Source organism: Nocardioides sp. Root122 (assembly GCF_001425025.1).
Lineage (GTDB): Bacteria > Actinomycetota > Actinomycetes > Propionibacteriales > Nocardioidaceae > Nocardioides.
On record NZ_LMDE01000012.1, the window covers coordinates 281,187 to 335,997 of the forward strand.

Consider the following 54,811-nt stretch of genomic DNA (forward strand, 5'->3'; position numbering starts at 1 on the left):
GGCCACCGTGCGGGTCCGGGATAGGGCGGTGGCGAGCTCCTCGCGCTGCGCGTCCGACATCAGGTGGCCCGTCGGGTTCTGGAAGTCGGGGATGAGGTAGGCCAGTCGCGGTGAGGTCTGTCGCAGCGTCGCGGCCAGCGCGTCCAGGTCCCACCCGTCGGGGTCGACGGTCGCAGGCACCAGGCGCGCGCCGGCGTGCCGCACGGCCTGCGTGGCGTTGGGGTAGGTCGGCGACTCCACGACCACGCGCTCGCCGGGGGCGGTGAAGGCCTGCGCCACGATCGACGCTCCGGCGAGGGCGCCGGCCGTCACCATGATCTGCTCCGGCACCGTCGGCACCCCGCGGGCGTCGTACGCCGCCGCGATCCGCGCCTGCAGCACCGGCACGCCGAGCGGGAAGTAGCCCGGGCCGCCGAGGTAGGCCGGCAGCTCGTCGGTGGCGCGCTGGTAGGCCTCGACGAGGCCCGGCGGAGCGGAGTGGGCGGCGCAGTTGAGGTCGATGACGTCCTCGCCACCGCGTCCGGGCATGAGGGCCTGGTCGTGGGCGCGCCGCCGCCCGCCCGGCACCCGGGTGAACGTGCCCGAGCCGCGCCGGGCCTCGGCGTACCCGGACTCGCGGAGCACGTCGTAGGCCCGGGTGACGGTGGCCCGGGAGACGTCCAGCGCCGCGGTGAGCTCACGCTCGCTGGGCAGCCGCACGTCCAGGCCGATGCGACCGTCACCGATGAGCACCCGGAGGCTCTCCGCGAGGCCGATGTAGGCGGGGGAGCGGGGGAAGTCGCCGACGAGAGTGGCCACGCGCTGCGCGCTGATCAACGGGCTCATGCAGGCCACTGTTCCACGATTGGCTATGTCCAACAAGGCCAATCCCGGCACAGAATGGTCCGCATGCGCAGCACCATCTCTCCCGCCAGCACGACCTCTCGTGGCGTCCTCGTCGACCTGGGCCCGCTCGCCCAGCTCCGCGCGGGACGCCTCGCCCGCCGCCTGCCGCAGCTCTACGTCGGGCTGTTCCTCTACGGCGTCTCGCTCGCCATGATGGTGCGCGGCTCGCTCGGCCTGGCGCCGTGGGACGTGCTGCACTCCGGCTTCATCCGCCACGTCCCGATGACCCTCGGCCAGGCGGTCGTGCTGTTCAGCTTCGTCGTGCTCGTCCTCTGGATCCCGCTGCGGGAGATGCCCGGCCTGGGCACGATCAGCAACGCGATCGTGGTCGGCCTGTCCGCCGACGCGACCCTCGCGGTCCTGGCTGGGCCGGACGCGATGTGGGCGCGGATCGCGCTGATGGTCGGCGGCGTGGCGCTCTGCGGCCTCGCCAGCGCGCTCTACATCGGCGCGCAGCTGGGCCGCGGTCCGCGCGACGGCCTGATGACCGGCCTGGCGCGGCGCACGGGTCTCTCGCTGCGCCTGGTGCGCACCGGCCTCGAGGTCGCGGTCGTGGTGATCGGTCTCTTGCTCGGGGGAGTCCTCGGTCTCGGGACCGTCGTCTACGCGCTCGCGATCGGGCCGCTCACCCAGCTGATGCTGCCGTGGTTCACCGTCGACGTGCTGGCGCCCGCGGCTCAGCCGGCGCCGTCGGAGACCAGGTAGGCGATCACGCCGAGGCTGACGAGGGTCGACACCAGCATCCCGGTGTGGCCGAACATCAGCGGGAGGGCGGTGAACGCCCACACGTCGAATCCCCGCGCCACGCTGGAGAACACCCCGGTGGGCACGCCACCGGCTGGTGAGCTCAGCATCGGAGCGGCGTAGTTCGGGGGCTTCCCCGTCACCCAGCGCACCGTGGCGGCGATCGAGGACAACCCGCACGCGATGGCGAGGTTGACCGCGCTGCCGGTGTCGGTGAGCGGCAGCAAGGTGCCGGTGGTGGCCACGGCGAAGAGCATGAGCGCCGACCCCGGGACGACCAGGTGCGCGAGCAGGATGGACTGGCGCCGGAACGGCATCATCCGGGCCAGGCTCCTCGTCCGTACGACGACCCGCAGCCCCGCGCACAGCGCCGGACCGCCCAGCAGCCCCGCCAGCGTCGTGGCCAGCACCACGGCCCGGCCGGCACCCGCCTCGGCGGCCGCGTAGGGCACCAGCAGCAGGCCGGCGAGCAGGACGAACGGCTGCGGCGCGCGCCGGGCGCGCAGGAGGTCGCGGTGCACGAGCGCCCACCAGCCGAGCGGGCCGCCGGTGTGCGTCCGGACGTGAGCCCCGCGGCCCCACCGGCGGGCGAGCAGGACGTCGTACATCAGTCCGAGGTCCACCGAGGAGAGGGCGCCCGACAGGCTGGGGGAGAGGTTCTCGGTGTAGCCGAGGACGCGCCGCGTGACGGTCCCGACCGCGCGCCGCGCGACCCAGAACAGCGCCAGCGCGGCGAGCACCACCAGCACGGCCAGCGCCATGCCGACGGCTGCGGGCAGGGTGGGGAGCGATCCCAGGTCGTCCGTCGCGGCGAGACCGAGGCCGACCCACAGGGCGCCGGCGACCGTCCACGACAGCCGGCGGGCCATGGCGTCCTCCCGGACCTGGGAGAGCGCCGCCACACCCACGCATGCCAGCGACGCCGCAGCACCGGCCACCACGAACAGCACCGCGGCGGAACCGGACAGCCCTCCGAGCGCTGCGGGGGCGATGAGCGCCAGGCCGGCCCCGCCGGCCGCGAGCGCCGCGGTGCGCCACCACCCGGGCCGGAGGAGGGACCCGCGGTCCACCGGCGTGCTGAGGAGCCAGGCGTTGGCCGCCGGCGGGCTGAACACGGGGCCCAGCAGCCGGGCCAGGCCGAGCGCGAGCAGGGCGAGTGCCAGCGAGGCGAGCCACGGCGCGGCCGCGCGGACCTCGACGCAGGCGCCGACGCAGGTGTCGTCGGCGAGGCGCCGCAGGCTGAGCACGACGTTGCCGCCCATCGCCGCCACCATCACCAGGCAGAAGAGCGCGACGTAGGCGTCGGAGAGGACCTCGCCCCACGCCAGGTCCGCGCGCCCGCGCCGCCAGTCCCGGATCTCGGCCCGGACCTCCCGCGCCGTGGGGACCCCGGTGGTGTGCTCAGGTGTCATCGGCGGTGGGCCCGAGACGCACCACGCGGTCGCACACCCGCTCGACGAGGTCGGGGTCGTGGCTCACGAGCAGGATGCCGCGTCCGGCCGCCTTCTCCGCGACCAGCTTCTCGCCCAGCCAGTGCACGCCGCCAACGTCGAGCCGCGCCTCCGGCTCGTCCAGCACGAGCAGGAGCCGCGGCCGGACGAAGGCGCTCGCCAGGGCCAACCGGCGTCGCTGCCCCGACGAGAGCGTCGAGGGCAGCTGCCCGGACACCTCCATCAGCCCGACCTCGTCGAGGACGACGTTGACGATCTCCTCGGCGTCGGGCTGGGCGTGGGCCCGCGCCACGAGGTCGAGGTGCTCGACCACGGACAGGTCGGGGAAGAAGTCCAGGTCGTCCATCACCACGGCGAGGTCGCGCCGGATGCTGGGCTCCCGCTCGTCGAGCGCGCGCCCGGTCAGCTCGGCCTCGCCCGCGTCAGCCTCGTCCGCCCCGACGATGCACCGCAGCAGCGTCGACTTGCCGCTGCCGTTGGGCCCGACCACACCGACCGCCTCGCCCTCGGCCACGTCGAGGTCGACCCCGTCCAGGATGGTGCGGTCGCCGAAGGTGCGCGAGATCCCTCGGACCGTCAGCAGCGCCGGGGCCGTCTTCTTCGGCATGGCGACATCCAAGCAGGCCGCTGGGAACCTCCGCGGGGAGGTCAGTGGCGCGACGCCACGGTCAGCGGCGCGTGGCGATGACGGCCGACGCGTCGGTCGCGACCATCACCTCGACGGCGGTGAACCGCTCGTCGGTGAGCCACTGCTCGCGCAGGGTGTCGACGCGGCCGTAGGTGATCGGCGGCCAGGACTCGCAGGGGGCGAAGTCGTCGAGCACCACGATGCCGCCCGGCTCCACCAGGTCGATGACCTGGTCGACGCCCACCTCGGACGGGCTGCCGGAGTCGAGGAAGAGGAGCGAGAACGGGCCGTGCTCACGCAGCACGCTCCAGTCGGCCGCCAGCACCTCGACCTTGGCGTCGTCCTCGAAGATCTGCTGCGCCGCACCCGCGAGCGACTCGTCGAGCTCGGCGGTCAGGATCCGCGCCCCGTTGCGTACGCCGCTGCGCAGCCACGCGGTGCCGACGCCGCACCCGGTGCCGAACTCGGCCATCGTGCCGCCGCGGGTGGCCGCCAGGGTCGCGAGGAGGCGGCCGGTCTCGTTGCGGCAGAAGGCGACGTAGCCGGCCTGGCGGCACACATCGAAGGCTCGCGAGACGATGTGGGGAAGATCGGGAGGGGCAGACATGAGGCCGCCGAGTCTGTCATCCCACACCCGCAGGTCTCAGGGGGCGGTCCGACGTCTCACGATCTGACACGTTTCGCAAACCGGGTGCGCACGACCGCCGGTCGGTCGTACAGTCGTCACACCATGCGGAGCGTCTTCGTACTTATCGATCGCCGCGGCGGGGCCTGAAGAAAGGCCACCTCGTCGCGGTGTTCGGCGTTGACGAGGTCCGCCGCCCGGCCTTTCGCCAGAGAGCTTCCTCTCTGAGTTCGAAGCCGCCGCCTCCGTGTCGGGTCCACGCAGTCCTTGCGCGATCCGCATGCTCGTCGGCCGGCAGCCGGGCCCGGGCGATCCCCGCAACCCCCTGCTCCCTCACCCGCCGCGGTGTCGGTGGCTTCGGACACACCACCCGATCGCCATCCCTGCCCCAACCGGCAGGACACCGCACAGGAGTGAGACCGATGTACGACATGTATCCCGACTCGTGGGGCCCGGCGGCCCACGACCCCGACAACGCCTTCAGCGCCGAGAACACGGCCGTCGCCGTCCAGACCGCGCTTGACCTGCGAGACGGCGGCGGCCAGCGGCCGGACGACAACTAGCCTTCGCCGCATGTCCGACACCCAGCAGCCCGCGTCCGCACCGGCCACCGGGAGCCACGCCCTCGCCGTCATCCCCGGCGACGGGATCGGTCCCGAGGTGACCGCCGAGGCCCTCAAGGTCCTCGAGGTCGCCTCGCCGGTGAAGTTCGAGTCGACGCGCTACGACCTCGGCGCGGAGCGCTACCTCGCGACCGGCGAGGTGCTGCCCGACTCGGTGCTCGCGGAGATCCGCGGGCACGACGCGATCCTGCTGGGAGCGGTGGGCGGCAAGCCCAACGACCCGAACCTGCCGCCCGGCATCCTCGAGCGTGGCCTGCTGCTCAGGCTCCGCTTCGAGCTCGACCACTACGTCAACCTGCGTCCGTCGCGGCTCTTCCCCGGATCGGCCTCACCCCTGGCCGACGCCGTGCTCGAGAAGGGCGAGATCGACTTCGTCGTGGTGCGCGAGGGCACCGAAGGCCCCTACACGGGCAACGGCGGCGCCCTGCGCGTCGGCACCCCCGCCGAGGTGGCCACCGAGGTCTCGGTCAACACGGCCTACGGCGTGGAGCGCGTCGTGCGCGACGCCTTCGCCCGAGCGCAGAAGCGGCCGCGCAAGAAGCTGACGCTGGTCCACAAGACCAACGTCCTCGTCAACGCGGGCTCGCTCTGGTGGCGCCTGTTCGAGGAGGTCGGCGCGGAGTTCCCGGACGTGACGACCGACTACATGCACATCGACGCGGCCATGATCTTCATGTCCATCGACCCCGCCCGCTTCGACGTGATCGTCACCGACAACCTCTTCGGCGACATCATCACCGACCTCGCCGCCGCCATCACCGGTGGCATCGGGCTGGCCGCCTCCGGCAACGTGAACCCCGACCGGACGGCGCCCTCCATGTTCGAGCCCGTCCACGGCTCCGCCCCCGACATCGCCGGGCAGCAGAAGGCCGACCCGACCGCCGCGATCCTCTCCGGCGCCCTGCTCCTCGAGCACCTCGGCCACGCCGACGCCGCCGCCGCGATCGAGGCGGCCGTGCTGGCCGACCTCGCCGGGCGCACGCCCGGCACGAGTCGTCGTACGAGCGAGGTCGGGGACGCCATCGCCGCCCGCCTCTGACCTCGCCCGAGGTCGTCGGGCGAGGACGAGGGCCGTACCGAGACCATGACCCTTGGAATAGGTTGACCCCATGCAGATCAGCACGACCGCCAACCCCACGCCCGTCGACGACGCCCGACTCGCCGAGATCCTCGCGAACCCCGGCTTCGGGACGTACTTCACCGACCACATGCTCACGGTCGAGTGGACGCCGGAGAAGGACTGGCACGACGCACGCATCACGCCCTACGGTCCGCTGACGCTGGACCCGGCGACGGCGGTGCTGCACTACGCGCAGGAGACCTTCGAGGGCATGAAGGCCTACCGCCACGAGGACGGCTCGATCTGGACGTTCCGTCCCGAGCAGAACGCCGCCCGGATGGTGCGCTCATCGCAGCGGCTGGCCTTCCCCGAGCTCCCGGTGGACGACTTCGTCGCCTGCGTCGACGCCTTGGTCGAGGCCGACCAGCGCTGGGTGCCGGACAACTCCGCGGGGGGTGGCGAGAAGTCGCTCTACCTGCGGCCGTTCATGTTCGCCTCCGAGACGTTCCTCGGGGTGCGTCCCTCCCAGCACGTGACGTTCATGGTGATCGCCTCGCCGGCCGGCGCCTACTTCAAGGGCGGCATCAAGCCGGTCAACCTCTGGCTCTCCGAGACCTTCACCCGTGCCGGGCGCGGAGGCATGGGCGCCGCCAAGACCGGCGGCAACTACGCCGCGTCGCTGGCCGCGCAGCGCGAGGCGATCGAGAAGGGCTGCGACCAGGTCGTGTTCCTCGACGACCAGGAGTTCCGCTACATCGAGGAGCTCGGCGGGATGAACCTCTTCTTCGTCCACCGCGACGGGCGCATCGTGACGCCCGAGACCGGGACGATCCTCGAGGGCATCACCCGCGCCTCGATCATCGAGCTCGCCGGCAAGCTCGGCCACGCGGTGGAGGAGCGGAAGTTCTCCATCGACGAGTGGCGCGACGGCGTCGCCTCGGGCGAGATCACCGAGATCTTCGCGTGCGGCACCGCCGCCGTGGTGACGCCGGTCGGCGAGCTCCGGAGCCCGTCGGGCGCGACGCCCGCGCCGGCGAGCACCGAGCTCACCATGCAGATCCGCGACGCCCTGGTGGGCATGCAGTTCGGCCGCAGCGAGGACACGTTCGGCTGGATGCACAAGGTCTGCTGAGTCGCTGGCCGGTCGCGGGCGACCGCATCCCCGCTAGCCTCGGGTGGTGAGCACGGCGAAGGCCCAGATCGATCCCGACCAGTCCGTCTGCTCCGGCGCCGTCGCCTACGAGGCACAGAGCCCGCGCTCGCTGCGCGACTTCATCCGCACCGAGTCGGGCTCGGCGGGACTGCTCGTCGTCGCCTCGGTCGTCGCGCTCGTCTGGGCCAACTCGCCCTGGTCGCAGTCCTACGTCGACCTCTGGCACACGGAGCTGTCCGTCCGGGTCGGCAGCGGTGGTCTCACCATGGACCTGCACCACTGGATCAACGACGGCCTGATGGTCGTGTTCTTCTTCGTGATCGGCCTCGAGGTGCGCAAGGAGTTCGCGATCGGGGAGCTCACCGACCGCAGCCGTGCCGTCGTGCCGCTCGTCGCGGGCATCGCCGGCATGCTCGTGCCGGCCGCCATCTTCCTCGCGCTCAACCCGTCCGGCGAGGAGGCGGCGGGCTGGGGCGCGGTGATCGGCACCGACACCGCCTTCCTGCTCGGTGTCATGGCGCTGGTCGGGCCGTCGGTGTCCACGCAGCTGCGCATCTTCCTGCTCACCCTGACCGTCATCGACGACATCGTCGCGGTCAGCGTGATCGGCGTCGTCTACTCCGATGACCTCTCGATGCTCGCTCTGGCCGTCGCCGCGGCGTGCCTGGTCGTCCTGCTCGTCCTCGACCGCACCGGCGTGTGGCAGGCCGCGCCCTACGTCCTGGTCGTCCTCGTGCTCTGGGTCGCCACCCTCGAGTCCGGCGTGCACGCCTCGATCGCCGGCATGCTGAGCGGCCTGCTGGTCCCTGCGCTCGACCCGCGGCGCTCGGACGTCGAGGAGGCGGCCCGCCGGTTCCGCGCCTTCCGCCAGTCGCCCATGCCGGGCGTCCAGAGGGCGGCCCGGCGCTCGCTGACCCGCGCGATCTCGGTCAACGAGCGGCTGCAGGAGGCGTTGCACGGGCCCACCAGCCGCGTCGTCGTACCCGTCTTCGCGCTGGCGAACGCCGGCGTCGACCTGCGCGACGGCGTGCTGGGCGACTCCTTCACCTCGACCCTGATGTGGGGCATCGTGCTCGGCCTCGTCGTCGGCAAGGCGGTGGGCATCTTCGCCGGGTCCTACGCCAGCGTGCGGCTCGGCTGGGGCCGGCTGCCCCAGGGTGTCGGCCTCGGTCACACGCTCGCCGGCGGCGCCCTGTCGGGCATCGGGTTCACCGTCTCGCTGCTGATCATCAGCCTCGCCTTCGACTCCACCCGGTTGCAGGACCAGGCACGCGTCGGGGTGCTCCTCGCCGCGGTTCTCGCGAGCCTCGCCGGGTGGGCCGCCTTCCGCTTCTCGGCACGCGTGCTGGGCCAGGACGACGCAGCGCTCCCGCGCCTGCTCAGCCGACCGGTCGACCCGCAGCGCGACCACATCCTGGGGCCGGTCGACGCGCCGCTCACGCTCGTCGAGTACCTCGACTACGAGTGCCCCTTCTGCGCCCGCGTCAGCGGGGTCGGCGACGAGCTGCGCGCCCACTTCGGCGACCGGCTCCGCTACGTCACCCGCCACCTGCCGCTGCCCGTCCACCCGCACGCCGAGCTCGCGGCGCTGGCCGCCGAGGCGGCCGCGCGGCAGGGACGCTTCTGGGAGATGCACGTGGTGCTCTTCGGGCACCAGGACGAGCTCGAGCTCGAGGACCTCGTGGGCTACGCCGCCGAGGTCGGGCTCGACGTCGAGCAGTTCATGCGCGACCTGGACGACGACGACGTCGCCCGGCACGTGGAGCACGACGTCGCGTCGGCCGAGGAGAGCGGTGTCCGCGGCACGCCGACCTTCTTCGTCGGCGACACCCGCCACACCGGCCCCTACGACGCTCGCAGCCTCATCACCGCGCTCGAGGCCAGCAGGAGCGGCTCACCCCTCGGGGGCTGAAGCCGCCGCACGGGTCCGACGTCTGCCTCGGCCGATCGGCTGACCCCGTCCGGCCTCCGGGCCGATCCGCGGCGCGCTGGGTCCAGCGAGGCTCGTGGTCATGACGACGACCGCAGTCCGACCGAGCGCCCCCGCCCGCACCCGGCGGGAGTGGTGGATCCCTGCGAGCCTGCTGGCGCTGACCTTCGTGCCGGCCGCCGCGGGCGCCGCGCGGCTGGTCGACCTGTCCTCCGGCCGAACCGAGGAGAACGCCCGCTTCTTCGACCTCCCGGCGCCGATCATCGTCCACATCCTCGGCGCCACGACCTTCTGCGTGCTCGGGGCGTTCCAGTTCATGCCGTCCTTCCGCCGCCGCCGGCCGCGGTGGCACCGCTGGAGCGGCCGGGTGCTGGTCCCGGCCGGACTCGCCGCCGCGCTGAGCGGGATGTGGATGGCGGCGTTCGCCGACCTGCCCGTCTACGACAACGCCGCGCTCATGTGGTTCCGGCTGCTCTTCGGCTCGCTCATGGTCGCGGGACTGGTGCTGGGGCTGCTCGCGATCCGGCGCCGCGACGAGCGCACGCACCAGCGCTGGATGGCCCGGGCGTACGCCGTCGGGCAGGGTGCCGGCACGCAGGCACTGGTCCTCGGCCCGATGGTCCTCGTCGTCGATCAGCCCGGCGGCACGCTGAAGGCGAGCGGGATGGCCTTCGCGTGGGTGCTCAACCTGGTCGTGGCCGAGTGGTTGGTCCGGCGGTCCCAGGCGCGTCAGTCCGGTCAGCCCAGTCGACGGGTCTGATAGGCCCAGAGCGCGAGCTCGACCCGGTTGCGCGCGCCGAGCTTCATCATCAGCGCGCCCAGGTGGGTCTTCACGGTGCTCAGCGAGATGAAGAGCTCGGCCGCCACCTCGTGGTTGGTGAGTCCCCGCGCGACCGCGACCAGCACCTGCTCCTCACGCTCCGTCAGCGATGAGGTGGGCTGCGACGGGACGTCGCGGTCGGCGTACGTCCTGAGCAGGCGGGTGGTGACCGTCGGTGCGATCAGGGATCCGCCGTCGGCGGCCGCGCGGACGGCATGGGTGAGCAGCTCGGGCCCGCAGTCCTTGAGCAGGAAGCCCCGGGCGCCGGCGAGCAGCGCGCCGTAGACGTACTCGTCGAGGTCGAAGGTCGTGACGACCACGACCGCCATCGGGTCGGCCACGTCGGGGCCGGCGAGCGCGCGGGTGGCCTCGATCCCGTTGAGCCGCGGCATCCGGATGTCGAGAAGGCAGACGTCGGGCCGGACCTCACGTGCCTGCTCGACGGCGTCCTGACCGTCGACAGCGGTGGCGACGACCTCGATGCCGTCCTGGGCGCCCAGGATCATCGCGAGCCCGGTGCGGACGATCTCCTGGTCGTCGGCGACCAGCACACGCAGGCTCATCGTCGCTCCTCCGCGGGCAGGGTCGCGGCCACGCGCCAGCCGCCGCCCGGTGCCGGGCCGGCCTCCAGGTTCCCACCGAGCAGCACGGCCCGCTCGGTCATCCCGACGATGCCGAACCCCTGGCCGGTCCGCGCGGCCGGACGGCCGTCGTCGGTGATCTCGAGCTCGACGTCGTCGTGCTGGCGCCTCACCCGGACCTGGACGGTCGTCGCGCCGTCGGCGTGACGCCGCGAGTTGGCGACCGCCTCCTGGGCGATCCGCTGGACGGCCGCCGCGACCGTGGGGGAGAGGTCGCCCAGCCCCTCGGCCACGTCGACCTCGACGCGCGGCCCGGCACCGGCCTGGCTCGCGAGACCGGCCAGGTCGTCGAGCGGACGCTCCGCGACCTCGTCGTCGGTCCGGAGCATCCGCACCACCTTGCGGGTCTCGGCCAGGGTGCGGGTGGCCTCCTCGTCGATGCGCCGCAGCGCATCGCGCGCGGCCTCCGGCCGCGTATCGGCGACCGCGAGCCCGGCCTGCGCGCTGATCGCGATGGCGGTGAGGTGGTGGGCGACGGTGTCGTGCAGGTCTCGCGCCAGCCGCTCCCGCTCCTGCTGGCGTACGACGTCGAGCTGGCGCGTGTGCAGCATCGAGCGCGTGCGGACGGCGAGGCCGATGGCCGCAGCCGCAGCGATGACGGCGGAGCCGCCGATCCGGTCCTCGGTCGGGGTGCCCTCCCACAGCAACGAGCTGCTGGCCACCAGGAGGAACAGGAAGAGGCCCCGGACGACGCCGAACCCGGTCTCCCAACGAGCGATCGAGTAGGGGATGAGCAGGGCGACCACGCCGGTGTGAAGGTCGTCCGGCGGGCGCCCCGAGGACTCGAAGGCCACGACGACGGGCACGAACATGACCACGGCGAACACCGTCACCGTGACGACGGGCCGCGTCCGGCGCACGAGCAGCGTCGGGAGCCAGACCAAGAACGCTGCCAGCGAGAGCCATCGCTGCTCCAGCCCCGGCCTCAGCAACGTCGCTTCGACGACCGCCATCACCGCGACCGCTGCCACGAAGGCGTAGTCCCACACCGTCGCGGGTCGTGCGTCCGGCGGCGCGGGCAGGCGCGCCAGCGACCGGACCTGGGTGAGCATGCGGAAACCGTAGTGGTCCGTGGTCGTCACCCGGATCGGCCGGATGACCGAGGGGACACGTGTCCGAGAAGTCGCCCTCCGGGACGTCGCGTCAGGGCGATCTCTCGGACACGTGTGGCCCGGCCGGCCTCGGTTCGCGCTTCCGGCGGCGTACGCCGGTGCGGAACAGCTCGATACCGAAGGCGATGACGGTGCCCGTGACGATCAGCCCCAGGTCGCGCATCGTCCCGGCCGAGGCGCCCTCGATGGCGACGAAGGAGGCGCACGTCCCCTGGGCGAGGAGCGCCTCCTGCTGTTGCGCGGAGAAGCTGATCGTCCCGGCGTCGAGCGCCTCGAGGGGGAAGTAGAGATCGGTGGCCTCCGCGCCCTTCTCGAGCTGTCCACGGTCGATCGAGCGCGGGAGCGCGCTCCGGCACGTCCACGCAGGTGCGCTACCGAAGTTCGAGTCGGGCGCCGGGAAGGTCGCTCCTCCCTGGAGGACGTGGTCGCCCAGGTCGAGCGACGTGACACCTCGGGCGACCTCGAGCGTCGCGTCGTAGTCGGCCTGGAGGCCCGCCTCCTCCGAGACGACGACGAACACCCCGACGGTGCCATCGTCGTCCCCGGCCTCCCGGGCGTAGGCGTCGCCGGTGAGCTGCGCCGTGCCGAGCACGGTGGGCAGACCTGCCACCGCGGGCAGCGTGACGTAGCAGCCTTCGAGCACCGATCGTCCGCTGGTCCAGTCGGCCCGGAAGTGCAGGGTCAGCGGGGTGAGGAGCTCGCCCCAGCTGGGGACGTCGACCTCCACGAACACGGCGTGGGACGCCTTCGTGGCCGTGACGCCCAGGTCCGCGTCGACCGGGTCCGTCGGGACCCCGGTCGCGAACGGCGCGAACCCGTTGCCGGTCCATGCGTGCAGCCCTTGCAGCACGTCGCCCACGTCCGCGTCCGCAGGCAGTCCGTCCGGGATGGCGAACCGCACCGTCGCGGAGCGGGCGAGGTCGCGGCGGTTGTCGATCCAGAACTCCGCGGTGGGCGCGAGCGTGAGGCGGACGTCCACCGGTTCACCGCACTCGCGCACCCGCGCTGACATCGACAAGGTGAGCCCGGCGTCGAAGGCGCGCTGCTCCGTCGGTGGGTCGATCCCCTCGACGGCGACACCGATGCCGCGCTGCTCAGGTGGGGGCCGCACCTCCACGCGGATCAGCGCAGCAGCACCGACCCCGCCGAGGAGGGTGACGCACAGGCCGAGGCCGATCCCTCTCGGGGAGACCCCGCCGGGCGGCGTCGTCCACAGCATCTCCGCCAGCAGGCCGAGCGCCCCGAGCGCCACCGCAGTGACGATCACCCAGGTCACGGTCAGGGCGATCGCGTGAGGCGCGGGCGCGTCATCGTGGCACCACGCGGAACGTCGTACGAGCGACGAGACGGCACCGCACGACCTTCGACACCGACCAGATGAGGAGCGGCTTGAGCGAACCGCAGAGCTGCGTGAGCTCGACGCACTCCAGCCGCGTGTACGACGACTTGTAGGGGATCGGCTCGCCCCCCGGACATCTGGATGCCGAGCTGGTCCGGTCGAGCTGCACCACTGTGGTGTTGCCCGAGGGATCGACGACCTCGATGTAGGCCGGCCGGCGCGAGCTCGCGGTGAGCGCGAGGTCGACGTCGCCCTCGCAGTCGTCGAGGGAGCAGACCTGCTCACTGGCGTCGAGAGGACGCTTGTCCTCGTCCAGCAGCCTGACCGAGCGGACGCCGGTCCCACTGTCCGCGAGGTTCACGCCGACGTACCACCCCTGGGCCGACTCGAGCACCAGCGATGCCTCGACGTCCGGCGACGTCGGGTCGAGCACGATGGTGTCCACGGCGACCACGTCCGCGATGCGCGGCCCGCGGAAACGGACCTGCACCTCGCGGACCGTCGGGCGCTTGGAGCCCGGGAGACGCCATCCGACGACCCGTGCCAGGTCGCGCACCCGCGTCCTGCCCCGGCCGTTGCGGATCGCCACCGAGTCCGCGCCCTTGGGCCAGTTGAGGAGGAGGTCGACGTTGCGCGTCGAGGTGCTGTAGGTGTCGTGCGTCGTGCGGCTCTGGATCGTGACGGACGGCTCGGTGCCGGGTGTCGGGGGCCGTAACCCGTCCGGGCAGCCGTTGTAGGGGGCGGCGGCAGGCACCCCGGCAAGGTCCGGGCACGAGTCCGCCGCGTCCGCGACGCCGTCGGAGTCCGCATCCGGGCAGCCGTCCGAGGTCACCCGTCCCGGTGCCCCCTGCCCCTCGCAGTTGTCCTGCCGGTCGGCCACGCCGTCCCCGTCGGAGTCGTCCGGGGTGAAGCGCACCCGGACCCGCGTCGCCCCGCCCGGCGTGTTGGCGTCCTGGCACGTCTCGGGACCCGAGGCACAGCGACCACCCACCTGCACGAAGTAGACCCGGTCGGCCGTCACGGCGACGCCCGTGACGGCCTCGTCACCCGCGTCGGTCACCCGGTCGACGCAGGAGACCGTGGTCCCCGCGTCGGCGAGCCGGGTGCTGCCCCACGCCGCATCCGCGGCGGAGCGGACGACGAGCACCGAGTCGTAGCCGGGGGTCTCGGCGACGACCTCGATGCGTCCGCTCGCGCCCGGGTCGAACCGCACCCATCCGGTGCGGCCGGCGTACACCGGGCCGGACGGGGTCAGGCAGCCGTGCAAGCCGCCCCCGGACGCCAGCTCCTCGGCCTGCAGGCTGAATGCGCCGGTGTCGAAAGCGGGGGAGTCGAAGTCGCGCGGACCGCCGACGTAGGGCACCTCGCGACCGGCGCCGTCGGTGTCGTTGAGCGTCACTCCGTCGAACGAGTCGACATCGGTCCCGGAGGCGGCTGAAGCCTCGACGACGGCGATGGCCTGCGCCGCGACGACCGCGAGCACGATCGGGACCACCCGCCCCCAGAGCCTCGTCCGCATGGTCATCACCCCGCTGGAGGTGCCTTCCCGACCCGGCACCTCGTGACCTTCCAGAGTAGGGAAGTTCCGCGGGTCGAGCACCCGGCACCGTCAGGTGGCCTAGACCGTCCGGGAGGAGACAGCCGGCGACCGTCAGCAGCAGGTGGTTCCCGTCAGCGCGCCCCGCCGCGTGTCGAGGGATCGAACCGATGGCCTGCGCCGCCCGTATCCTCGGGGGGTGACGACCTCCCCGCGCCCGCAGGCGCCGCCGGCCGGGCTGACCGTGGGCGGGTACACGCTGCGCGCCCGCCTCGGCGAGGGCGGGATGGGTGTCGTCCACCTGGGCCAGAGGCCGGGGGAGCGGCCGGTCGCGATCAAGGTGCTGCGCCCGCACGTCGTCGGCGACGACGAGGCCCGGCGCCGGCTCGCCCGCGAGGTGAGCTCGCTGACCCGGATCCGCAGCCGCCGCATCGCCGAGATCGTCGACTCCGACCCGTGGGGTGACATCCCCTTCGTCGCCACCCGCTACGTCCCGGGCCTCTCGCTGCACGACCACGTGCAGGAGGAGGGCGCGCTGGCGGGCGATGACCTGCTGTGGTTCGCCGACTGCCTCGCCGAGGCGCTCGAGGCGGTCCACTCGGTCGGCGTGCTGCACCGCGACGTCAAGCCGTCCAACGTGATCATGGAGGGCCGCACGCCCATCCTGATCGACTTCGGCCTGGCCCGCGTCGCCGAGGACTCGCGCATCACCATGAACGGCTGGCTGCTCGGCACCCCCGGCTACCTCGCGCCCGAGATCCTCTACGGCGACGACGCCACGGTCGCCTCCGACGTGCACGCGTGGGCCGCCACCGTGGCCTACGCCGGCACCGGACGCGCGCCGTTCGGCCGCGGGCCGTCCGTGGCGATCATGGACCGTGTCCGCCGCGGCGAGCACGACCTGACCGGGCTCGACCCAGCGGTGCTCGACCTGGTCGAGGAGGCTCTCGCACCGGCCGCCGAGGACCGGCCGACGCTCGACGAGGTGCGCGACTGGATCGAGGACCTGGCCGACGGCGAGCCGCGCGAGCCCCGCCCGGTGCCGCACCCGGTGACCCTGCCCTACGCCGCAGCAGCCTTCCAGGACCACGAGGCGCCGACGCGCGTGGGCACCGCTCCGCCGGTGGTCCAGGAGCCGGTGCACTGGTCCTCGGACTGGGATCCGGGTCGGGGCCCGGACGGGTTCCACGAGGAGCCCGCCCACGACGAGCACACGATCCCCCAGCGCCGGACGAGGGTGCTGCCGGACGGCAGCACCGAGTACGTCTCCGCCGAGTACGGTCCCGCCCCGCGCGAGCGCGTGCCGGCAGGGGAGCGCGTACGTCGTTCGCTGCTGCTGCTCGCCGGAGCCGGTGTGGTCACCGGCGCGGTCGCCTTCGCGCCGTGGGTCGCCCTCGCGGTGAGCGCGATCGCCGTCTGGATCCTGCGCAGCGCCTCCATCGCCGCCAGCTCGTCGGCCGACCGGCGCAACCGTCGCGGCGCCCGGTGGTACGACGGCATCCAGGTGATGCTGGCCGCGCCGTGGCACGTGGTGGCCGGGCTCGGCGGGACGGTGCTGCTGCTCTTCTGGAGCCTGGGCATCGCCGTCGCGGTCGCCCTCGTCTGCTTCGCGGCGTCGCTCTCGATGACCACCTCGCTCACCGTGATCGGTGTGTTCTTCGCCCTCGGCACCTGGTGGGGTCCCGGCTCCGAGCGCCTGCAGTCGCCGATCCACCGGGTCGTCGACCCGCTCGCACGCCGGGGCGTCCCCTGGCTGCTCGCGACCCTGCTGGTCGCCGCCGTCGCCTCCGGCCTCGGCGCCGCGGTCGCGGCGCAGGGCACGGACTGGACGCCCGACGACTCCGCACCGTTCTCCGACGTGCGCCTGCCCGGCTGGCTCTGAGCCGCCCGCCAGCCAGGCGCTCAGGCGGTCGTCAGGGTCGCCCGCACCGCCGCGATGTGATCGGGCGTCGAGCCGCAGCAGCCGCCGACCAGGTCGATGCCGAGCGCGGCCAGCCGCTGGGCGTGCGCGGCCAGGTCGGCCGGGGTGGCGTCGTACTCGAAGTGGTCGCCGACGACCTGCGGCAGCCCGGCGTTGGACTGCGCCACCAGGAGCACGTCGCCGGTGCGGGCGGCGACCATCTCCGCGGCGATGAGCTCCATCTCCTCCGGCCCGCGCCCGCAGTTGGCGCCCACCGCGTCGGCACCGGCTGCGGCGAGGTGCGCGACCGCGTCGCCCGGGCGCACGCCCATCATCGTGCGGACGTTGGTGTCGAAGCTCATGGTCACGACGACCGGCAGGTCGGGCGCGACCTCGCGCGCGGCGGCCAGCGCGGCGTCGGCCTCGCCGAGGTCGCTGAGCGTCTCCACGAGGACGAGGTCGATGCCGCCCTCGACCAGTCCGGCGAGCTGTTCGGCGAAGATCGCCTGCGCCTCCTCGGACGTCATGGTCCCGAGTGGCGACAGCAGCTCGCCGGTCGGTCCGAGGTCGCCGGCGACCAGCAGGCCGCGCGGGTCGGCCACCGAGCGGGCGACCTGTGCCGCGAGCCGGTTCACCTCGGCCAGGCGGTCGCCCAGGCCGTGCATGTCCAGCCGCGGCCGGGTGCCGCCGAAGGTGTTGGTCGTCAGGATCCGCGAGCCCGCGTCGGCGTACGCCGTGTGCGCGGCGCGGACCGCGTCGGGGTTCTCCAGGTTCCACAGCTCGCCGGGGGCGCCGTCCTCGAGCCCGCTGTCCTGCAGCAGCGTGCCCATGCCGCCGTCGAGCAGCACCGGACGGTTCGCGCCGAGCAGCGACGCCAGCCGGTTCACCGGCCCAGCCCGTCGAGGTAGCCGGCGACGCGCTCGGCCGGCCACTCGGCCTCGAGCCCGGCGACGACCCGGTCGAGGACGTCGGCGGGCGAGCCCTCGGCCTCCGTCCACGCCGAGCGGTCCCAGCCCGCGAGGTAGTCGTCGGCGCCGGTGTCGCCGAGGCGCATCGCGGCCTCGTCGATCGCCTCCTGGAAGCGCGGGGCGAGCGTGGTCTTGACCGTCTCGTCGCCCGATCGGGCCGCGACCATCGACGGCAGCTCCCGCCACCGCGTCACCTGGTAGTCCGTCATGCCGGGAGCCTAGGTCGCACGGCCACGTCCCGGGGAGGTCGTCCGGCGGGTGAACGGCGCGACTGTGAGGTTCCTCGCCGTTCAGGACGACGGAACGGGGTACTAGCGTCCTCACGTCACCAACACGAGGAGGCCCCATGCCCGAGCAGCCGGACATCGACACCGAGATCGGCACCGACCCCGCCGTCGACGTCACCGGGGACACGACCGACAACGAGAGCTACCACGGCTACAGCGTCGACGACGAGAACCAGCCGCAGGGTGAGGGCGACAGCCTGGTCGACGACCGGGGACTCTCCGAGCCGCTCGACGAGGGCTACTCGCCGCCGGAGAAGTGGTCGGCCGCGCAGGGCTACGGCAACACCCCGCTCGAGGAGAGCCAGGGCGAGTCGCTGGAGCAGCGCACGGACCAGGAGGTCCCCGAGCCGGACCCCTACGAGGTCGCGGACCGCGAGGCCGAGCGCGGTGACCTCGCGCCGCTCGTCGCCGAGGACTCCACCGACGGCGAGGCCGTGCAGGCCGACGTCGAGGGCCGGGACGGTGAGCGCGCCGGACGCCTCGTCGCGGAGGACGAGGGCGTCCGCACCGACACCGAGAAGGACCTCGTCGCGAACGACATGGGCATCGACGGTGCCGGAGCAGGTGCCGAGGAGGCCGCGGTGCACGTCGAGGACGACCCGGTGGCCCTCGACCCGGCGCTGCTGGACTCCGAGGTCGTCGACGCGGAGCCCGACGGCACGCAGTGAACCGTCCTCACAGGACCGACCAGCCGGCCGGGAGTCCCTCCCGGCCGGTCACGGCCCGCAGCAGTCGCGCGGCGGTGCCGGACTCGACGGCCAGCCTCGTCGCCAGCTCGAGTGCCTGGGCGGCCGCGCGGGGCGGAGGCTCGGCAGCTACGCCGATCGCCGCGGCGAGGTCGGCCGTGTGCACGACCAGCTCGAAGGTCCGCGTCGGCAGGTAGTCGGCGAGACGCATCCCGCCGGCGATCGTGGTGACGAGCTCGTCGCCGGCGCACCGCTCGACCCGCGCGACCACGCGCGTGGCGATGCCTGCGACCGCGGCCGGGTCCGTGCCCAGCGCCTCGCCCGCCCGGCGGCCGCGTTCGGCGACCGTGGCGTCGTCGGCCAGGCTCCGGGCCTTCAGGAAGTAGGCCACCGCCGTCTCGACCTCCACCCGGTCGGCGGGCTGGTCGACGTAGGCCTCGACCGTCAGGAGGGCACGGCTGGTGTGACCGACGAGGCTGCGCACGTCCCACTCGCCGAGGCCCGGCTCGGACCACCGGTCGCCCACGAGCGCAGTGGTGGCGACGAACCACGACGCCGCGTCGGCGAAGGCGGCGCGGGAGTCCAGCCAGGTCCAGGACATGGCTGGAGGCTACTCAGGCCTTGTGGAACAGGTCGCGCTCGAGCGCGCCCCTCACCTGCGCGGGCGCGCGGCGCACGTGATGCAGCTGCGGGTGGCGGGCAGTGCCTCGAGCCGGGCCTCGGCGATCGGACCACCGCACTGCTCGCACACGCCGTAGGTCCCGTCCTCGACGCGCTCGAGCGCCGCCTCCACCTCGGCCACGTGGTGGCGCACCTGCCGGACGAGCGCGCCGATCTGCGAGCGCTCGAAGGCGATCGTGTGCCCCTCCGGGTCGTGCTCGTCGTCGGCGTTGGTGTCGAGCGAGGCGGCCACCACCGCGTCGTAGTCACCCGTCAGGCTCGCCAGACGCGCGAGCGCCTGCCGGCGCTCGGCCTCGAGACGCTCACGGATGTCCACGACCCCATCCTGCGTCGGGGCACCGACAGCCCGCCGGGGACCGGATGCCGAGACGCCGATCTCACGAGCACGACATCGGTGGCACGATGCTCCCGTGAGCACCAGCACGATCATCATTGCCTAGCGCGACGGGACACCCCGCCGCGCCGACCTCCTGCACCCCAGGAGGTTTTTTCACGTTCCGGGGCCTGAGCGTGCGAAGGCCCCGACCGGAACGGGAGGTTGAGGAGGGTCGGCACACGGCGCCAGCCGGGTGCGACCCGTCTCGAAATCCACACGACTCGAAGAGAGACCCCCGATGGACCTGCACGGCGCGTTCCACGTCTACGACACCACCCTGCGCGACGGCGCGCAGCAGGAGGGGCTCAACCTCTCCGTCGCCGACAAGCTGTCCATCGCGCGGCAGCTCGACGGGCTCGGCGTGGGCTACATCGAGGGTGGCTGGCCGGGGGCGAACCCCAAGGACACCGAGTTCTTCCGCCGCGCGCGGGAGGAGCTGGACCTCACCCACGCGCGGCTTGCGGCGTTCGGCGCGACCCGACGCGCCGGCGTACGCGCGGCGGACGACCCGCTGGTCGCGGCCCTGCGGGACTCCGGGGCGGGCGTCGTGACGCTCGTGGCCAAGTCGCACGACCGGCACGTCGAGCTCGCGCTGCGCACCACCCTGGAGGAGAACCTCGCCATGGTGCGCGACACGGTGACGCACCTGCGCGAGGAGGGGCAGACGGTCTTCCTCGACGCCGAGCACTTCTTCGACGGCTACCAGGCCAACCGGGCCTACGCCCTCGAGGTGCTGCGCACCGCCGCCGAGGCCGGTGCGGAGGTCGTCGCCCTCTGTGACACCAACGGCGGCATGCTGCCCGACTGGGTGTCCGAGGTGGTCCTCGACGTCATCGACACCACCGGCGCGCGCGTCGGCATCCACGCGCACAACGACAGCGGCTGCGCCGTGGCCAACTCGCTCGCCGCCGTCGCCGCTGGCGCCACGCACGTGCAGGGCTGCATCAACGGCTACGGCGAGCGCACCGGCAACGCCGACCTCGTCACCGTCGTGGCCAACCTCGAGCTCAAGCTGGACCGCACGGTCCTGCCCCAGGGCCTGCTGCGCGAGGCCACCCGCATCGCCCACGCCGTCGCCGAGGTCACCAACGTCCCGCCGGCGTCGCGCCAGCCCTACGTCGGCACCTCGGCGTTCGCGCACAAGGCCGGGCTGCACGCCAGCGCCATCAAGGTCGACCCGAACCTCTACCAGCATCTCGACCCGCTGGTCGTCGGCAACGACATGCGCCTGCTGGTCTCCGACATGGCCGGCCGGGCGTCGATCGAGCTGAAGGGCAAGGAGCTCGGCTACGACCTGTCGGACGACCGCGAGCTCGTCACCCGCGTGACGGCGCGCGTCAAGGAGCTCGAGCAGCGCGGCTACACCTTCGAGGCCGCCGACGCCTCCTTCGAGCTGCTGCTCGCCGAGGAGGTCGAGGGCACGCGACCGGCGTACTTCGACGTCGAGTCGTGGCGTGTGATCACCGAGACCCGCACCGACGGTGAGGCGGTCTCCGAGGCGACCGTGAAGCTGAAGGCGGAGGGCGTGCGCTACGTCGTGACGGGGGAGGGCAACGGCCCGGTCAACGCCCTCGACGCGGCGCTGCGCGAAGCGATCGGGCAGGCCTTCCCGGAGGTCGCGAAGTTCGAGCTGATCGACTACAAGGTGCGCATCCTCGACCAGGGCCACGGCACCGATGCGATCACGCGGGTGCTGATCGAGACCACCGACGGGGAGTCGTCGTGGGTCACCGTCGGCGTCGGCGCCAACGTGATCGAGGCGTCATGGGGCGCGCTGGTCGACGGGCTGACGTTCGGCCTGAGGCGGCAGCACCGCTAGGTTGCTCGGCGTGAGCCAGCCGACGTCGTACGCCGATCGACGCGCGACGGTCTCGCCCGTCGACCGGGTCGTCACCGTCCTGCTCCTGGTGGGCCTCGCGGTCCTCGTGCCCATCGCAGGGTTCATGGGCCTGCTGACGGCGATGGCCTCGGACGGCTGCATGGCGAACACCTGCAACGACGCCCTGATGACGCTCGGCGTGGGCACCTCGGCGATCTCGCCGATCGTGGTCGGCGTCGCGGCGTTCGTTGGGGTGGTCGTGAGGTGGGTGCGCGGCAGGTCCACGTGGTGGGTGCCGTTGGTCGCGGTCGTCGTCGGTGCGGTGCTCTGGGCGCTCGGCGCCCTCCTCACCTTCACAGCCGTCGGCTGAGGCGGACCTCAGGCGCCGACGACCCGCCGGACCAGGTCGTCCCAGCCGGCCTCGACCCGCTCGACCGGCAGCTGCTCGCGGGTGACCTGCTGGTCGAGCACGACCAGCTCCAGGGGCGCCAGGAGCGCGGTGGCCAGCATCAGCAGGTCGCCGCGGACGTGGAGCTCGCCGAGGAGGTAGCGCACGTGCATGTTGGCGAACGACATCGCCGCAGCCGAGCGGGCGCCGGGCTGGCCGGCGGCCGCGATCAGGGCGCTGTGCGTGAGGTTGGTCCGCAGGCGCGAGTGGCCGAAGGCCAGCAGTCGCTCCATCGGCGGCGCGCCCGGTCCGAGCGGCGGGGGACCGGAGAGCACCGAGGCCTGCCACTGGCTCTCCGAGGTGTTGAGCACGGCGGCCATCAGCCCCTCGCGGCTCTCGAAACGCCGGAACAGCGTGCCCTTGCCCACCCCGGCCTCCGCGGCGACGGTGTCCATCGTCACGCACCCGACGCCCCGGGTCTCCACGAGGTGCAGCGCGGCTGCGAGGATCGCCTCACGGTTGCGCGCGGCGTCGGCCCGCTCGGGGGCGGGGTCGTCCGCCATCGGCAGCAGGTGGGTCACCCCGCCAGCCTAGGTGCGAGAAAAGTTCGCGAGCCACGGAATAGAAGCGGACCACGGTCCGTTTCGACCGTCATGACCACTGACAAGCAGACCCGTGTCGCCGTCCTCCTCGGCTCCAGTCGCTCCGGTTCGCTGAACCGCCGGATCGCCGAGCACCTCCGCGACCACGCCCCCGCTGGTGTCACCGTCGACGTCGTCGAGGGCCTCGACAGCGTCCCGTTCTACAACGAGGAGCTCGACGGCGAGACCGTTCCCGCCGCCGCCACCGCGCTGCGCGAGTCCGTCGCCGGCGCCGACCGCATCCTCGCCGTCACCCCCGAGTACAACGGCACCATGCCGGCGGTGCTCAACAACGCCATCGACTGGCTGTCGCGCCCCTACGGCCAGGGCGCCATCGTGGGCAAGCCCTTCGCGGCCATCGGCGCCACCCCGACGCCGTACGGCGGCAAGTGGTCGCACGAGCACGCCCGCCACTCCGCCACCATCGCCGGCGCCGTCGTCGTCGACGGCATCGTCGTCGACGAGTCCGCCGTCGAGGGCGACCCGCTGGAGAACGAGGCCGCCGTGCAGCGCTTGCTCGGCGCCCTCGACGCGCTCGTCGCGCACGAGGTCGAGGTCGCGGCCTGACACCCCGGTAGTCCCCTACGTTCTGCACCGATCAGGTGTCCAGAACGTAGGGGACTACGCCGTCCGGGCGTCCGGAACGTAGGCGACTACGGCGGCTCGGTGCCGGTACGGTCGGCGTGTGCTCCACGACCTGACCGCGCTCGAGCAGGGCAACGCCGTACGCCGTGGCGAGGTGTCGCCGCTCGAGCTGGTCGAGCACTACGCCGACCGCGCCGACCACGTCGGTGCCTTCGTCACCACCACGCACGACGAGGCGCGCGAGCACGCGCGCCGGCTCACCGAGTCGGGACGCCCCGCGGACGCAGGTCCGCTGTGGGGGGTCCCGACCGGCATCAAGGACCTCCACCCCACGGCGGGGGTCCGCACCACGTTCGGCTCGGCGGCCTACGACGACTTCGTCCCCGAGGAGTCCGACGACCTCGTGCTGTCCGTCGAGGCCGCCGGCATGCCGAGCCTGGGCAAGACGAACACCCCGGAGTTCGGCTCGCCCTGCTACACCGAGCCGGACGTCGCGCCGCCCGCAGTGACCCCGTGGGACCCCACCCGGACGGCCGGCGGGTCCTCAGGCGGAGCCGCAGCCGCGGTCGCCGCCGGGCTGCTCCCGGTCGCGCCGGGCTCCGACGGCGGCGGCTCGATCCGGATCCCCGCGTCGTGCTGCGGTCTCGTCGGCCTCAAGCCGTCGCGCGGCCGGATCAGCGGCGCGCCGCGCTACGGCGATCCCGTCGGTCTCGCGACCGCCGGCACCCTGGCGCGCAGCGTGCGCGACGCGGCAGCCCTCCTCGACGTGCTGGCCGGCCGACGCGTCGGCGACCCGTTCTGGGCGCCGCCGCCGTCCGCGCCGTTCCTGGCCGCCTGCGACCGTGAGCCCGGGCGGCTGCGCATCGCGCGCTTCATCGCTCCGGTCATCACCGACGTCGACGTCGACCCGTCCTCGGTGACTGCTTGGGAGGACGGCTCCCGACTTCTCGAGGGGCTCGGCCACGACGTCGAGGACGTGCCGGTCCCGATCCCGCGCGAGGCCGTCGCCGACTTCGAGACCTGCTGGGCCGTGCTCACCGCACTCTCCGAGGCCCCACCCGGACGCGAGGACCGGCTGCGCCCTCTGACCCGCTGGCTGTCCGAGCGCGGCCGTGCGGTCAGCGGTCCCGAGTTCGGGCTGGCGATCGCCCGCCTCCGCCAGCACGCGGCAGCAGCGCTCGCCGCGCTGGCGTCGTACGACGTCGTGCTCACGCCCACCCTCGCGATGCCGCCGGTCGTGGTCGGCGCCCTGCGTGACGACGCCGACCCGGCGCGCGACTTCGCCGCCCAGAAGGCGTTCACGCCCTGGACGAGCGCCTGGAACGTCACCGGCATGCCGGCCATGTCTCTGCCGCTGCACTGGACGGACGACGGGCTCCCGGTCGGCGTCATGCTGGCCGCTCGACCGGCCGAGGAGGAGCTGCTGCTCTCGCTCGCTGCCCAGGTGGAGCAGGCCGCACCGTGGGTGGACAGGCGCCCGCCCGACTGGTGAGGTGGCGGCATGGGTGAGCTGACGCCGTACCTCTGCGTCGCCGACGCGCGCGCGGCCCTCGAGTGGTACGTCGACGTGCTCGGCGCCGAGGTCGTGCGCGATCCGATCGTGATGGACGACGGCCGCATCGGCCACGTCGAGCTCGCGGTCGGCGGCGGCCGCTGGATGATGTCGGACGAGTTCGACTCCGCAGGTGTCGCCGCGCCCGACACCTCGCGGGGTGCTGCGGTGTCGCTGCACCTCGAGGTCGACGACGTCGACGCGGTCTGCGACCGCGTGACCGGGGCCGGGGTGGTGCTCGACCGCGGCCCCGAGGACAGTCCGCCGGCCGGTCGGGTCGCGGTGTTCCGCGACCCCTTCGGGCACCGGTGGTTCCTCAACCAGCGGCCCGATCCCAGCTGACCGGACGGGGAGGAACCGCCCGGTCAGTCGTCCCCGATCCCACGGGCATGCAGCGCGTCGCCGGACTCGTGGGCGCGGGCGACGACGCGGATCACGAAGGGGGAGAGGTACGCCCGGGGGAAGCGGTCGAGGCCGCGGGCCCGGGCGGCGTCGCGGGTCTCCCGCGCGATGGCGATGGTGCCGGGCAGCGCGCCGATGGTCAGGGCGACCGTGAGCGCCACGCGGTCCGGGTCGACGCCCACGAAGCGGAGGGGCCGGGCCCAGCGGGAGAGGGCGTCCACCATCTCGTTGACCGACGTGGTCGCGGTCAGCGACAGCGCCGCGAGTCCGAGGCTGAGCAGGTCGAGGAAGGTCTCCACGGCCTTCTCCGCGCCGTACCACCACCACTGGAACGCGCCGGCCACCACGGCGATCAGCAGGACCCCGCGCGCCGCGCGCCAGACCGAGCGCAGCGGCACCCGGGCGAGCGCGGCGAGGAGCAGCGTGACGAGCAGGAAGGCAGGGGCGCTGCGGACGTCGCGGACCACGACGATCGCCAGGCTCAGCACGGCCAGGCCGAGCACCTTGGCGCCGACCGGGAGCCGGTGCAGCACGGTGTCGCCGGGCTGGTGCAGCCCCGCCATCAGGTCGCTCACCGGGTCGCGTCCACGAGGTCGGTGTAGTGCACGATCGACTCGTCGGGACGGCCGTCCGCGACGACCCGGCCGTCGTCGACGACGAGGACCCGGTCGCAGCGTGCGGCGAGGTCGAGGTCGTGGGTGACCAGGAGGAGCTGCTGCTCCAGGCCGAGCAGGACGTCGCCGATGCGCCGGGTGTTCGCGCGGTCGAGCAGGGTCGTCGGCTCGTCGGCGACGACGACCGACGGCGAGGTGGCCAGCACGCCCGCCAGTGCGAGCAGCTGCCGCTGCCCACCCGAGAGCGAGTGGACGGAGTCGTGGGCGTGGTCGGCCAGGTCGTTGGCGGCCAGCACCTCCAGGGCCCGCTCGCGCCGCTCGTCGGCGCTCTTGACCGTGCGGCGCAGCGACAGCTCGATGTCCTCCACGCAGGTCGGCATCACCAGCTGGGCGGCCGGGTCGGTGAAGCAGAAGCCCACCCGGCGACGTACGGCGGCGCCCTCGCGCGCGACGTCCAGCCCGTCCACGACCACCCGGCCCGACGACGCCCGGACCAGGCCGTTGACCATGCGCGCCAGCGTCGACTTGCCCGAGCCGTTGGCGCCGATGACGCCGATGCGCCACTCGGTCAGCGCCAGCGTGGTCGGCGCGAGGATCTCGCGCTCGCCGCGTCCGGGCAGGGGGACCCGCACGGACGCGGCCTCGAAGTGGATCTCCGGCAAGGTCAGTCGCGGTGCAGCAGCTGCGGGAAGGCGCGGTGTACCTCGGCGGCGATCATCGCCACGAGCGAGGTCTTCACCAGGTCGCCGATCCAGAACGGCATGTCCCACGACGCGGCCTCGCGCCACGACACGTCGGCGTAGAGCTTCATGCCCGCGATGCCCATCGTGTGGATGACCAGCACGCTGGCGGCCAGCGAGCAGAAGAAGACCACGATCGCGCGGGTACGGCGGTCGCGGGCGACGTACTGCACGAGGAAGCCGCCGAGGGCCGCGGCGATCGGGAACGACAGCAGGTAACCGCCGCTGATGCCGGAGAAGACGCCGATGCCCGACGAGTGCTCGGCGAAGACCGGGAGGCCGACGGCGCCGAGCGCGAGGTAGAGGGTGACCGCCGCGAAGCCGCGCACGGGGCCCAGGATGCAGCCGGCCAGCATCACGGTCAGGGTCTGGAGCGTGATGGGTACGCCGGCGCTGCCGACCGGGATCGCGCCGACGTAGGCGCTCGCCGAGACCAGGGCCGCGAAGGCCGCGATGAGGGCGATGTCGCGGGACGGGGACGAGGAGCCCGACCCTGTCGGGGTGGACGGGGTGGTCTCGGCCTGGGTGGTGGCAGACATGCGGGGGTCCTTGCTGACGGCGCTGCGGTTGACCTGAACGGTGTTCAGGTTAGGCTGGTGGCGAACCGGCCGTCAATGCCGTCCAGCCACCGGGAGGGTGCGTGGGTCACCACCGCAGCGACGTGCTCGCGCACGCCGTCGCCCTGCTCGACGAGCACGGACTCGCGGCGCTGACGATGCGCCGCCTCGGCTCCGAGCTGGAGGTGCAGCCGAGCGCGATCTACCACCACTTCGCCAGCAAGCAGGCACTGCTCGCGGCCGTCGCCGACGAGATCCTGGCCCGGGGCGCGAGGCCGCGCACGGCCACGGAGTGGCCCGACCAGCTCCGTGAGGTCTGCTCCGAGCTGCGGCACGCCATGCTCGCGTGCACCGACGGTGCCGACGTGGTGGCCACGGTCTGGGCCTTCGGCCTGGGGGCCGCTGCGCCGGTGGCCGAGCTGGAGAAGGTCCTGGCCGACGCAGACGCCCCGCCCGAGCTGGTCGCGGTGGCGTCCCGCACCCTGGTCCACTACGTCTTCGGCCACGCCTTCGAGGAGCAGACCGCCCGCCAGGCCGTACGCCTCGGCGCGGTCGAGCGCTCGCTGGAGTCGCTGCCCGACTTCGACCTCGGCCTCGACCTCGTGATCGACGGCCTCCGCGCCCGCTTGTCCTGACCGCTCGGCGCCGGCCGCACCCGGGTAGTTAGGGACGATTCGGTGGGTTGGTTCGGCGGTTCACCTACGACAACGTCCCTAACTACCCCGGGACGGCGAGCGGCTGTCTAGGCGGAGGTGTCGACGTCCGCGCCGTGGAGCTCGGCGAGGAGGACCGCACCGGCGAGGTCGAGGTGGGTCTTCCTCAAGGTCGCGGCAGACAGGTCGACGCCGTCGAGGCTCGCGCCCCGGAGGTCGGTGCGGTCGAGGTTCGTCTCGCGGAGGAGGGCGCGGTCGAGCCGGGCCCCGGCCAACGAGGTCAGGCTCAGGTCGGACATCGACAGGTCGGACTCGCGCAGGTCGACGCCCGCCAGGTCGAGGCGGGACAGGTTGGTGCCGCGGATGGTCACCCCGAGCCACGAGCCGCCCAGGACGGTGAGCGGGCGCAGCACGCACTCGGTGAACACGCTGCCCACCAGCTTGCAGCCGTCCAGCGTCGCGTCGAAGAAGGAGACCCGGCGGAAGTCGCACCCGACGAAGGCCGTCGCGGTGTGCGTCGAGGCGTTGAACCGGCCGCCGTGGAAGGTGCACGACTCGAAGGTCGCGCCCGACGTGCTCGCCTCGGAGAGGTCGACGTCGGTGAAGGTGCAGTCGGTGAACCGCGCCGCGCCCAGGTCGTCGCCGTACCAGTCCTCGCCGCGGAGGTGCTGCCCCGTCACGTCCATCGGCTCGCCCACGGCGCCACGCTAGCGACCGCGGGCGACAGCCGGGGGAGCGGTACGACGAGTCAGGCGAGGAAGCCGCGGAGCAGTGCGGCCGATCCCGCGAGGTGCTCCTCGACCGCCACGGCCGCGACGTCGGCCTGCCCGGCGAGGATCGCCGTCACGATGGTGCGGTGCTGCTCGTCGGAGTGGGCGATGTTGCGCTCCAGCAGCGGGATCTCGTCGAGCAGGCGGTTGAGGCGCATCCGGCTGTCGGCCACGAGGGTGACCAGTGAGCGCACCCCGGTGATCTCGGCGATGACGAGGTGCAGCCGCGAGTCCAGCCGTCGGTAGTCCGCCGGCGCGGCGCCCGCCACCTCCCCGAGCGTGCGCCACAACAGGTCGCGCTCGGGCGCGGGCAGCGTCCGCGAGGCGGCGAGCCGTGCGGCGCCCACCTCGAGCACCTCGCGCAGCGCGAGCACCTCCTCGAGGTCGGCGGCGTCGAGCACGGGAGCGGCCTGTGGCTCCGGGTGGGGCAGCTCGTCGGCGACGAACGTGCCGCCGTAGCGCCCGCGCCGCGACACGACGTAGCCCGCTTCCCCCAAGGAGCGCAGCGCCTCGCGCACGGTGTCGCGGCTGACGCCGAGCCGGACGGCCAGCTCGCGCTCGGACGGCAGCGAGTCACCGGGCGCGACGACGCCGAGGCGGATCGTCTGCAGCAGCCGCTGCACGGTGTCCTCGAAGGCGTTCCCCGGCCGGACCGGCCGGAAGAACGTCTCCTCCGCGAGGCGGGACTCGGTCACGACGACGGCCTAGAGGGGCGTGACGTACGCGGCGTGGATGCCGCCGTCGACCAGGAAGCTGCTCGCGGTGATGAACGACGCGTCGTCGCTGGCGAGGAACGCGACCGCCGCCGCGAGCTCCTCGGGCTCGGCGAAGCGCCCGACCGGCACGTGGACCAGCCGACGCGCCGCCCGCTCCGGGTCCTTGGCGAACAGCTCCTGCAGCAGCGGCGTGTTGACCGGTCCCGGGCACAGCGCGTTGACGCGGATGCCCTTCCGGGCGTACTGCACGCCGAGCTCGCGCGACATCGCGAGCACGCCGCCCTTGGACGCGGTGTAGGAGATCTGCGACGTCGCCGATCCCATCACCGCGACGAACGACGCGGTGTTGATGATCGACCCGCGCTGCTGCGGAGCCATGTGGCGCAGCGCCGCGCGGCAGCAGAGGTAGACCGACGTCAGGTTGACCAGCTGGACGCGGTCCCAGGCGTCGAGGTCGGTCGTCTCGATCAGGTCGTCCTCCGGCGGCGAGATGCCGGCGTTGTTGAAGGCGATGTCGACCGATCCGTGCGAGGACGCGACGGAGTCGAAGAGGGCGTCGACCTGCTCGCGGTCGGCGACGTCGACGGCCACGAACGTCCCGCCGACCTCCTCCGCGGCCGCCTGGCCGGTGGCGGGGTCGAGGTCGGCGATGACGACGCGCGCGCCCTCCGCGGCGAGGCGCCGGGCGGAGGCGAGGCCGATGCCGGACGCGCCGCCGGTGACGACGGCCACCCGGTCGCGGAGCCGCTGGGTGAGGTCGACGGGGGTGATGGTCATGAGGGCTCCTCGGCGGGTGCGGGCTCGACGGCGATGAAGACGTTCTTGGTCTCGGTGAAGGACAGCGGTGCGTCGGGCCCGAGCTCGCGCCCGACGCCCGACTGCTTGAAGCCGCCGAACGGGGTGGTGTAGCGGACCGAGGAGTGCGAGTTCACCGACAGGTTGCCGGCTTCCACGGCCCGGCTCACGCGGATCGCGCGCGACACGTCACGGGTCCAGATCGATCCCGACAGGCCGTACGCCGAGTCGTTGGCCAGCGCGATCGCGTCGGCCTCGTCCTCGAAGGGCAGCACGGCGACCACCGGGCCGAAGATCTCCTCGCGGGCCGTGCGGTCCTCGCGCGACGGGGTCAGCACCGTCGGCGGGAACCAGAAGCCCGGCCCCTCGGGCGCCTGCCCGCGGAACGCGACGGGCGCGTCGTCGGGGACGTAGGACGCCACCTTCTCCCAGTGCGAGCGGGAGACCAGGGGCCCCATCTCGGTGTCGCGGTCGCGGGGGTCGCCCACCCGGATGCCGGCGACGGCGGGCTCGAGCAGCTCCATGAACCGGTCGAGCACGCTGCGCTGGACGAGGATCCGGCTTCGCGCGCAGCAGTCCTGGCCGGCGTTGTCGAAGACGCCGTAGGGCGCGGTGGCCGCGGCCTGCTCGAGGTCGCTGTCGGCGAAGACGATGTTGGCGCTCTTGCCGCCGAGCTCGAGGGTGACCTGCTTGACCTGCGCCGCGGCTCGCGCCATCACCCGCGTGCCGGTCTCGGTGGACCCGGTGAAGACGACCTTGCGGACGTCGGGGTGGTCGACGAGCCGCTCGCCGACCACGGAGCCCTTGCCGGTCACGACCTGGAACAGGCCCTCCGGCAGGCCCGCCTCGACGCCCAGCTCGGCCAGGCGCAGCGAGGTCAGGGGCGTCCACTCGGCGGGCTTGAGCACGACGGCGTTGCCGGCCGCCAGTGCGGGGGCGAAGCCCCACGACGCGATGGTCATCGGGAAGTTCCAGGGCGTCACCACGCCGATCACGCCGATCGGCTCCGAGAAGGTGAGGTCGAGACCACCGGCGACGGGGATCTGGCGGCCGAAGAGCCGCTCGGGTGCCGCCGAGTAGTAGGTCAGCACGTCGCGCACGTGCCCGGCCTCCCACTCGGCCTGGCCGATCGGGTGCCCGGAGTTGCGGACCTCCAGCTCGGCCAGCTCGTCGACGTGGGCGTCGACGGTCGCCGCGAACGACCGCAGTGCGGCCGCCCGGTCGGCGGGCGCGAGCGCGGCCCACCTCCGCTGGGCAGCGCGGGCGCGGTCGACGGCGTCGTCGACGTCACCGGCCTCCAGCTCCGGGACGCTCGTCACGACCGACTCGTCGGCCGGGTTGACGATGTCGAACATCTCGGTCGTCACACCTTCTCCTTGCTCGTGTCCGTGTCCGTGTCCTTGGCCGCGAGGCGCTCTCGCGCGGACCGCACGAGCGACTCCATCAGACGGACGTCGTCGAGGGTCTGCTCGGGGTGCCACTGCACGCCGACGGCGAACCCCTCGCCGTCGAGCTCCACCCCCTCGACCACGCCGTCCTCGGCGTGGGCCGAAGCGCGCAGCCCCTCGGGCAGCCGGCCGACGGCCTGGTGGTGGTAGCAGTGCACGGTGGCGTCGGCACCCAAGGCGCCTGCCACGCGGCTCCCGGCGACCGTCCGCACCGTGTGGGAGGCGAACCGGCCGGGCCCGAGCTTGTGGTCGTGGGCTCCGGGCACGTCCGGCACGTGCTGGAGCAGCGTGCCGCCGAGCGCCACGGTGAGGACCTGGGCGCCGCGGCAGATGCCCAGGAGCGGGGTGCCCCGGTCGAGCGCCTGCCGGGTGAGGGCCAGCTCCCATCCGTCGCGGTCGGTGGCCGGCGGTTCGGCGGTCGGGTGCGGCTCGGCGTCGTAGCGACGGGCGTCGACGTCGCGCCCGCCAGCCAGCACCAAGGCGTCCACCCGGTCGAGGACCGAGGCGACGGCCTCGTCGTCCGTCGTGGGGCCGGGCGGGGGGAGCAGCACGGGCACGCCGCCGGCGCGCGTCACCAGCTCGACGTAGTCGTACTGGAGGTAGGCGGCCCGGACGTCCCACACGCCCTGCTGCGCGGGTTCGACGTACGTCGTGATCCCGACGACCGGTCGCCGGGTGGTGGGGGCGTCACATCCGCTCAAAGCACCGCACCCGCTCCCAGTCGGTGACGGCGGCGTCGTAGGCGCGCTGCTCGACCCGGGCGTTGTTGAGGTAGTGCTCCACGACCTCGTCGCCGAAGGCCGCGCGGGCCACCGCCGAGCCCTCGAACAGCTCGGCGGCCTCGCGCAGCGTGGTCGGCAGCCGCGGCACGTCGCCGGCGTAGGCGTTGCCCTCGTAGGCCTCCTCGAGCGGGAGCTGCTGCTCGATGCCGTGCAGCCCGGCCGCCGTGATCGCGGCGATGGCGAGGTAGGGGTTCACGTCGCCACCGGGCACACGGTTCTCCAGGCGCATGCCGAGGCCGTGGCCGACGACGCGGAGCGCGCAGGTGCGGTTGTCCATGCCCCACGCGACGGCGGTCGGCGCGAAGCTGCCCTCGACGAAGCGCTTGTAGGAGTTGATGGTGGGCGCGAAGAAGAGCGTCAGCTCGCGCATGCACGCGATCTGGCCGGCGACCCAGTGCTCGAAGAGCTCGGACATGCCGTGCGGTCGTGACTCGTCGGCCATCACCGCGGCGCCGTCGGCGCCGCGGACGGAGAGGTGGACGTGGCAGCTGTTGCCCTCGCGCTCGTCGTACTTCGCCATGAACGTGAGGCTCTTGCCGTGCGCGTCGGCGATCTCCTTCGCGCCGTTCTTGTAGATCGTGTGGTTGTCGCTGGTGACCAGGGCGTGGTCGTAGCGGAAGGCGATCTCCTGCTGACCGAGGTTGCACTCGCCCTTCGAGCCCTCGCAGTACATCCCCGCGCCCTCCATGCCGAGGCGGATGTCGCGCACCAGGGGCTCCATCCGGGTGGAGCCGAGCATGGCGTAGTCGATGTTGTAGTCGCTGCCCGGACGCAGGCCGGCGTAGCGCTTGCCGAACGCGTCGCGGAACGTGTCGTCGAAGACCATGAACTCGAGCTCGGTGCCGGCGTAGGGCACGAGGGACCGCTCGGCGAGCCGGTCGACCTGGCGCCGCAGCACGCTGCGCGGCGCCGCCTCGACCGCCGTGCCGTCGAACCACTCGAGGTCCGCCATCACCAGGGCGGTGCCCGGCAGCCACGGGACGAGGCGGAGCGTGGAGAGGTCCGGGCGCATCACCATGTCGCCGTAGCCGCGGTCCCAGCCGGACATCGCGTAGCCGGCGACGGTGTTCATCTCGATGTCGACGGCCAGCAGGTAGTTGCAGCACTCGGCGCCGTGCGGGGCGACCTCCTCCATGAACAGGCGCGAGGAGACGCGCTTGCCGACGAGGCGGCCTTGCATGTCGGCGAACCCCACCACCACGGTGTCGATCTCGCCCGCGTCCACGAGCCGGGCCAGGTCCTCGAGGCCGAGGAGCCCCTTCGTCCGCTGTGCCATGGGACCTCCTGCTCGATGGGCCGGCCTGTGTCCGGTGTGCGGGTCCAGTAATGCCTCATTGACGCGACGAGTCAACCATTGCGCGCGACGGGCCGGTGTTTCGCGCACGAAAACGCCGGTCCAAAGGTATTGCCGCCCTGCCATTGACGGGTCTAGCGTCCGGCCAGAGCCTCATCATGCGACCCCAGCCCCCAGCCGCGCGGCCCAGCCCAGGAGCGTCCGACATGAACCAGGAATCCCGCAAGGTCTCCGGTGTGAGCTACCACCACGCGGAGGAGGGCTACTTCGACAAGCGGCAGCTCCAACGCTCCGCGGGCTTCTGGGGGCTCTGGGGCATCGGCGTCGCAGCAGTCATCTCGGGCGACTTCTCGGGCTGGAACTTCGGCATCGGCGAGGCCGGCTGGGGCGGTCTGCTCGTCGCCAGCGTCGTCATCGTCGTCATGTACTTCGGCATGCTCTTCTCGATCGGCGAGATGTCGGCCGCCATGCCGCACACCGGCGGCGCCTACTCCTTCGCCCGCTCCGCGATGGGGCCGTGGGGCGGCTTCGTCACCGGCCTCGCGGAGACCATCGAGTACGTCTTCACCACCGGCGTGATCGTGCTGTTCTCCGCGCAGTACCTCGACTCCATCACCGACGAGCTGTTCGGCCTCAGCGTCGGCGACAACCAGTGGATCTGGTGGATCGTGCTCTACGCCGTCTTCGTCACCCTCAACTCGGCGGGCGCGGAGATCTCCTTCAAGTTCGCGATCGTGGTCGCGGTCGTCTCGATCGCGGTGCTGGTGCTCTTCGCGGTCCTCGCCGTCGCCAACGGCGCGGTCGACTTCGGCCGGCTGATGGACATCGAGCCCGAGCCCGGCAACAGCGACTTCCTGCCGTTCGGGTGGAGCGGCGTGCTCTACGCGCTCCCGTTCGCGATGTGGTTCTTCCTCGGCATCGAGGAGCTCCCGCTCGCCGCGGAGGAGGCACACTCGCCCACGACCGACATCCCGCGGGCCGGGATCGTCGGCCTCATCACCCTCGTCGCCACCGGTGCCCTGGTCTTCGTGCTCAACCCTGCCGTCACCGGGTCCGACGCGCTCGGCGCCTCGGGCGAGCCGCTGCTCGACGGCTTCCGCGCGTTCCTCTCCGACGACCTCGCAGCGCTGCTCTCGCTCTTCGCGCTCATCGGCCTGCTGGCCAGCCTGCAGGGGATCATGTTCGCCTACGGCCGCAACATGTACTCCCTGAGCCGGGCCGGCTACTACCCCAAGTCGCTGTCGATCACCGGTGCCCGCAAGACCCCCTGGGTCGCCCTCGTGGCCGGCGCGGTGTTCGGCTTCGTGGTGCTGCTCATCGTCGACATACTGGCCCGCCGGGGTGGCGAGGCCGGCGAGCAGGCGACCGCGATCGTGCTCAACATCGCGGTCTGGGGCGCGGTGCTGGCCTACATCCTCCAGATGGTCTCCTACGTCCTGCTCCGCCAGAAGTTCCCCAACGCCAAGCGGCCCTACGTCAGCCCCGTGGGCGTGGCCGGAGCCGTCGTGGCCGGCATCATCGCCGCGATCACCTTCGTCGGCGTCTTCCTCAACCCCGACTTCCGTCCGGCCATCGTGGCGATCGCGGTCCTCTACGCCATCGGCCTGGCGATCTTCGGCACCGTGGGCCGGCACCGCCTGATCCTCTCCCCCGAGGAGGAGTACGCGGTGAGCCACGGCATGCACGGGGACCCGGAGGCCGAGGGCTACGGCGGGAGGGTCGAGGACGAGCTGCTCGCGGAGGACGACCGCGGCTGAACGTCGCGGCGATAGGGTCGTGCCCGTGATTGCGTCCCACCGACACCGCTTCATCTTCCTCAAGACCCGCAAGACGGCGGGCACGAGCGTGGAGATCGCGTTGTCGAAGGTGTGCGGGCCCGACGACATCATCACCGAGATCAGCCCCGAGGACGAGGCCCTGCGCGCGGCGGCCGGCGGGCGGGGGCCGCAGAACTTCGAGTCGCCGCCGCTGCCGCGCAAGGCCTACAACCACATGGGGGCCAAGCTCACCCGCGACCTGGTGGGCCCCGAGGTCTTCGACGACTACTACACGTTCGCGATCGAGCGGAACCCGTGGGACGCGGTCGTCTCGCTCTACTTCTGGAAGTACAAGGACCGGCCCGAGCTGCCCGACTTCGAGACCTACGTGCAGGAGATCTGGATCGAGCAGCTGGCCAACAACCGCCGGCTCTACCGGATCCGCGGCCGCATGGCGCTGGACCGGGTCCTGCGCTACGAGCACCTCGACACCGAGCTCCGCGAGGTCTGGGACCACCTCGACCTGCCCGGCGAGCCCGACCTGCCGCGCGCCAAGGGCAACGCCCGGCCGGCCGGCCACTATCGCGAGCTCTACACCGATGCGTCGCGCGAGCGGGTCGCCACGGTCTTCGCCGACACCATCGAGGCCTTCGGCTACGAGTTCTGACCTGGTGCTGGCCTGGTGCTGGCCTGGTGCTGGCCTGGTGCTGATCTGGGCCTGGCCTACGTGGTCGCCGGCTGCCGTACGACGGCCAGCAGCCGCTCGCACTCGGCGACGAGCCGGGCCCGCAGCGGGGCGCCGCGCTCCGCGAACGACCGCTGCGCCTCGACATAGGCAGCCTTGCCCTCCGTCGTCTCGATGCGCACCGGCTCGAACCCGAGGTCGCTGAGGTCGTAGGGGGCGGCCCGCATGTCGAGCACGCGGATCTCGCGCGCCAGCTCGAAGCAGTCGGCCACCAGCTCGCTCGGCACCATCGGCGAGAGCCGGAAGGCGTGCTTGTAGAGGTCCATCCCGGCATGGAGGCAGCCGGGCTGCTCGAAGGCCGCCCGGTCGTCGCGACCGGGCTGCACGGTGTTGAGCGGACGCGCGCTCGGGGTGAAGAAGCGGAACGCGTCGAAGTGCGAGCAGCCGATCCGGTGCGACTCCACGACGGCGTCGGTGCCTTCCTGGCCCAGCCGCAGCGGCCAGTCGTGGCGCGTGCCGAAGTCGGCGGACCGGTGGACCATCGCCCACTCGTGCAGGCCGAAGCAGCTGAGCTGGGGCGCGCGCCCGGCGGTGGCGGACAGCAGGGCGTGCAGCTGCTCGAGCAGCGGCCGCTGCGAGGCGACGTACTCCTTCGAGACTCGGGTCGAGTGCGCAGCCCCGTGGCGACCAGTGCCGCGAGCGCACTCGACCTGCTCGTAGCCCTTCAGGGCGGCGTGCTCGCCGGCGTCCTCGAGGGCGACGCCGAAGCCCGGGTGCCAGCGGCGCAGCTGTGCAGGGCGCTGGGAGTAGTAGGTGAAGAGGAAGTCGTGGACCGGGTGCCTGACCTGCCCGGCGCGGCGCGCGAGGTGCGGCGCAACCAGTGCGTCGACGCGCGCGGCGTGGGCGTCGGCCAGCGGACGCCACTCGGCCGCGGTCAGGATCTTCACCAGTCCGAGGCTAGTCGGAGCGGATGCCGCGGCGGACACTGACGAGATGCACACCGATCGCGGCGCCGGCCTCGACCGCGCCCACGCCCTGGCCCAGGAGTGGCTCGACTCGCTCGGCGACCGGCCCGTGCCGCCCCGGCTGACGACCGACGAGGTGGCGGCGCTGCTCGACCCGGTCCTGCCGGACGGGCCGACCGACGCCGCCGCGGTCGTCGACGAGCTCGCGGCCGCCTGCGAGCCGGGCCTCACCGCGATGCCCGGCGGGCGCTTCTTCGGCTTCGTCATCGGCGGCACGCATCCCGCGGCGCTGGCGGCCGACTGGCTGGTCAGCGCGTGGGACCAGAACGCCGGCCTGCGCGTGATCACGCCCGCCCACTCGGCGGTCGAGGACCTCACCGAGCACTGGCTGCTCGACCTGCTGGGACTGCCGGGAGGAAGTGCGGTCGGCTTCGTGACGGGCGGGACGATGGCCAACTTCACCTGCCTCGCCGCGGCGCGTGACGAGGTGCTGCGCCGGCACGGCTGGGACGTCGCGACGCAGGGGCTCGCGGGCTCGCCGGGCGTACGCGTGCTGGTCGGCGCCGAGCGGCACGACACCATCGACCTGGCGCTGCGCTACCTCGGCCTGGGTGCCCCCGAGCCCGTCGCGGCCGACGACCAGGGGCGCATCGAGGCGGCCGCCCTCACCGCCGCCCTCGACGCCGGCGACGGCCGGCCGACCATCGTCTGCCTCCAGGCCGGCAACGTGCACTCGGGCGCCTTCGACCCGTTCGTCGAGACGATCGCGGCGGCGCACGACGCGGGAGCGTGGGTGCACGTCGACGGCGCGTTCGGGCTCTTCGCCGCCGCCTCGCCGTCGCGCCGCCACTTGGTCGAGGGCTACGAGGCGGCCGACTCCTGGGCCACCGACGCCCACAAGACCCTCAACGTCCCCTACGACTGCGGCCTCGCGATCGTGCGCGACCGTGCCGCCCTGCGCGCGGCGATGGGCATGCACGGCGACTACCTGATCTTCGACGCCGCGGGGGAGCCGATGGACAAGGTCCCCGAGATCAGCCGTCGGGGTCGCGCGTTCCCGGTCTGGGCGGTGCTGCGGGCGCTCGGCCGCGACGGGGTGGCCGCGCTGGTCGACGGCTACTGCGAGCACGCCCGCGCGTTCGCCGACGGCATCGCCGGCATCGCGGGTGCAGAGGTGCTCAACGACGTGGTCTTCACCCAGGTGTGCGCGTCCTTCGGCGACGACGACGCCACCCGCGGTGTCGTGGCCGCGATGCTGGCGGACGGTACGGCGTGGACGACCGGCTCGAGGTGGCGAGGCCGGGCGGTGCTGCGGGTCAGCGTCAGCAACTGGTCGACGACCGCCGACGACGTCGCGGCCAGTCTCGATGCGCTGGGACGTGCAGCCGCTCGATAGGGTCGTCCCATGCGCATCTGCAGGTTCAGCACGGGTGAGGAGCCGCGTTTCGGTGTCGTCGCCGGCGAGGTCGACGACTACGGCCAGCCCCACGAGGACTCGGTCGTGGTGGCGCTCGCCGGAGACCCGCTCTACGCCGGGATCAAGCTCCTCGACGAGGAGCACAAGCTCAGCGACGTACGGCTGCTGGCTCCGATCATCCCGCGCAGCAAGGTCGTCGGCATCGGCAAGAACTACGCCGCCCACGCCGCGGAGATGGGCGGCGAGGTCCCGGCGGAGCCGCTCATGTTCCTCAAGCCCAACACGACCGTCGTCGGTCCGGGCGACCCGATCTTCTACCCGCCGCAGACCAGCAACCTGCACTACGAGGGCGAGCTCGCGGTCGTGATCGGCCGCATCTGCCGCGACGTGCCCGTCGAGCAGGCCACCGACGTGATCTTCGGCTACACCATCGCCAACGACGTCACGGCGCGCGACCTGCAGCGCTCGGACGTCCAGTTCACCCGCGCCAAGGGCTTCGACTCCTTCTGCCCGCTCGGGCCGTGGATCGAGACCGACCTCGACCCGCAGGCGTTCAGCGACGGACGCCAGTTGCAGACCTACCTCAACGGCGACCTCGTCCAGGACGGCTCGACCGCCGACATGATCTTCGACGTGCCGACGCTCGTCGCCCACGTGTCCTCCGTGATGACGCTGCTGCCCGGCGACGTCATCCTCACCGGCACCCCCGAGGGTGTCGGCCCGATGCAGGTCGGTGACGAGGTCGAGATCTCGATCGCCGGCATCGGCGCCCTGACCAACCCCGTGTCACTCCGCAGCTGAACAGAGAGCCTGAGCCCAGATGAGCACCCCAGTCCGCGTCCGCTTCTGCCCCTCGCCGACCGGATCGCCCCACGTGGGTCTGGTCCGCACCGCGTTGTTCAACTGGGCCTTCGCGCGCCACCACGGCGGCCAGATCGTCTTCCGGATGGAGGACACCGACCGGGAGCGCAGCACCCAGGAGTCCTACGACGCGATCCTCGAGCTCTGGCGCTGGCTCGGCCTGGACTGGGACGAGGGCATCGAGGTCGGCGGACCGCACGGCCCCTACAAGCAGAGCGAGCGCGGCGACATCTACCGCGACGTGCTGGCCCGCCTGCACGAGTCGTCGTACACCTATGACTGCTACTGCACCACCCAGGAGGTCGACGCGCGCCGCAAGGCGTCCGGCTCGAAGATGCAGGGCTACGACGGCTTCTGCCGCGAGCTCTCCGACGAGCAGCGCGCCGCCTTCGAGGCCGAGGGCCGCAAGCCGGTCGTGCGCTTCCGGATGCCCGAGGGCTCCATCACGTGGGACGACCTGGTCCGCGGCGACATCACCTTCGACACCGAGAACGTCCCCGACTACGCGCTCTCGCGCGCCAACGGCGACCCGCTCTACACGCTCGTGAACCCGATCGACGACGCGCTGATGGAGGTCACCCACGTCCTGCGCGGCGAGGACCTGCTCTCCAGCACGCCGCGCCAGCTCGCCCTCTTCGACGCGCTCGTCGACCTCGGCATCGCCAAGGAGGTGCCCGCCTACGGCCACCTGCCCTACGTCATGGGCCAGGGCAACAAGAAGCTCTCCAAGCGTGACCCCGAGGCGCACGCCCTGGCCTACCGGGAGCAGGGGTTCCTGCCCGAAGGCCTGCTCAACTACCTCGCCCTCCTGGGCTGGTCGATCGCCGGCGACCGCGACGTCTTCTCGGTCGCGGAGATGGTCGAGGCGTTCGACATCAAGGACGTCAACCCCAACCCGGCCCGCTTCGACCTCAAGAAGGCCGAGGCGATCAACACCGCCCAGATGCGGCTGCTGTCGCTCGACGACATCACCCACCGGGTGCTGCCGTTCCTCAAGGAGGCCGGTGTCGTGGGCGACCCGGTCAACGACGCCGACGCGCAGATGCTCGAGCTGGCGATGCCGCTGGTCGCCGAGCGCATCAACAAGCTCACCGAGGCCGCCCCGATGCTCGGCTTCCTCTTCGTCGACGAGGCCGACTTCGTCCGCGAGGAGGCGCTCGACGACACCGCCCGGGACGTCGTCAGGGCAGCGCACGACGCCCTGGCCGGCCTGGAGACCTGGAGCACCGCCGCGATCGACGAGGCGCTGCGCACCGCGCTGATCGACGGACTCGGCCTGAAGCCGCGCGTCGCCTTCGGCCCGGTCCGCATCGCGGTGAGCGGCAGGAAGGTCAGCCCGCCGCTCTTCGAGTCGATGGAGCTGCTCGGTCGCGAGCGATCGCTGTCGCGCCTGCGCGACGCGATGGCTGGCTGAGCCGGCCGAGGTTCGAGGCGACCATGGCGCCCCCGCTCGGCCCTGACTTCCGACCGCAGTACCACGAGCTGCACCGCGTCGGGCGTCCCGGCATCTGGCGCTCGCTCGTCGGCTCGCTCCTGCTCCTGGTGCTGGTCTTCGCTGTGGTCCCGCTCGTGGCGGGCACGGTGGCCTTCGTGCTGCTGCTGGCCGCAGGGCGTACGACGTCGGAGGCCGCGGCGACCCTCGACGTGACGGCCGAGGCCACGCCCACCGGCCTGGCCCTGCTCAACGTCGTGATCGCCGCAGCCATCCCGCTGACCTGGGCGATCACCTGGTGGCTGCACCGGCTGAAGCCGCGCTGGGTGTCGTCGGTGGCGCCCCGGATCCGCTGGCGCTACCTCGTCGCCTGCCTGGGCCTCTCCGTGGTGGCGCTGCTCGCCTCGCTGGGCGTCGGCCTGCTGCTCCCGCTGGCGCCGGGGGAGGCACCGGTCGGCGAGGCCAACGAGTTCACCGCCCGCACCCGCGACTTCATGCTGGTGATCCTGCTGCTGACGCCGCTCCAGGCGGCGGGGGAGGAGTACCTCTTCCGGGGCTACCTCACCCAGGCCTTCGGCTCGCTGGTGTGGTCGCGTCGGGTCTCCCAGGCACTGGCGGTGCTGGGGCCGGCGCTGATCTTCGCGCTGTTCCACGGACTCTCGCAGGATGCGCCGGTGTTCTTCGACCGGTTCGCCTTCGGCGTCGTCGCCGGCATCCTGGTGATCCGCACGGGGGGCCTCGAGGCCGGGATCGCGATGCACGTGCTCAACAACTTCCTGGCCTTCGGGCTCGCGCTCGCCTTCGGCGACCTGACCTCGGCGCTCAACGCCACCGGGGGCAGCAGCTGGTGGATGATCCTCACCACGCTGGCCCAGTCGCTGGTCTACCTCGGCCTCGCGTCGTGGGTGGCCCGGTCGATGGGGCTGGTCAACACGGGCCCGCCGGTCGGGGGAGCGCTGCCGCCGTCCAGTGGGGACCCCGTTTTGGCCGCGCCCCCTCCTCGCGTGTAACGTTCGGGGTCGGTTCTGGAAGGTCTCCGGACAGGACCGCGTGGGAGTCGGGACGTCCTCCGGGGCTGGCTCGATACCCCCATGGGGTATGGTGTAATTGGCAACACGGCTGATTCTGGTTCAGTTGTTCTAGGTTCGAGTCCTAGTACCCCAGCGATCCGAAGCCCACCGGCTGAGGATTTGGAGCGAGATCTCCGGCACCGCTAGAGTCTCTTCCCGTTGCTCGCACGAGCAGCACCTGCAAGCCCCCGTTGTGTAGCGGCCTAGCACGTCGCCCTCTCAAGGCGGTAGCGCCGGTTCGAATCCGGTCGGGGGTACAGCACCCGAAGGGCCCGGTCACCAGACCGGGCCCTTCGTCGTGCGTGGGGACCTCCGCCTCTGGTGGCCACCTGCACCCCGGCCGACGGTGGGCGTGCGGGGGTAGGCGAGGAGGGGATGGCGATGACCCAGCGCGACACCGTGGATGCCGACGTCCACGTCGAGACGATCCAGGTCTTCCTGGAGCCCGATCGGGGCACCTCGTGGCGGGGTGCCCTGCTGAGCGCCGTGATCGGCGCCGGAGCCGGGCCGCCGTACCGCTTCGTGGCGGCCGCACCCGACGTCCGCCACGACGCTGCCGAGCACATCGCGACGAGCCAGCGCTTCGCCCTGGAGCCGTTCCAGGACCTCGACGACCCAGCCGCGGACGAGTGGACGGACCTCGCCCGCCGGCGCCACGCCGAGCTCGACGCCGACCTGAGGCGGGACGGGTGGCGCCCCGCCGACGTCGGTGCCCACTGGTGGTCCCTGCGCTACACGCGCTGACGACCCCCGCGTTGTCGCGTGAGCAACGGCGCGGGGGTCGATGGCCGACCGGCAAAGCGGTGCGGGTCAGGCCTGGGGCTTGACCGCGGTGACGGCGCACTCGGCGCCGAGCAGGATCCGCTGCGCGACGCTGCCCATCAGCAGCTTGCCGACGGGGGAGCGGCGGCGCAGGCCGATGACGATGAGCTCGGCCGACACCTCGTCGGCCACCTCCAGCACCTGGTCGCCGACGTCGGCGCCCATCGAGCGGCGTACGTCGACGGCGACCCCGGCGTCGGCCAGCTCCTGGGAGAGCCGCGCCAGCTGGTCGTTGTCGGCGTAGCGCTCGTCGACGAGGGCGTCGCCGCGGGTGGCGTTGACCACCACGATGCGGCCCTCGCGGAGCCTCGCCTCCTCGACCGCGCGCGCCAGCGCAGCCTCGCCGTACTCGTCGGGGGTCCACCCGACCACGATCGTCGTCATCGCAGTGCCTCCTCGTTGCCCTGGTTGTCGGCCGCTTCGCCCTCGACCCTGCCAGATGGCTCGACGGCGGGCACGACCGCGGCGGGTCGGACTGCGCGGACCACGATCGGGACGACCACCACGAGGGCGACGACCACGTAGATCACCACACCGAGTGGCTCGCTCCACAGCGCCGACACCTCGCCGCGCGAGAGCGCCATGGCCTCGCGGAGCTTGGTCTCCATCAGCGGTCCGAGGATGACGCCGAGGATCAGCGGCAGCACCGGCAGCCCGAAGCGCCGCATCAGCAGGCCCAGCAGGCCGAGCAGGAGCAGCAGGAACAGGTCGAATGCCTGGATGTTGGCGGCGTAGGAGCCCAGGGCGGCGAAGAAGAGGATGCCTGCGTAGAGCTGCGGCCGGGGGATCTGCAGCAGCTTGGCCCAGAGCGGCGCGAGGGGCAGGTTGAGCACCAGCAGCAGCACGTTGCCGATCAGCAGGCTGGCCAGCAGGGCCCACACCAGCTCGGGCTGGTCGGTCATCAGGCTCGGGCCCGGCTCGATGCCGTATCCCTGCAGCGCGGCGAGCATGACCGCCGACGTCGCTGTCACCGGCAGACCGAGGGCGAGCAGCGGCACGAAGGTGCCGGCCGCCGAGGCGTTGTTGGCCGCCTCCGGTCCCGCGACGCCCTCGATGGCACCCCGGCCGAACTCGTCGTGCCCCTTGCGGGCGGCGATCCGCTTCTCGGTGATGTAGGAGAGGAACGTCGGGATCTCCGCGCCGCCGGCGGGCAGCGCGCCGAACGGGAAGCCGTACGCCGTCCCGCGCAGCCACGGGCCCCACGACCGCTTGAGGTCGGAGCCGCTCATCCAGGGGCGGCCGACCGGGATCACGTGCGCGGGGTTGCGGCGCAGGTGGGCGGCGACCCAGAGGGCCTCGCCGAGGGCGAAGATGCCCACGGCCACGACGACCACGTCGATGCGTCCGGCCAGCAGGGGCTGGTCGAAGCTCAGGCGGGTCTGCCCGGTGTTGAGGTCGAGCCCGACGAGGCCGATGGTGAGGCCGAGGAACAGCGCGATGAAGCCGCGCAGGGCCGAGCCGCCGAGCACGCTCGTCACCATGATCATGGCGAGCACCATCAGCGCGAAGTAGGACGGGGCGCCGATGTCGACGGCCACCGAGGCCAGGGCCGGCGCGAAGAAGACGACCAGCAGGGTGCCGATGGTGCCGGCGATGAAGGAGCCGATGGCTGCGGTGGCGAGGGCCTGGGCCGCCCGTCCCGCGCGAGCCATCAGGTTGCCCTCGAGGGCCGTCATCACCGACGCGGACTCACCGGGGGTGTTGAGCAGGATCGCCGTCGTCGAGCCGCCGTACATGCCGCCGTAGTAGATGCCGGCGAACATGATGAACGCCGCGATCGGGTCGAGGCCGTAGGTGACCGGCAGCAGCAGCGCGACCGCCATGGCCGGGCCGATGCCCGGGAGGACGCCGACGAACGTGCCGAGCAGCACGCCGATGGCGGCGTAGAGGAGGTTCTCCGGGGTGAGGACGGCGCCGAAGCCGTCCATGAGCAGGCCGAGGTTGTCCATCAGAGCACCCCGTCCAGGATCCCGGCCGGGAGGATCACGCCCAGGCCCTCGTGGAAGAAGTACCAGCTGCCGACAGACAGCACGAAGCCCACGAGCACGTCGCGCACCAGCGTGCGGCTGCCGAGCGACCAGGCCGCACCGATGAACAGCAGCGCACCGCTGACCGCCCAGCCCAGGAACGACACGGTGAGCACGGTGAACAGCAGCACGCCGACGAGCTTGAGCACCGTGGTCCAGTCGGCGGGGTGGCGCAGGTCCACGTCCTCACCGCCCTCGGCCTCGGGCACGTCGCCGCGCAGCGTGGCGAGGACGAGCAGCACGCCGAGCGCGACCGTGACCGCGCCGATGACGTAGGGGAACAGGCGCGGACCCACCGGGTCGCCGAAGCCGACCCGGAGCGTCGTCGCGTCGTAGAAGGTGTAGGCGCCGACCACGACCAGCAGCGCGGCGAGGCCGAGCTGGGCCAGGTCCCGGTCGGGCGCGGGCGCCGCATCCGGCGCCGTGTCAGGGGTGGGGGTGTCGAGTGGTGTGCTCACAGCAGGTCCAGCTCCTCGAGGGTGGTGGCGACGCGCTCGTCCTGCTCCTGCAGGAACTGCGTGAACTCGTCGCCGGTCTTGAACTCGTCGATCCATCCGTTGTCCTCGAGGGCCTGCTGCCACTCGGGGGTCTCGTGCATCTCCTCGACCATCCCGATGAGCTCGTCACGACGCTCCTCGCTGATGCCGGGCGGCGCGAAGACACCGCGCCAGTTGGTGAAGACCAGGTCGATACCGGCCTCGGTGAGCGTCGGCGCCTCACTGATGCCCTCGCCCTTGAGCCGCTCGTCGCCGGAGACGGCCAGCAGTCGCAGCTCCCCGGAGGACAGCTGGCCCTCGAACTCACCGACGCCGGAGAAGCCGACGTCGATCTTCTTGCCGAGCAGCGCGGTCGTCAGCGGACCCCCGCCGTCGTACGGCACGTAGGTCAGCTCGCGGGGTTCGACGTCCACCGCCGTCGCGAGCTGCATGGGGAACAGGTGGTCGGGACCGCCGGGGGAGGAGCCGCCACCGGCGACGACCGCGCCGGGGTCGTCCTGCCAGGCCTGCACCAGGTCGTCGATCGTCTTGAACGGCGAGTCCGCCGGGACGAGCACGCCCTCCTGGTCCTCGATCAGCTGCGCGATCGGTGTCGCGTCGTCCAGCTTGTAGGGGGCGGCGAACGAGTAGAGCGAGCCGACCACGCCGAGGCCGGCGGTCATCATCGTGCGCTCGTCGCCCTCGGCGTTCATCAGCCGCGTCATGGCCACCGAGCCGCCGGCGCCGATCACGTTGGTCACCTCGAAGGAGCCGCCGGTGATGTCGGCGTTCTCCATCACCGCGACCGCGGCGCGACCAGTCTGGTCGTAGCCGCCGCCGGGGCTGTTGGGGATCAGCATCGTCATGTTGTTGCTCTGCGGGCCACGCGTGACGCCGCAGCCCGTCGCCAGCGCCAGCGCGCTGGCCAGGGCCACGACGGTGGCGAACGTTCGCCTCGTCCTCTGGCGCACCATGGGCACTCCGATCTCTCAGTTCTTCCGTGGCTCTCCCGAGTCCACCGGTCTCGCAGCCGGCCTCCGGGAGGTGGCCGACCCGATGATGGTGGAGACTTCGTGTGGCGGCCGTCACGCTTGGGAAAGCAATGGAGGTTGTGGAACTTGTGGTCACGCTCGCGCTGGTGGCCGGCGACGCTCGCCGGCCAGTTCCTGGTGCTCCAGCTGACGGTGCTGCTCGCCGTCGTGGCGGTGGCGAGCGTCGTCTCGGTGCAGCAGAGCGACGCCGACTTCCGTGACACCCGCGGGGCGCGGCTGCGCGCCCGCGCCGAGGCGATGGCCAACATCCGCGTGGTCCGCAAGGCCTTCCTCAAGGACGAGGTGGCCGCCAGCCGCGTCTCGCTGACGTCTTACACCCAGCGGGTGCGCAACGAGCTGCAGGCCAGCGGCGTCTACCTCGCCGACCCCGACGGCAGGGTGCTCGTCAGCAGCGACTTCGTCGGCCGCGACGAGCGGATCGACCTCGGCAGCAGCACCGTCCAGCAGCTGCGGCCCTGGACCGGCGACGTGGACGACTTCGGCGAGCGTGCGATCGCGGCGCAGGTGCCGATCATCGACGACTCCGGCGAGCTGGTCGGGATCGCCATGGCGACGCAGTCCTACCCGACGTGGAGCGAACGCGTCCGAGGTGTGCTGCCCGACCTCCTGACCTTCGCCGGCCTCGGTCTCGGCCTCGGCGTGGCCGGGTCCTTCCTGCTCTCGCGCCTGATCCGGCGGCGTACGCGCGGCCTGGAGCCTGCGGCCATCGCGGCGCTCGCCGACCAGCGTGAGGCCCTGCTGCACGCGATCCGCGAGGGAGTGGTGGCGGTCGCCGACGACGGCACGGTGACGGTGCTCAGCGACAGCGCGCGCGAGCTGGTCGGTCTCGAGGGGCCGGTCGAGGGACGCCGCCTCGCCGACCTCGACCTCGACCCGGCGCTGCGCGACCTGCTGACCGACGATGCTGAGATCCGCGACCACGTCGTGGTGCTCGGCGACCGGGTGCTGGTCGTCAACCGCAACGCCGTGCACGAGGGCGGGCGCCGCGTTGCGTCGGTCACCACGCTGCGCGACCGCACCGAGCTGCTGGCCCTGCAGAGCGAGCTCAGCGCGCGCGAGTCGATCACCAACACGCTGCGGGCCCAGACGCACGAGTTCCACAACCAGCTGCACACGATCTCCGGACTCGTGCAGCTCGGGGAGTACGACGAGGTGTCCCGGCTCGTCGGCACCCTGAGCCGGCGCCGCGCAGCCATCTCCGACGCCGTGATCGCGCGCGTCGAGGACCCCGCCGTCGCGGCCCTGCTGATCGCCAAGACCAGCCTCGCCGTCGAGCGCGGCGTCGACCTCGTCGTGACGGCGGACACCCACCTGCCCCGCCTGGACCCGGAGTCCTCGACCGATGTCGGCACGGTGCTGGGCAACCTGGTGGACAACGCCGTCGACGCCTCCGTGGCAGTGGGTGGTCGGTCGGTCGAGGTCGCGCTGCACCAGGACGGCGGGACCGTGCGGCTGTCGGTGGCCGACACGGGACCGGGTGTGCCGCCCGAGGTGGTCGGCGAGATCTTCCGCCGGGGCTGGAGCTCGAAGGCGCCGACGGTCGGCGGCCGGGGTGTCGGGCTCGCGCTCGTGCAGGTCGTCTGCGAGCGTCGGGGCGGCTCCGTCACGGTCCATGCCGGCCCCGACGGGGCGGGAGCCGTCTTCGAGGCGGAGCTGCCCGGCGCCGAGCTGACCCTCGAGGTCGGCACCGAGAGAGGAGTCGACGCATGAGCGATGTTGCGGTGCTCGTCGTCGACGACGACTTCATGGTCGCGCGCATCCACACGCAGTTCGTCGAGCGCACGCCGGGCTTCCGCGTGGTCGGTGTGGCGAGCACCGGCCGGGCGGCGCTCGACGACATCGGCCGGCTGCACCCCGACCTGGTCCTGCTCGACGTGCACCTGCCCGACATGACCGGGATCGAGGTGCTGCGCCGCCTGCGGGCGGAGGGCGACGACGTCGGCGTCCTGGTGGTGACGGCCGCGCGCGAGGCCGACACGGTGCGCGCCGCGGCGGCCGGGGGAGCGGCCCACTACCTCGTCAAGCCGTTCGACTACGACGACCTCCGCGTGCGGCTGGAGTCCTTCCGCGCCGCCCACCTCGCGCTCTCCGGTTCAGGATCGCCCGGGCAGCAGGACATCGACGCGGTCTTCGGCGCCGCCGCGCCTGTGGCCCCGGCGACCCTCCCCAAGGGGCTCAGCCCGCAGACCGCCGACCTCGTGCAGTCCGCGCTCCTGGAGGCGGGTGAGCTGTCCGCCGCGGAGTGCGCCGACGCCGTGGGTATCTCCCGGGTCTCGGCCCGGCGCTACCTCGAGCACTTCGTGGCCCGCGGGTCCGCCGTCGTCCGGCTCCAGTACGGCGGGGGCGGCCGGCCGGAGCGCCGCTACCGGTCGACGTAGCCCCTGCCGGGTCAGGTCGTCCGCAGGTTCGTCGGGTCGACGGCTCGTCGCAGCCACGGGCGCACCAGCCTGGTCGAGGCGAGGAGCGCGAGCCAGATCAGTCCCAGCGTGGCGGCTCGCAGCGCGAGGTCGACGAGGAGGACCACGGGATCGCCGAACAGCGTCACCGCTCCGACGGCCCCCGCGCCGACCAGGGCCAGCACGGAGATCGGCACGGCGGCCAGCGCCACCTCCCACCGCACGGCGCGCTCCAGGACCTCCAGGGGCACCCCCTCGGCCGCCAGTGAGGCGAGCGACCGACGCCGGTCGGTCAGGGACTCGACGCCGTGGACGACGAGGGCGAACGTCGCCACCACGAGGGCCACGAGCAGGACGGCGTAGACGAGCGCCATCGGCACGGAGTACATCGCCTCGACGCCGTGCCCGTTGCTGCGCGCGTTGACCAGCAGGTCGGCCATCAGGCTGGCGGCGGCGCCCGAGACCAGGGCGATCACGCCGATCGCCGCAGCCGCACGACCCGCGGCCCGGGCGTCCATCACCAGCCAGCGCGACGCCAGCAGCAACGCGGGTGACGACGTCCGCCCGGCGAGCGCGCGCCCCGCGCGGTAGGCGACCCACGGCCCCGACGTCAGCACGCCCAACACCAGCAAGGTGATGCCGAGCATCAGCCCGAGCTGGGCCCACCCCCTCTCGAAGAACGGCAGGTAGACCGGACCGGCCAGGAAGATCCCCGCCGCCAGGAGCAGGCCGGGGAGCCATCCGCGCGGCGGCGTACGTCGTGCTCCGCGCGAGACCCCGAGCGGCGAGACAACCACCTTGCGTGAGGCCAGGGCACCGACCAGGACGCCGAGCAGTCCGACCGCGAGGACGACGAGCAGGACCTGCCACCACGCGGGGTAGGCGGCCGGGACGAGGCGCAGCTCCCGGGCCACGTCCCGGTCACCGACCCACGACAGCGTGGCGTCGGCGCCGAAGAGCGTGCGCAGGACGAGGTGGACGGGCAGGCCGAGGACGCCGCCGGCCAGTGCCGGGAGGCCGACCTCCCACGCGCCGATCGCGCGCACCTCCCCGGGCGTGGCTCCGGCGAGCCGCAGGGCCGCGAGCCGGCGCTCGCGGGCTGCCGTCCCGAGCCGGACGACCTGCTGGAGCAGGGTGAGGGGCACCAGGCAGATCAGGAGCAGGGCGAAGAAGTAGCCGGGACGCACGCCCCGGTCCCAGAGCAGGTTGGCGACGTCGCCGCCGTAGCCGATGAAGACGGTGCTTCCGTCAGGCATGGTCTGCTCGACGCCGTCGACGGCGGTGTAGCCGACGACCGACACGGCGACGAGGAGCAGCCCCGTCACGACGGCGGTGCACGCGGCGATCGCGAGGGCCCGTGCCCGCCCGCCGGTGCGGTAGGAGCCGAGCGCCAGGGCGAGGGCGGTCACGACGCGACCGCCGGTTGCCCGGAGGCGACGGAGCCGTCCCTCAGCACGACCTCGCGGTCGGCGCGGGCGGCGACCCGGTTGTCGTGCGTCACCACGAGCAACGAGGTGTGGGCGTCGCGGACCGCGGCCAGCAGCGCGGTGAGCACGACCTCGCCCGCCACGGTGTCGAGCGCGCCGGTCGGCTCGTCGGCGCACACGAGGCGCGGGCCCGTCACCAGCGCCCGGGCCACGGCGACGCGCTGGGACTCCCCGCCCGACAGCTCGGCCGGCACCTGGTCGGCGACCTCGGCCACCCCGAGGCGTTCCAGCCAGGCGAGGGCGGCCGTCCGGGCCGTACGCCGGTCGGTGCCGTCGAGGAGCAGCGGCAGTGCGGCGTTCTGAGCTGCTGTCAGCTCGGGCACGAGCTGTCCGAACTGGAGCACCAGCCCGATCTCGCGGCGTCGCAGCCGCGTGCGGGCGGACTCGTCGAGCTCGTGGAGCCGCTGCCCGGCGAAGGTCACGGACCCCGCCTCCGGCACCAGGACTCCGGCGGCGCAGTGGAGCAGGGTCGACTTCCCGCTGCCCGAGGCGCCGGTGACCGCCACGACCTCTCCCGGCTGCACGTCGAGGGAGACGCCCCGGAGCGCCTCGGTGCGGGCGAACGACTTGTGCAGGCCGCGCAGCTCGAGCAGGTGGTTCATACGGGTGCCCTTCCGGCTTCGGCGACGCGGGCAGCGGCGGACTCCAGCCACCGCAGCTCCGCGTCGAGGTGGGAGACCGTGTGGTCGATGACGATCCGCGCGGCCGTGTCGGTGGTGGAGTCCTGCAGCTGGAGCTGGTGCTTCATCGCGGCGAGGTGGACCGCCCGTTGGCGCGCCAGGAATCCGCCCGCGTCGGCGCCGAGGCGCAGCGCGGTGACCGTCTTGCGCACCAGGTCGTCGGCCGGGTAGGGCCCGGCCCGCTCGGCCGTGGCGAGCCAGGTGTCCAGCTCGTCCCGGCCGAGCGGGGTGATGGCGTAGGTCGTGCGCTCTGGACCCCCGTCCCGGAGCGTCTCGGCCACCTCCACCAGTCCGTCCTTCTCCATCCTGGCCAGGGCCGCGTAGACCTGGCCGAACGCCAGGGGCTTCGCCCCGGGGAACCGCTCGTCGTGGACGCGCTTGAGGTCGTAGCCGTGGGCGGCACCCTCGGCCAGGACCCCGAGCAGGGCGTGGGCGACGGACATGGCGCGACTATACACAAAGTGAATACACAGTATGAATAGTTGCGTCGACGGGATCGGTGGTCGTGTCCGTTTTCCGCTGGTACGACGATGCCCCGCGGGTCAGACTTGGCCCATGACGCCGACCGGACACCTCGACACCGACGCCTGCTACCGCGCGGTCCAGAGCCGGGACCGCCGCTTCGACGGGGTGTTCTACACCGCGGTCCGCACGACCGGCATCTACTGCCGGCCCTCGTGCCCGGCCCGTACGCCGTCGGCCGTCAACGTCACCTTCCACGCGACCGCGGCCAGTGCTCACGCCGCCGGCTACCGCGCCTGCAAGCGCTGCCTGCCCGACGCCACCCCCGGGAGCCCGGAGTGGGACGTCGCCGCCGACGTCGCCGGTCGCGCGATGCGGCTGATCGCGGACGGTCTCGTGGACCGTGAGGGCGTGGAGGGGCTCGCGCGTCGCGTCGGCTACACGCCGCGCCACCTCGGCCGGCTCCTCACCCAGGAGCTCGGCGCCACGCCGCTCGCGCTGGCCCGCGCCCGCCGCGCGCAGAGCGCCCGCGTGCTGATCGAGACGACCGACCTCCCGCTGACGGACGTGGCGTTCGCCGCCGGCTTCGCGAGCGTGCGCCAGTTCAACGACACCCTGCGCGAGATCTACGCCGCCTCGCCCACCGAGCTGCGACGCCGCAGCGGGGCCCGGCCGCACGGCCGGTCCGCAGGCGCCGTCACGATGCGGCTGGCCGTGCGCACCCCGTTCGCCGGCCGCCGGCTGCTCGACTTCCTCGCGTTCCACGTCGTGCCGGGAGTCGAGGTGGCCGGTCCCGGCTGGTACGCCCGGACGCTCGACCTGCCACACGGTGCCGGCACCGTGCGGCTCTGGCTCGCCGACCTCCCCGCCGGCGGTGGCACCGGGTTCGTCGAGGCGGAGTTCTGGCTGGAGGACCTGCGCGACACCGCGGCCGCCAGCGAGCGCGTCCGCCGGCTCCTCGACGCCGACTGCGACCCCGGCGCGGTCGACGAGCAGCTCGGGGCCGACCCGGTGCTGGGTGATCTGGTGCGGGCCACGCCCGGACTGCGCGTCCCCGGCCAGGTCGACGGCGACGAGACCGCGGTCCGCACGGTCATCGGGCAGCAGGTCAGCGTGACCGGCGCCCGCACCGTCGGTGGACGCATCGTGACCGAGCACGGCCCCCGTGTGGACACGCCGATCCCCGGACTGACGCACCTGTTCCCCGACGCCACGACGCTCGCTGCGGTCGAGCCGGCGTCGCTGCCGATGCCGCGCGCCCGCGGCCGGGCACTGGTCGGTCTGGCGACGGCGCTGGACGACGGCACGGTCGTGCTGGACCGCGGCCCCGACCGCGACGACGTACGGCAGGCGCTGCTCGCGCTGCCCGGCATCGGTCCGTGGACCGCCGACTACGTCGCGATGCGCGCCCTGGGCCACCCCGACGTCTTCCTCCCGACGGACCTCGCCGTCCGCCGCGTGCTCGAACGCATGGGAGGCTCGGCCGACTCCGAGCGATGGCGGCCGTGGCGCTCCTACGCGCTGATGCACCTCTGGAACACCCTCATGCCCGACACGCCGGAACCCGAGGAGAACTGACATGTGGACCGTGATGCCCTCACCCGTGGGCGACCTGCGGATCGTGGAGCGCGACGGCTCGATCGTGGCGATCGAGTTCTCGCCGTTCCGGCCGCCGGCCGACGGGCGTCCGCTCGGCGCCCGCTCCGACACCGAGCCGGTGCTCGCGGAGGCGGTGCGCCAGCTGACGGCGTACTTCGCCCGCGAGCTGACCGACTTCGACCTCCCGCTCGCTCCCGTCGGCACGGACTTCCAGCGCCGCGTCTGGCAGCAGCTGGAGAGGATCGGCTACGGCGACACCGCGTCCTACGGCGAGATCGCCGGGCGGCTCGGCATGACCAACGCCGCCTCGCGTGCGGTCGGGCTGGCCAACGGCCGCAACCCGATCCCGATCGTGGTTCCCTGCCACCGGGTCATCGGCGCCAACGGCACCCTCACCGGCTATGCCGGCGGTCTGCCCCGCAAGCAGCAGCTCCTCGAGCTGGAGCAGGACGCGCTCTTCTAGGACGCCGACCGGGCACTTCGTCCCCGTGTGCGCGGGTGAGCGGGCACTTCGTCCCCCACTGGGCTTCGTCGGGACGGGGATGAAGCGCCCGGTCGATGGTCGGGACGGGATGAAGCGCCCGGTCGATGGTCGGGACGGGGACGAAGCGCCCGGTCGATGGTCGGGACGGGGATGAAGCGCCCGGTCGCTACTCCGCGGCGGCCCGGCGGAGGGACTCGGAGAGCCGGTCGGCGGCGGCGAGCACCGCGGGGGCGTGCATCCGGCCGGGCTGGCGCGAGAGTCGCTCCAGTGGGCCGGAGACCGACACGGCGGCGATGACCTTGCCGCCGGGGGAGCGGACCGGTGCCGAGACGGAGGCGACGCCCTGCTCGCGCTCGCCGACGGACTGCGCCCAGCCCCGGCGGCGGATGCCGGACAGCGCGGTGGCGGAGAAGGCGGCGTTCTGCAGGCCGCGGTGCATCCGCTCCGGGTCCTCCCAGGCGAGCAGGATCTGCGCGGCGGAGCCGGCGTTCATGGTGAGCTGCGAGCCGACCGGGATGGTGTCGCGCAGGCCGGACGGGCGCTCGGCCGCCGCGACGCAGACGCGGTGCTCGCCCTGGCGCCGCCACAGCTGGGCGGACTCGCCGGTGATGTCGCGCAGCCTGGCCAGGACCGGGCCGGCCGCGGCGAGCAGCCGGTCCTCGCCGGCCGCGGCCGAGAGCTCGGCGAGGCGCGGGCCGAGGACGAACCGACCCTGCATGTCGCGGGCGACCAGGCGGTGGTGCTCGAGGGCGACGGCCAGCCGGTGCGCCGTCGGACGGGCGAGGCCCGTGCCGGCCACGAGACCCGCGAGCGTGGCAGGTCCTGCCTCGAGGGCGGCGAGCACGAGAGCGGCCTTGTCGAGTACGCCGACGCCAGATCCGTTGTCCATATGCCGATATTCTCATCTCAGGGAGTGGGATGCAAGCCTAAGGTCGGTGCACCGTCAGACCAGAAGGAGATTCGTCGTGGGCAAGACCCTGTCCGAGAAGGTGTGGGACGAGCACGTCGTCCGCAGTGCGGCCGGAGAGCCCGACCTCCTCTTCATCGACCTCCACCTCCTCCACGAGGTGACCTCGCCGCAGGCCTTCGACGGCCTGCGCCTCGCCAACCGTGTCGTCCGTCGGCCCGACCTGATCCTCGCGACCGAGGACCACAACGTGCCGACCCTCGACTGGGACAAGCCGATCGCCGACCCGGTCAGCCGGACGCAGGTCGAGACGCTGCGCAAGAACGCCGCCGACTTCGGCGTCCGACTGCACCCGCTCGGCGACATCGAGCAGGGCATCGTGCACGTCGTCGGTCCGCAGCTCGGGCTCACGCAGCCCGGCATGACGATCGTCTGCGGCGACTCGCACACCTCCACCCACGGCGCGTTCGGCGCCATCGCGTTCGGCATCGGCACGTCCGAGGTCGAGCACGTGCTCGCGACCCAGACGCTGACCCAGGCGCGGCCCAAGACCATGGCGGTCACCGTCAACGGCAGCCTGCCCGAGGGCGTCACCGCCAAGGACCTCGTGCTGACCCTGATCGCGCACACCGGCACCGGCGGCGGCCAGGGCTACATCGTCGAGTACCGCGGCCAGGCCATCGAGGAGCTCTCGATGGAGGGCCGGATGACGGTGTGCAACATGTCGATCGAGTGGGGCGCCAAGGCCGGCATGATCGCGCCGGACCAGACGACCTTCGACTACATCGAGGGCAAGCCGGAGGCGCCGAAGGGTGCCGACTGGGACGCAGCCGTCGCCCACTGGAAGACGCTGCGCACCGACGAGGATGCGGTCTTCGACGACGAGATCGTGCTCGACGCGAGCACCATGACGCCGTTCGTCACCTGGGGCACCAACCCCGGCCAGGGCGCACCGCTGGGCGCGAGCGTCCCGAGCCCGGACGACTTCGACGAGCCCAACGACAAGGTCGCCACCGAGAAGGCCCTGCAG

Annotated in this window: 57 protein-coding genes and 2 tRNA genes (2 of these 59 only partly in view); 28 read left to right on the top strand and 31 right to left on the bottom strand. The window is 72.8% G+C overall.

The genetic code is table 11. From position 1 onward, the window contains the following. A protein-coding gene (gene yczR / locus ASC64_RS16780; RefSeq protein ID WP_056908679.1) for a MocR-like transcription factor YczR crosses the window boundary here: on the bottom strand, positions 1-825 show its 5' portion. Its footprint begins 621 nt before the window's first position; 825 of the gene's 1,446 nt are visible here — the first part of the coding sequence; it begins with the start codon at positions 823-825; the stop codon falls past the left edge of the window. 63 nt (positions 826-888) lie between these two features. Here yczR and yczE point away from each other — a divergent pair, with 63 nt between their 5' ends. Further along, complete coding sequence (gene yczE, locus ASC64_RS16785) at positions 889-1,590, top strand: membrane protein YczE (protein WP_056908760.1); 702 nt, start codon at positions 889-891, stop codon at positions 1,588-1,590. On the opposite strand, the gene ASC64_RS16790 is transcribed toward yczE, so the two are convergent. From ASC64_RS16790 to ASC64_RS16800, 3 genes are all read right to left on the bottom strand, one after another. Continuing rightward, positions 1,563-3,041: a DUF6297 family protein gene (locus ASC64_RS16790; RefSeq protein WP_056908680.1), complete on the bottom strand. Its 1,479-nt coding sequence runs from the start codon at positions 3,039-3,041 to the stop codon at positions 1,563-1,565. The two genes, yczE and ASC64_RS16790, sit on opposite strands and share 28 nt — an antisense overlap. Continuing rightward, the gene (locus ASC64_RS16795) at positions 3,031-3,687 is read right to left on the bottom strand and encodes an ABC transporter ATP-binding protein (RefSeq protein ID WP_056908681.1); all 657 of its coding nucleotides are present in this window, start codon (positions 3,685-3,687) and stop codon (positions 3,031-3,033) included. Before ASC64_RS16795 ends, ASC64_RS16790 begins: the two co-directional genes overlap by 11 nt. A gap of 61 nt (positions 3,688-3,748) precedes the next feature. Then, positions 3,749-4,315, bottom strand: a complete 567-nt coding sequence (locus tag ASC64_RS16800) for an O-methyltransferase (protein ID WP_056908682.1) — start codon at positions 4,313-4,315, stop codon at positions 3,749-3,751. A 440-nt stretch (positions 4,316-4,755) separates the two neighbouring features. On the opposite strand from ASC64_RS16800, the gene ASC64_RS22200 reads away from it, so the two are divergent. The 5 genes from ASC64_RS22200 (at position 4,756) to ASC64_RS16820 (ending at position 9,859) form a co-directional block, all read left to right on the top strand. Next, positions 4,756-4,896, top strand: a complete 141-nt coding sequence (locus ASC64_RS22200; RefSeq protein ID WP_156385247.1) for a hypothetical protein — start codon at positions 4,756-4,758, stop codon at positions 4,894-4,896. 10 nt (positions 4,897-4,906) lie between these two features. After that, positions 4,907-5,995 carry a 3-isopropylmalate dehydrogenase gene (locus ASC64_RS16805; protein WP_056908683.1) on the top strand — a complete coding sequence of 363 codons (1,089 nt, stop codon included), beginning with the start codon at positions 4,907-4,909 and terminating at the stop codon, positions 5,993-5,995. A 70-nt stretch (positions 5,996-6,065) separates the two neighbouring features. After that, the gene (locus tag ASC64_RS16810; RefSeq protein WP_056908684.1) at positions 6,066-7,148 is read left to right on the top strand and encodes a branched-chain amino acid aminotransferase; all 1,083 of its coding nucleotides are present in this window, start codon (positions 6,066-6,068) and stop codon (positions 7,146-7,148) included. 46 nt (positions 7,149-7,194) lie between these two features. After that, complete coding sequence (gene nhaA, locus ASC64_RS16815) at positions 7,195-9,081, top strand: Na+/H+ antiporter NhaA (RefSeq protein ID WP_235563793.1); 1,887 nt, start codon at positions 7,195-7,197, stop codon at positions 9,079-9,081. A 100-nt stretch (positions 9,082-9,181) separates the two neighbouring features. Beyond that, positions 9,182-9,859 (top strand): DUF2306 domain-containing protein, encoded by a 678-nt coding sequence (locus tag ASC64_RS16820; protein WP_056908762.1) that lies wholly within the window; start codon positions 9,182-9,184, stop codon positions 9,857-9,859. On the opposite strand, the gene ASC64_RS16825 is transcribed toward ASC64_RS16820, so the two are convergent. The 4 genes from ASC64_RS16825 to ASC64_RS16840 all read right to left on the bottom strand — a co-directional run bounded on the left by ASC64_RS16825 (position 9,838) and on the right by ASC64_RS16840 (position 14,530). Then, positions 9,838-10,482, bottom strand: a complete 645-nt coding sequence (locus tag ASC64_RS16825) for a response regulator (protein WP_056908685.1) — start codon at positions 10,480-10,482, stop codon at positions 9,838-9,840. The genes ASC64_RS16820 and ASC64_RS16825 overlap by 22 nt on opposite strands. Further along, the gene (locus ASC64_RS16830; RefSeq protein WP_156385248.1) at positions 10,479-11,612 is read right to left on the bottom strand and encodes a sensor histidine kinase; all 1,134 of its coding nucleotides are present in this window, start codon (positions 11,610-11,612) and stop codon (positions 10,479-10,481) included. The genes ASC64_RS16825 and ASC64_RS16830 overlap by 4 nt, the downstream gene beginning before the upstream one ends. Before the next feature lie 91 nt (positions 11,613-11,703). Beyond that, positions 11,704-12,939 (bottom strand): hypothetical protein, encoded by a 1,236-nt coding sequence (locus ASC64_RS16835; protein ID WP_156385249.1) that lies wholly within the window; start codon positions 12,937-12,939, stop codon positions 11,704-11,706. A 40-nt stretch (positions 12,940-12,979) separates the two neighbouring features. After that, positions 12,980-14,530: a hypothetical protein gene (locus tag ASC64_RS16840; protein ID WP_156385250.1), complete on the bottom strand. Its 1,551-nt coding sequence runs from the start codon at positions 14,528-14,530 to the stop codon at positions 12,980-12,982. 217 nt (positions 14,531-14,747) lie between these two features. Between ASC64_RS16840 and ASC64_RS16845 the strand changes: the two genes are divergently transcribed. Then, positions 14,748-16,430, top strand: coding sequence for a serine/threonine-protein kinase (locus ASC64_RS16845; RefSeq protein ID WP_056908689.1), 1,683 nt, complete (start codon positions 14,748-14,750; stop codon positions 16,428-16,430). A gap of 20 nt (positions 16,431-16,450) precedes the next feature. Here ASC64_RS16845 and ASC64_RS16850 read toward each other — a convergent pair whose 3' ends face one another. Further along, a complete protein-coding gene (locus ASC64_RS16850; protein WP_200937851.1) occupies positions 16,451-17,335 on the bottom strand; it encodes a homocysteine S-methyltransferase family protein in 885 nt (294 codons plus the stop codon). Beyond that, positions 17,332-17,625 (bottom strand): virulence factor, encoded by a 294-nt coding sequence (locus ASC64_RS16855; RefSeq protein ID WP_056908690.1) that lies wholly within the window; start codon positions 17,623-17,625, stop codon positions 17,332-17,334. The genes ASC64_RS16850 and ASC64_RS16855 overlap by 4 nt, the downstream gene beginning before the upstream one ends. 137 nt (positions 17,626-17,762) lie before the next feature. Here ASC64_RS16855 and ASC64_RS16860 point away from each other — a divergent pair, with 137 nt between their 5' ends. Beyond that, positions 17,763-18,371: a DUF5709 domain-containing protein gene (locus tag ASC64_RS16860; protein ID WP_200937852.1), complete on the top strand. Its 609-nt coding sequence runs from the start codon at positions 17,763-17,765 to the stop codon at positions 18,369-18,371. 7 nt (positions 18,372-18,378) lie between these two features. Here the strand turns inward: ASC64_RS16860 and ASC64_RS16865 are convergent, their stop codons facing one another. Together ASC64_RS16865 and ASC64_RS16870 are read right to left on the bottom strand one after the other, a co-directional pair. Further along, on the bottom strand, positions 18,379-18,990 hold the full coding sequence (locus tag ASC64_RS16865) for a maleylpyruvate isomerase N-terminal domain-containing protein (protein WP_056908691.1): 612 nt from the start codon (positions 18,988-18,990) through the stop codon (positions 18,379-18,381). Positions 18,991-19,041: 51 nt separating this feature from the next. Next, a complete protein-coding gene (locus ASC64_RS16870) occupies positions 19,042-19,386 on the bottom strand; it encodes a TraR/DksA family transcriptional regulator (protein ID WP_056908692.1) in 345 nt (114 codons plus the stop codon). 298 nt (positions 19,387-19,684) lie between these two features. Here ASC64_RS16870 and cimA point away from each other — a divergent pair, with 298 nt between their 5' ends. Next, positions 19,685-21,265, top strand: coding sequence for a citramalate synthase (gene cimA, locus ASC64_RS16875; protein ID WP_056908693.1), 1,581 nt, complete (start codon positions 19,685-19,687; stop codon positions 21,263-21,265). Between the two features lie 10 nt (positions 21,266-21,275). After that, positions 21,276-21,635, top strand: coding sequence for a DUF6264 family protein (locus ASC64_RS16880; protein ID WP_156385251.1), 360 nt, complete (start codon positions 21,276-21,278; stop codon positions 21,633-21,635). Positions 21,636-21,643: 8 nt separating this feature from the next. Here the strand turns inward: ASC64_RS16880 and ASC64_RS16885 are convergent, their stop codons facing one another. Next, on the bottom strand, positions 21,644-22,234 hold the full coding sequence (locus ASC64_RS16885; RefSeq protein WP_235563794.1) for a TetR/AcrR family transcriptional regulator: 591 nt from the start codon (positions 22,232-22,234) through the stop codon (positions 21,644-21,646). A 72-nt stretch (positions 22,235-22,306) separates the two neighbouring features. On the opposite strand from ASC64_RS16885, the gene ASC64_RS16890 reads away from it, so the two are divergent. From ASC64_RS16890 to ASC64_RS16900, 3 genes are all read left to right on the top strand, one after another. Then, complete coding sequence (locus ASC64_RS16890) at positions 22,307-22,861, top strand: NAD(P)H-dependent oxidoreductase (protein ID WP_056908695.1); 555 nt, start codon at positions 22,307-22,309, stop codon at positions 22,859-22,861. A 118-nt stretch (positions 22,862-22,979) separates the two neighbouring features. Then, a complete protein-coding gene (locus tag ASC64_RS16895) occupies positions 22,980-24,371 on the top strand; it encodes an amidase (RefSeq protein WP_056908696.1) in 1,392 nt (463 codons plus the stop codon). 9 nt (positions 24,372-24,380) lie between these two features. Beyond that, a complete protein-coding gene (locus tag ASC64_RS16900; RefSeq protein WP_056908697.1) occupies positions 24,381-24,773 on the top strand; it encodes a VOC family protein in 393 nt (130 codons plus the stop codon). Between the two features lie 23 nt (positions 24,774-24,796). Here the strand turns inward: ASC64_RS16900 and ASC64_RS16905 are convergent, their stop codons facing one another. From ASC64_RS16905 to ASC64_RS16915, 3 genes are read right to left on the bottom strand one after another with little or no spacing between them, the layout of a single operon-like run. Continuing rightward, a complete protein-coding gene (locus tag ASC64_RS16905) occupies positions 24,797-25,408 on the bottom strand; it encodes an energy-coupling factor transporter transmembrane component T family protein (protein ID WP_235563795.1) in 612 nt (203 codons plus the stop codon). Then, complete coding sequence (locus ASC64_RS16910; protein WP_056908698.1) at positions 25,405-26,109, bottom strand: energy-coupling factor ABC transporter ATP-binding protein; 705 nt, start codon at positions 26,107-26,109, stop codon at positions 25,405-25,407. The genes ASC64_RS16905 and ASC64_RS16910 overlap by 4 nt, the downstream gene beginning before the upstream one ends. A 2-nt stretch (positions 26,110-26,111) precedes the next feature. Further along, positions 26,112-26,726, bottom strand: coding sequence for a biotin transporter BioY (locus ASC64_RS16915; protein ID WP_056908699.1), 615 nt, complete (start codon positions 26,724-26,726; stop codon positions 26,112-26,114). Positions 26,727-26,827: 101 nt separating this feature from the next. On the opposite strand from ASC64_RS16915, the gene ASC64_RS16920 reads away from it, so the two are divergent. Continuing rightward, complete coding sequence (locus ASC64_RS16920; RefSeq protein WP_056908700.1) at positions 26,828-27,379, top strand: TetR family transcriptional regulator; 552 nt, start codon at positions 26,828-26,830, stop codon at positions 27,377-27,379. Positions 27,380-27,486: 107 nt separating this feature from the next. Here the strand turns inward: ASC64_RS16920 and ASC64_RS16925 are convergent, their stop codons facing one another. From ASC64_RS16925 to ASC64_RS16950, 6 genes are read right to left on the bottom strand one after another with little or no spacing between them, the layout of a single operon-like run. Then, positions 27,487-28,095, bottom strand: a complete 609-nt coding sequence (locus ASC64_RS16925) for a pentapeptide repeat-containing protein (protein WP_235563796.1) — start codon at positions 28,093-28,095, stop codon at positions 27,487-27,489. A gap of 50 nt (positions 28,096-28,145) precedes the next feature. Continuing rightward, complete coding sequence (locus ASC64_RS16930; protein ID WP_056908701.1) at positions 28,146-28,862, bottom strand: FadR/GntR family transcriptional regulator; 717 nt, start codon at positions 28,860-28,862, stop codon at positions 28,146-28,148. Between the two features lie 9 nt (positions 28,863-28,871). Then, on the bottom strand, positions 28,872-29,660 hold the full coding sequence (locus ASC64_RS16935; protein ID WP_056908702.1) for a 3-oxoacyl-ACP reductase: 789 nt from the start codon (positions 29,658-29,660) through the stop codon (positions 28,872-28,874). Beyond that, positions 29,657-31,045: an aldehyde dehydrogenase family protein gene (locus ASC64_RS16940; RefSeq protein WP_200937853.1), complete on the bottom strand. Its 1,389-nt coding sequence runs from the start codon at positions 31,043-31,045 to the stop codon at positions 29,657-29,659. Before ASC64_RS16940 ends, ASC64_RS16935 begins: the two co-directional genes overlap by 4 nt. Continuing rightward, positions 31,042-31,827, bottom strand: a complete 786-nt coding sequence (locus ASC64_RS16945; RefSeq protein ID WP_056908703.1) for a gamma-glutamyl-gamma-aminobutyrate hydrolase family protein — start codon at positions 31,825-31,827, stop codon at positions 31,042-31,044. Before ASC64_RS16945 ends, ASC64_RS16940 begins: the two co-directional genes overlap by 4 nt. After that, positions 31,814-33,184, bottom strand: coding sequence for a glutamine synthetase family protein (locus tag ASC64_RS16950; RefSeq protein ID WP_056908704.1), 1,371 nt, complete (start codon positions 33,182-33,184; stop codon positions 31,814-31,816). The genes ASC64_RS16945 and ASC64_RS16950 overlap by 14 nt, the downstream gene beginning before the upstream one ends. A 224-nt stretch (positions 33,185-33,408) precedes the next feature. Between ASC64_RS16950 and ASC64_RS16955 the strand changes: the two genes are divergently transcribed. Next, positions 33,409-34,959: an amino acid permease gene (locus ASC64_RS16955; RefSeq protein WP_056908705.1), complete on the top strand. Its 1,551-nt coding sequence runs from the start codon at positions 33,409-33,411 to the stop codon at positions 34,957-34,959. A gap of 25 nt (positions 34,960-34,984) precedes the next feature. Then, positions 34,985-35,626 (top strand): sulfotransferase family 2 domain-containing protein, encoded by a 642-nt coding sequence (locus ASC64_RS16960; RefSeq protein WP_156385252.1) that lies wholly within the window; start codon positions 34,985-34,987, stop codon positions 35,624-35,626. A gap of 56 nt (positions 35,627-35,682) precedes the next feature. On the opposite strand, the gene ASC64_RS16965 is transcribed toward ASC64_RS16960, so the two are convergent. After that, positions 35,683-36,591 (bottom strand): hypothetical protein, encoded by a 909-nt coding sequence (locus ASC64_RS16965; RefSeq protein WP_056908707.1) that lies wholly within the window; start codon positions 36,589-36,591, stop codon positions 35,683-35,685. Between the two features lie 46 nt (positions 36,592-36,637). Here ASC64_RS16965 and ASC64_RS16970 point away from each other — a divergent pair, with 46 nt between their 5' ends. From ASC64_RS16970 to ASC64_RS17000, 7 genes are all read left to right on the top strand, one after another. Next, a complete protein-coding gene (locus tag ASC64_RS16970; RefSeq protein WP_056908708.1) occupies positions 36,638-38,005 on the top strand; it encodes a pyridoxal phosphate-dependent decarboxylase family protein in 1,368 nt (455 codons plus the stop codon). Positions 38,006-38,014: 9 nt separating this feature from the next. Continuing rightward, the gene (locus ASC64_RS16975) at positions 38,015-38,827 is read left to right on the top strand and encodes a fumarylacetoacetate hydrolase family protein (RefSeq protein ID WP_056908709.1); all 813 of its coding nucleotides are present in this window, start codon (positions 38,015-38,017) and stop codon (positions 38,825-38,827) included. Between the two features lie 19 nt (positions 38,828-38,846). Further along, positions 38,847-40,301, top strand: a complete 1,455-nt coding sequence (gene gltX, locus ASC64_RS16980; RefSeq protein ID WP_082550575.1) for a glutamate--tRNA ligase — start codon at positions 38,847-38,849, stop codon at positions 40,299-40,301. Between the two features lie 23 nt (positions 40,302-40,324). Further along, positions 40,325-41,329 carry a CPBP family intramembrane glutamic endopeptidase gene (locus ASC64_RS16985; RefSeq protein WP_082550576.1) on the top strand — a complete coding sequence of 335 codons (1,005 nt, stop codon included), beginning with the start codon at positions 40,325-40,327 and terminating at the stop codon, positions 41,327-41,329. A gap of 82 nt (positions 41,330-41,411) precedes the next feature. Continuing rightward, a tRNA-Gln gene (locus ASC64_RS16990) sits at positions 41,412-41,483 on the top strand. A 90-nt stretch (positions 41,484-41,573) separates the two neighbouring features. Beyond that, positions 41,574-41,646: transfer RNA gene (locus ASC64_RS16995), tRNA-Glu, on the top strand. Positions 41,647-41,770: 124 nt separating this feature from the next. Beyond that, entirely contained in the window at positions 41,771-42,133 is a 363-nt protein-coding gene (locus ASC64_RS17000; RefSeq protein WP_156385253.1) for a hypothetical protein, read from the top strand. A gap of 66 nt (positions 42,134-42,199) precedes the next feature. Here the strand turns inward: ASC64_RS17000 and ASC64_RS17005 are convergent, their stop codons facing one another. The 4 genes from ASC64_RS17005 to ASC64_RS17020 are packed head-to-tail and all read right to left on the bottom strand — an operon-like array spanning position 42,200 to position 45,688. Then, positions 42,200-42,595, bottom strand: a complete 396-nt coding sequence (locus tag ASC64_RS17005; protein WP_056908712.1) for a universal stress protein — start codon at positions 42,593-42,595, stop codon at positions 42,200-42,202. Beyond that, positions 42,592-44,160 carry a tripartite tricarboxylate transporter permease gene (locus ASC64_RS17010; protein WP_056908713.1) on the bottom strand — a complete coding sequence of 523 codons (1,569 nt, stop codon included), beginning with the start codon at positions 44,158-44,160 and terminating at the stop codon, positions 42,592-42,594. Before ASC64_RS17010 ends, ASC64_RS17005 begins: the two co-directional genes overlap by 4 nt. Then, on the bottom strand, positions 44,160-44,696 hold the full coding sequence (locus ASC64_RS17015; RefSeq protein WP_056908714.1) for a tripartite tricarboxylate transporter TctB family protein: 537 nt from the start codon (positions 44,694-44,696) through the stop codon (positions 44,160-44,162). The genes ASC64_RS17010 and ASC64_RS17015 overlap by 1 nt, the downstream gene beginning before the upstream one ends. Beyond that, positions 44,693-45,688 (bottom strand): Bug family tripartite tricarboxylate transporter substrate binding protein, encoded by a 996-nt coding sequence (locus ASC64_RS17020; protein ID WP_056908715.1) that lies wholly within the window; start codon positions 45,686-45,688, stop codon positions 44,693-44,695. Before ASC64_RS17020 ends, ASC64_RS17015 begins: the two co-directional genes overlap by 4 nt. 144 nt (positions 45,689-45,832) lie before the next feature. On the opposite strand from ASC64_RS17020, the gene ASC64_RS17025 reads away from it, so the two are divergent. Next, entirely contained in the window at positions 45,833-47,476 is a 1,644-nt protein-coding gene (locus tag ASC64_RS17025; protein ID WP_056908716.1) for a sensor histidine kinase, read from the top strand. Then, entirely contained in the window at positions 47,473-48,144 is a 672-nt protein-coding gene (locus ASC64_RS17030) for a response regulator (RefSeq protein WP_056908717.1), read from the top strand. The genes ASC64_RS17025 and ASC64_RS17030 overlap by 4 nt, the downstream gene beginning before the upstream one ends. An 11-nt stretch (positions 48,145-48,155) precedes the next feature. Here ASC64_RS17030 and ASC64_RS17035 read toward each other — a convergent pair whose 3' ends face one another. Genes ASC64_RS17035 through ASC64_RS17045 form a run of 3 tightly spaced genes read right to left on the bottom strand, consistent with a single transcriptional unit; the run spans position 48,156 to position 50,772 of the window. Next, a complete protein-coding gene (locus tag ASC64_RS17035; RefSeq protein WP_056908718.1) occupies positions 48,156-49,571 on the bottom strand; it encodes an FtsX-like permease family protein in 1,416 nt (471 codons plus the stop codon). Next, a complete protein-coding gene (locus ASC64_RS17040; RefSeq protein WP_056908719.1) occupies positions 49,568-50,251 on the bottom strand; it encodes an ABC transporter ATP-binding protein in 684 nt (227 codons plus the stop codon). Before ASC64_RS17040 ends, ASC64_RS17035 begins: the two co-directional genes overlap by 4 nt. Beyond that, positions 50,248-50,772, bottom strand: a complete 525-nt coding sequence (locus ASC64_RS17045) for a PadR family transcriptional regulator (protein WP_056908720.1) — start codon at positions 50,770-50,772, stop codon at positions 50,248-50,250. The genes ASC64_RS17040 and ASC64_RS17045 overlap by 4 nt, the downstream gene beginning before the upstream one ends. A gap of 112 nt (positions 50,773-50,884) precedes the next feature. Between ASC64_RS17045 and ASC64_RS17050 the strand changes: the two genes are divergently transcribed. Together ASC64_RS17050 and ASC64_RS17055 are read left to right on the top strand one after the other, a co-directional pair. Next, a complete protein-coding gene (locus ASC64_RS17050) occupies positions 50,885-52,369 on the top strand; it encodes an AlkA N-terminal domain-containing protein (protein ID WP_056908721.1) in 1,485 nt (494 codons plus the stop codon). 1 nt (position 52,370) lies between these two features. Beyond that, on the top strand, positions 52,371-52,853 hold the full coding sequence (locus tag ASC64_RS17055) for a methylated-DNA--[protein]-cysteine S-methyltransferase (RefSeq protein WP_056908722.1): 483 nt from the start codon (positions 52,371-52,373) through the stop codon (positions 52,851-52,853). Between the two features lie 187 nt (positions 52,854-53,040). Here ASC64_RS17055 and ASC64_RS17060 read toward each other — a convergent pair whose 3' ends face one another. Continuing rightward, on the bottom strand, positions 53,041-53,763 hold the full coding sequence (locus ASC64_RS17060) for an IclR family transcriptional regulator (RefSeq protein WP_056908723.1): 723 nt from the start codon (positions 53,761-53,763) through the stop codon (positions 53,041-53,043). Positions 53,764-53,839: 76 nt separating this feature from the next. Here ASC64_RS17060 and leuC point away from each other — a divergent pair, with 76 nt between their 5' ends. Continuing rightward, positions 53,840-54,811 carry the 5' portion of a 3-isopropylmalate dehydratase large subunit gene (gene leuC / locus ASC64_RS17065; RefSeq protein ID WP_056908724.1) on the top strand. The gene runs 441 nt beyond the window's last position, so the window shows 972 of its 1,413 coding nt (coding positions 1-972); its start codon is at positions 53,840-53,842; the stop codon falls past the right edge of the window.

Excerpts from the sequence above, each read along its gene's own strand:
- yczE (WP_056908760.1), top strand. The coding sequence starts at position 889 with ATGCGCAGCACCATCTCTCCCGCCAGCACGACCTCTCGTGGCGTCCTC.
- ASC64_RS16790 (WP_056908680.1), bottom strand. The coding sequence starts at position 3,041 with ATGACACCTGAGCACACCACCGGGGTCCCCACGGCGCGGGAGGTCCGG.
- ASC64_RS16795 (WP_056908681.1), bottom strand. The coding sequence starts at position 3,687 with ATGCCGAAGAAGACGGCCCCGGCGCTGCTGACGGTCCGAGGGATCTCG.
- ASC64_RS16800 (WP_056908682.1), bottom strand. The coding sequence starts at position 4,315 with ATGTCTGCCCCTCCCGATCTTCCCCACATCGTCTCGCGAGCCTTCGAT.
- ASC64_RS22200 (WP_156385247.1), top strand. The coding sequence starts at position 4,756 with ATGTACGACATGTATCCCGACTCGTGGGGCCCGGCGGCCCACGACCCC.
- ASC64_RS16805 (WP_056908683.1), top strand. The coding sequence starts at position 4,907 with ATGTCCGACACCCAGCAGCCCGCGTCCGCACCGGCCACCGGGAGCCAC.
- ASC64_RS16810 (WP_056908684.1), top strand. The coding sequence starts at position 6,066 with ATGCAGATCAGCACGACCGCCAACCCCACGCCCGTCGACGACGCCCGA.
- ASC64_RS16820 (WP_056908762.1), top strand. The coding sequence starts at position 9,182 with ATGACGACGACCGCAGTCCGACCGAGCGCCCCCGCCCGCACCCGGCGG.
- ASC64_RS16825 (WP_056908685.1), bottom strand. The coding sequence starts at position 10,482 with ATGAGCCTGCGTGTGCTGGTCGCCGACGACCAGGAGATCGTCCGCACC.
- ASC64_RS16830 (WP_156385248.1), bottom strand. The coding sequence starts at position 11,612 with ATGCTCACCCAGGTCCGGTCGCTGGCGCGCCTGCCCGCGCCGCCGGAC.
- ASC64_RS16840 (WP_156385250.1), bottom strand. The coding sequence starts at position 14,530 with ATGCGGACGAGGCTCTGGGGGCGGGTGGTCCCGATCGTGCTCGCGGTC.
- ASC64_RS16855 (WP_056908690.1), bottom strand. The coding sequence starts at position 17,625 with ATGACGGACTACCAGGTGACGCGGTGGCGGGAGCTGCCGTCGATGGTC.
- ASC64_RS16860 (WP_200937852.1), top strand. The coding sequence starts at position 17,763 with ATGCCCGAGCAGCCGGACATCGACACCGAGATCGGCACCGACCCCGCC.
- ASC64_RS16865 (WP_056908691.1), bottom strand. The coding sequence starts at position 18,990 with ATGTCCTGGACCTGGCTGGACTCCCGCGCCGCCTTCGCCGACGCGGCG.
- cimA (WP_056908693.1), top strand. The coding sequence starts at position 19,685 with ATGGACCTGCACGGCGCGTTCCACGTCTACGACACCACCCTGCGCGAC.
- ASC64_RS16890 (WP_056908695.1), top strand. The coding sequence starts at position 22,307 with ATGACCACTGACAAGCAGACCCGTGTCGCCGTCCTCCTCGGCTCCAGT.
- ASC64_RS16900 (WP_056908697.1), top strand. The coding sequence starts at position 24,381 with ATGGGTGAGCTGACGCCGTACCTCTGCGTCGCCGACGCGCGCGCGGCC.
- ASC64_RS16915 (WP_056908699.1), bottom strand. The coding sequence starts at position 26,726 with ATGTCTGCCACCACCCAGGCCGAGACCACCCCGTCCACCCCGACAGGG.
- ASC64_RS16935 (WP_056908702.1), bottom strand. The coding sequence starts at position 29,660 with ATGACCATCACCCCCGTCGACCTCACCCAGCGGCTCCGCGACCGGGTG.
- ASC64_RS16950 (WP_056908704.1), bottom strand. The coding sequence starts at position 33,184 with ATGGCACAGCGGACGAAGGGGCTCCTCGGCCTCGAGGACCTGGCCCGG.
- ASC64_RS16955 (WP_056908705.1), top strand. The coding sequence starts at position 33,409 with ATGAACCAGGAATCCCGCAAGGTCTCCGGTGTGAGCTACCACCACGCG.
- ASC64_RS16970 (WP_056908708.1), top strand. The coding sequence starts at position 36,638 with ATGCACACCGATCGCGGCGCCGGCCTCGACCGCGCCCACGCCCTGGCC.
- ASC64_RS16975 (WP_056908709.1), top strand. The coding sequence starts at position 38,015 with ATGCGCATCTGCAGGTTCAGCACGGGTGAGGAGCCGCGTTTCGGTGTC.
- gltX (WP_082550575.1), top strand. The coding sequence starts at position 38,847 with ATGAGCACCCCAGTCCGCGTCCGCTTCTGCCCCTCGCCGACCGGATCG.
- ASC64_RS16985 (WP_082550576.1), top strand. The coding sequence starts at position 40,325 with ATGGCGCCCCCGCTCGGCCCTGACTTCCGACCGCAGTACCACGAGCTG.
- ASC64_RS17000 (WP_156385253.1), top strand. The coding sequence starts at position 41,771 with ATGACCCAGCGCGACACCGTGGATGCCGACGTCCACGTCGAGACGATC.
- ASC64_RS17005 (WP_056908712.1), bottom strand. The coding sequence starts at position 42,595 with ATGACGACGATCGTGGTCGGGTGGACCCCCGACGAGTACGGCGAGGCT.
- ASC64_RS17010 (WP_056908713.1), bottom strand. The coding sequence starts at position 44,160 with ATGGACAACCTCGGCCTGCTCATGGACGGCTTCGGCGCCGTCCTCACC.
- ASC64_RS17020 (WP_056908715.1), bottom strand. The coding sequence starts at position 45,688 with ATGGTGCGCCAGAGGACGAGGCGAACGTTCGCCACCGTCGTGGCCCTG.
- ASC64_RS17030 (WP_056908717.1), top strand. The coding sequence starts at position 47,473 with ATGAGCGATGTTGCGGTGCTCGTCGTCGACGACGACTTCATGGTCGCG.
- ASC64_RS17040 (WP_056908719.1), bottom strand. The coding sequence starts at position 50,251 with ATGAACCACCTGCTCGAGCTGCGCGGCCTGCACAAGTCGTTCGCCCGC.
- ASC64_RS17045 (WP_056908720.1), bottom strand. The coding sequence starts at position 50,772 with ATGTCCGTCGCCCACGCCCTGCTCGGGGTCCTGGCCGAGGGTGCCGCC.
- ASC64_RS17050 (WP_056908721.1), top strand. The coding sequence starts at position 50,885 with ATGACGCCGACCGGACACCTCGACACCGACGCCTGCTACCGCGCGGTC.
- ASC64_RS17055 (WP_056908722.1), top strand. The coding sequence starts at position 52,371 with ATGTGGACCGTGATGCCCTCACCCGTGGGCGACCTGCGGATCGTGGAG.
- ASC64_RS17060 (WP_056908723.1), bottom strand. The coding sequence starts at position 53,763 with ATGGACAACGGATCTGGCGTCGGCGTACTCGACAAGGCCGCTCTCGTG.